Source organism: Rhodococcus spelaei, assembly GCF_006704125.1.
GTDB lineage: Bacteria > Actinomycetota > Actinomycetes > Mycobacteriales > Mycobacteriaceae > Rhodococcus_G > Rhodococcus_G spelaei.
The window spans coordinates 230,210-282,773 of record NZ_VIGH01000009.1 but is presented as its reverse complement, the minus strand read 5'-3'; the positions used below and the strand labels follow the sequence as shown (position 1 = coordinate 282,773).

The following is a 52,564-nucleotide window of genomic DNA, read 5'->3' as shown; positions in this document are numbered from 1 at the left end:
CGCTCCTCGACTTCGCCACCGACACCCTCGAAGACCTCTACAACAAGTACGGCAACTACCGCACCCACCACGACGAAGACGAGGACGCCCGCGAGGACTACCAGGCAGCGAGGCGCGACGACACCTACACGGCGGCACCAGCGCCGGAGCCCGAGCCGGAGCCGGAGCCGGCCAGCCCACCAGACCCCGACACCATTGCACGCCAACGCAACTCGGGCCTCACCGTCTGCCGCTCCCACATCCTGCCCGCCGGCACCCAACCCCGACGAACACGCCCCGACCCCCTACACACCCCACGACAGCGCGCCGCCCACCTCGACGCCCTCCGCCGCCAACTCACGACAGACCCCGACTCGGTCCGAGCCCTCTTCCCCGACGGCCACGGCGGATTCACCGACCCACCACCCGGCGCCCTCACCTACCGCCCGAACGCCGCCCTCGCCGCGGCCATCCGACTGCGCGACGGCCACTGCCGCCACCCCGGGTGCACCGTCCCCGCCGACCGCTGCCAGATCGACCACATCGTCCCCTTCGACCACACCCGCCCCTGGCTCGGCGGCTGGACCATCGCCACCAACCTCCAGTGCCTCTGCGTCCTGCACCACCAACTCAAAACCGCAGGACTATGGCACTACGACATGCTCACCGACGCAGTCATCCACGCCCACAACACCATCGGTCAACACGACATCACCCAGCCGATCGTCCGACGGAGATACGACTAGCGTTGCGCCATGACGTGCACACTGATGACCAGCTGGCGCGGACGTGAGCTCGTACCCACCACCGGCGAGTCCGAGGGCGGAGTCGACGCGACCCCGATTCTCGACTGGGACCACCTCGAGACCACGCCCGCGACCACCGACGACTTCCTGCGGTCGACCCACCGCTGGGTCCAACAGCACATCCGCGCCGTGTACGCCCTCGACGACACGCAACCGGCATCGGTGACCGTCGCGCGCGGGCGCGGCTCGTGCAGCCAACGGCTCGCGGTAGTCGAGGCGCTGGCAAGACGCAACGGAATCAGCACCCGCGTCGAGGGTCTGGTCCTGCGCGGCGAGTTCTGGTATCCGCGGTTCCGCTACCTGCGACCATTCGTCCCCGACCGTGTACTCCTCGCCTGGCCGAGCTTCCTCGTCGACGGCGAATGGATCGATGCATCAGCCGCATTCGTCGGGGAAAGCTGCACGGCGCCTGAGCCTTTCGCCAACAGTGGCGAGGAGACCCTGTTCGACGCCGCGGCTCGCAATCCCATCAGTTGGAGCGCAGGCACGACATCATCCAGCTGCCTCGACTTGTCCGGCTTCGTCGTTCAGTCGCTGGGCAGTTTCGATTCTCGCGACGACTTGTTCTCCCGGTACGGCCAGACCCTTACCCGACCGGTGCGGACCGTCCTCGAGCCGCTGTTCGGACACTGGTATCCCGGGTAGCCTCGGCCGCATGGAGTCGCTCGCCACGCACGCCCTGATTTTCCTGTCACTGACCGGCGGCGGGGCAGTCGTCATCTGGGTGGCGCGGGCCGGCGCACGTGGCCGGCTGCGCCGCAACGGGTTCGTCGGCTTCCGGACGCCGACGACGATGGCCAGCGACGAGGCGTGGGCGGCCGCGCACCGGGCGGGTGGCCGCCTCGCCGAGATCGGCGGTTGGTGCCTGGCGGCCGCCGGGATCGCCACCCTGTTCCCCGTGTCGGAATCCGCACGCACGGCCGTGTCGCTGTGCGGCGCGATCCTGCTCGGCGGGTTCGTGGCGGCGGGCGCGTGGGTAGGGGTTCGCGCGGCGAGGGACATCGCCCCTCCCGACATGGAACGATGAACCGATGAGCGCCCACACACCATTCGACGCCATCGTCCTGGCCGGCGGCTCGGCCAGCCGCATGGGCGGCGTCGACAAGCCGTCCATCGAGGTCGGCGGGCGCTCGATGCTCCACACCGCGCTCGACGCCGTCGCCGCCGCAGACCGAGTCGTGGTCGTCGGGCCGCATCGCGACGACCTGGACCCGACCATCCGCCAGACCCAGGAGTCACCGCACGGTGCGGGCCCGGTCTCGGCGCTCGCCGCCGGACTGCGGGAGGTCAGCGCCGACCTGGTCGTCACGTTGGCCGCCGACCTTCCGTTCCTCACGCCGTCGACCATCGAACGCCTGCTCGCCGCGCTCGCGGCCGAACCCGCCGCCGACGCCGCGTTCGCGACTGACGAGACCGGCCGGGTGCAGTTCCTGCTCGGACTGTGGCGAACCGGAGCGCTCACGGCCCGACTCGACGCACTCGAGCCGGACGGGCTCGTCAACCGCGCCATGAAGTCACTGGTTCCGAAAAACCATGTCACCGTCCAGATGTCGGGAATCTCCGACTGCGACACCGAGGCGGACGTCGCGGCCGCCCGGGCCCGCACCGCCGCCGCGCCGATGACGATCACGCAGGCCCGGCGGGCGATCCGCGATGACATCCCTCCCCTGGCCACGCGCGTCCTGCCGCCGACACTCGCTCTCGACTCGGTGCTCGCGGAGTCGCTGATCGCCGCCGCTCCTTTTCCCCGGTTCGACGTCTCCGCGATGGATGGCTATGCCGTGTCCGGTTCCGGGCCATGGCAACTCGACACCGCGATCAGGTACGCGGGGTCCGAGGAGGACCTCACGCTCACGCCCGGACACGCGGTGCGGATCGCGACCGGGGCGCACGTGCCGCCGGGCTCGACCTCGGTGGTGCGCGACGAGCACGTCGAACTCGCCGGAACCACCGTCAGTCGGCGACCCGACGTACCGGTCCGCGACGACACCCGGCGCAGCGGCGAAGACTGGCGGCCCGGCGCCCTGCTGGCGACTGCGGGCGCCCGTGTCACCCCCGCGGTCGCCTCCGTCGCGCTCAGCGGCGAGGTCGCGGCGTTGACGGTCCGCGGTCCGGTCCGCGCTCACGTCGTGGTCACCGGGGACGAGATCCGCCGGGACGGCCCGTTGCGCGAGGGACAGACCCGCGACTCGGTCGGTCCGCTGCTGCCGCAATTCCTGTCGTGGTGCGGGGTACGTACAGCCACCGAGTCGCACCTGCGCGACACCGCAGGCGGATTCGACGAACTGCTCGGGCAGCCTGCCGCGGCGACCGGGGCGGACGCCGAGCTGATCGTGATCGTCGGCGCCACCGGCGGCGGGGCGGCCGACCACATGCGCCTGGCGCTGCAGCGACGGGGCGCACGGACGATAGTCGGGCGGGTGCAGGTGCGTCCGGGCGGATCCCAGGTCGTTGCGTCGCTACCGGACGGCCGAATCGTCTTGGGACTGCCCGGAAATCCGTATGCCGCGGTCGCGACGCTGCTGCTGACGGCGCCCGCCGTCGTCGCGGCCCTCACCGGAGAACCGAGCCCTGTCCCGACGACCGGCGTCGTCGCGAACGCCGCTCAGGCGAGCTCGGATTTCCCGCGGATCGTCCCGGTCACCCGCATGCCCGACGGTCGCTGGCACGCGGCGGGCCACGTGCGTACCGCCCACCTGGCCGCGCTCGTCGGAGCTCAGGCCCTCGCGGTCATCGAACCGGCAACGCCCGACGACGGCATCGCGGAACTACTTCCGCTGCGGTAGCGCTCGACGAGCAGTCCCACCAGGTCCGGGTGCACTCCGAGCGGCTCGGCCACGCCGTCCGCACCCGACTCCTCGAGGCGCCGGTGAAACAGACCGTGCGCCAACAGGTACGACGCCACGAACACCCGACGACCGCCGGTCTCGCGTATCCTCCGGACCACGTCCGGCACGCGAGGCTCCGCCGTGGCCACGTACCCGATCTCCACTCGGTCGCCGGTCAGCTCGGCCAGCATCGCGGCCGCCCGGCGCACGTCCGCCAGCGCCCGACGATCCGAGGACCCGGCGGCGGCGAGCACCACCGCGTCGCCGTCGCGCCAGCCTGCCTCGCGCAGTCGCTCGAGCAGCACCCGCGCCAGCACCGGGTCGGGGCCCAGCGCCGGGGTGACGTGCACCTGCGGATGCGCCGAGTCCGCGACCTCGCGCGGGACGTCGGTGTGCACGTGATAGCCGGAGGCCAGGAAGGCCGGCACCACGACCGCCGAACCTGGAAGGTCCCGCAGGACCTCCGCCGGCGACGGGCCGAGCACGTCGACGAACGCGACCCGCGTGGTGCCCACCTGCGCGGACACCCGGTCGGCCAGCGCGGCGACCATGTCCACGCCCCGGGTGCTTCGGGTGCCGTGGGCGACCAGCACCAGTGTCGGCCTAGTCATCGTCTCTCCCCGTGACCGGCTCGTCCCCGCAATCCACCGGGTCGAGGGCCAACCGGTAGCCGCGCTTGACCACGGTCTGCACGATCTTCGGCGCGCCGAGGCAGGCCCGCAGGCGGGCGATCGCCGTCTCCACGGCGTGGGTGTCTCCGCCGCCGCCGGGCAGCACCGCCAGCAGTTCCTCGCGCGAGACCACTCGTCCCGGCCGGTGCGCCAACGTGCGCATCAATGCCATGGCGGCGGGGGCCAACTGGCGAACCTCGCCGTCGACGACCACACACCCGCCACGCACGCTCAGGTCGTGACCGGCCACCCGCAGCCGCACCGACCGCCGCGGGAGCTCCTCGGCGATGTGCCGGGCCAGCGACCCGAGCCGGGCCCGGGACGGGATGGTGGTGGGGACGCCGAGCGCCTCGAGCGGCGCCGCGGTCACCGGTCCGACGCAGACCGCGAGGACCCGAGTGCGCAACGAGTGCAGCAGCGGGTCGACCAGTCCGATCTCCTTGGCACGCATCAACATCGACGCGACCGCGGGCGCGCTGGTGAAGCTGACCGCGTCCAGCGCACCACCGACGGTCGCCTCGATCATCCGATCCATGCCGGTCTGGTCCTCCGGCGGCGTCCACCGGTACACCGGTACGGGAACCACCTCCGCACCCGCCAGCCGCAGTACCTCGCAGAAGTCGGGCAGCGGTTCCCATTCGGTGGTGGCGCCGTGCAACTGCACCGCGATCCGCTTGCCCTCCACGCCCTCTGCCAGCAGGTGGTCGATCACCTCGGCCGACGACTCCGACGGCGGCGACCACTCCTCGCGGAGGTCGGCCGCCCGGATGGCGCCCTTGGCCTTGGGACCGCGCGCGAGGATCCTGGACCCGGACAGTGCGGACGTCAGGCCCTCGGCGAGGCCCCAGCCGTCCGCGGCCTCCATCCAGCCCCGGAAGCCGATGCCGGTGGTGGCCACCGTGATCTCCGCGGGCGAGTCGATCAACTCCCTGGTGACCCGTTCCAACTCCGCATCGTCGACGAGCGGAATGATCCGGATCGCGGCCGCCGCGACGACCGTCGCCCCGCGCCGGGTCAGCAGGGTGCTGAACTCCTCCGACCGCCGGGCCGCGGTCACCCCGACCGTGAAACCGAGCAACGGTTCACCGATCCGGGGCACCGCCCCCGTCTCGCTCACGCGCTGGCAATCTGCGCGTCGGAGCCGTCGGCAGAATGCGCGGCAGAGCCGCTGTGCACCTGCACCACGCCGGCCCACACGCGCACGTCGTAGACCGGCAGCCGTACCGACTCGTCGTCGAGGCAGCGGCCGTCGGCGAGGGAGAAGACCTGCTTGAGCAGGGGCGAGACCACGATGGGTTCGCCTGCCCGGTCCCCGACCAGCCCTCGCGACATCACCGCGGCCCGGCCGAACGGGTCGATGTTCCCGACCGCGTAGAGCGAACCGTCCTCGAGCAGGAACAGCGCGGCCTGCTCGACACCGCGGATGAGCACCGCCACTCCCCGTCCGGGGATCAGGTGACTGAGCGGGCAGGCCGAGGTCCACTCGAGCTTTCCGTCGTTGACGCTCTCGCGTCCGTGTCCGGTCACGTTGTGGGCCCTCGTTTCGATAACGGTCATCACGACCCCTCCTTCGTGCTGGCTTACTTTCTACGTTTCCGGTGTTACCTGGGCGTTAAGGCACGATTCCCGGAGCGTAAGCAGGCCGCTACCGCACAGTCGGCATGCCCATCAGGACCGGAACCTTGCGGGCACCGGACTCGTCGAACACCACGGTCGGGTCGGCCTCCTCCGGGGCGTTGACGAACGAGACGAACCGCGAGAGCTTCTCGGGGTCCTCCAGCACGCCCGCCCACTCGTCCTGGTAACCCTCCACGTGCTTGGCCATCTCCGACTCGAGCTCGTCCGCGATGCCGAGGCTGTCCTCGCAGACCACCTCCTTGAGGTGGTCGAGTCCACCCTCCATCGCCTCCACCCACGGCGCGGTGCGCTGCAGCCGGTCCGCGGTGCGGATGTAGAACATCAGGTACCGGTCGATGTAGCGGACGAGCGTCTCGTCGTCCAGACCGCCGGCCAGCAACTGCGCGTGCTTGGGCGACTGTCCGCCGTTGCCACCGACGTACAGGTTCCAACCGTGCTCGGTCGCGATGACGCCGACGTCCTTGCCCCGGGCCTCCGCACACTCACGCGCGCACCCGGAGACGCCGAACTTGATCTTGTGCGGGGAACGCAGTCCGCGGTAACGGTTCTCGAGTCCCACGGCCATGCCGACGGAGTCCTGGACGCCGTAGCGGCACCAGGTGGACCCGACGCAGCTCTTCACCGTGCGCAGCGACTTGCCGTACGCCTGACCGGATTCCATGCCCGCGTCGACCAGTCGCTTCCAGATCGCGGGGAGCTGTTCGACGCGGGCGCCGAACAGATCGATCCGTTGGCCGCCGGTGACCTTGGTGTAGAGACCGAAATCGCGTGCCACCTCGCCGATCACGATCAGCTGCTCCGGGGTGCACTCGCCGCCCGGCATCCGCGGCACCACCGAGTAGGTGCCGTTCTTCTGGATGTTGGCCAGGAAGTGGTCGTTGGTGTCCTGCAGCGAGGCCTGCTGGCGGTGCAGGATGTGATCGGAGTCGGTCGAGGCGAGGATCGAGGCCACCACCGGCTTGCAGATGTCGCAGCCGGTGCCCTTGCCGTACTTGGTGATCAGCGCGGAGAACGTGCGGGTGCCGGTCGCCCGGATGATCTCGAACAGCTCGGCGCGGGACTGCTCGAAGTGCTCGCACAGGGCCTTGCTCATCACCACACCGGACGACGCGAGCAACTGCTTGATCGTGGGCAGGCAACCGCCGCACGTGGTTCCGGCGTTGGTGCAGGACTTGACCGACGCGATGTCGCACGCGCCGTCGGCGATGGCGCCGCAGATCGTGCCCTTGGTGACGCCGTTGCACGAGCACACCTCGGCGTCGTCGGGCAGCGACCCGACCCCCGGCTTCTCCCCCGCCGGCGAGATCAGGGTGGCGGGATCGCCCGGCAGCTCGCGGCCGACCAGGGGGCGCAGCGAGGCGTACGGCGTCGCGTCGCCGACCAGGATGCCGCCGAGCAGGATCTTGGCGTCGTCCGAGACGACCAGCTTGGCGTAGGTCCCCTTGGCCGCGTCGGAGAGCACCACCTCGAGCGCGCCGGGCGTCGTCGCGTGCGCGTCACCGAAACTGGCGACGTCCACGCCCATCAACTTGAGCTTGGTGGACAGGTCCGCGCCGGGGAACTCGGCGGCGCCACCGAGCAACCGGTCCGCGACGATCTCCGCTGTCGTGTAGCCGGGCGCGACCAGTCCGTAGCAGGTGCCCTCCACCGCGGCGCACTCGCCGACCGCGTAGATCGCCTCGTCCGAAGTGCGGCAACCGAGGTCGGTGACGATGCCGCCGCGCTGGCCGACCTCCAGGCCGGCGTCGCGAGCCAACTGGTCCTGCGGTCGCACGCCCGCCGAGAACACCAGCAGCGCCGCCTCGATGACCGAGCCGTCCGAGAGTTCGACGGTCACGCCGTCGGGGCCCTCGGTGATGCCGGCGGTTCCGACGCCCGCGTGCACGGTGACGCCGAGTTCGGTGACCAGCCGGGCGAGCAGCGCGCCACCGCCCTCGTCGACCTGAAGCGGCATCAGGCGCGGCGCGAACTCCACCACGTGCGGGGTCATCCCCATGAGCCGCAGGGCGTTCGCCGCCTCGAGGCCGAGCAGGCCGCCGCCGACCACGACGCCGACAGCGCCGGGACCGGCCGCCTCGGCGCGGGCCCGGATGCCGTCGAGGTCGTCGAGCGTCCGGTAGACGAAGCACTCGGGGCGGTCGTGTCCGGGGACCGGCGGCACGAAGGCGTACGAGCCCGTCGCCATCACCAGGGCGTCGTAGTCGAGGCTCTCGCCTGCCGACGTGGTGACGGTGCGTCCGGCGCGGTCGATGCTCTCGGCACGGATGCCGGTGCGCAGGTCGACCAGGGAGTCACCGGCGTAGTCATTACCCGCGAGGGCGAGTTCCTTTGCGTCCCAGGAACCGACGTACGAGGACAGTCCCACCCGGTCGTAGGCGGGCAGCGCCTCCTCGCACAGGACGGTGACCCGCCACGCGCCCGCCTCGTCGCGCGCCCGCAGCGCCTCGACGAACCGGTGTCCGACCATTCCGTGGCCCACGACCACTACCGACTTGTCGCTCATGCCGCGCCTCTTCCTCGATAGATCATTCGAATGCCGTTGTTCTGGACTGCAGTTCAGGCCAGCACGGATGTCTGGCTGTCGTCGGCGACGCCGCGCTCGGCCGGACGGCGCAGGAACACCGCCCAGGTCACCACCACGCACACCAGGTAGAAGGCGAGGAAGATCCAGAAGGCCATCGTCGCCGACTTCGCGGGGCTGTTGTAGGAGGCGCGGAGCACCAGGTTGATGCCGACGCCGCCGAGACCACCGATTGCGCCCGCGAACCCGATCAGGGCACCGGACATGCTGCGCGACCAGGCCGCCTTCTCGGACGCACCGAGCTCGTCCATGCCTTGCGCCTTGGCCTCGAAGATGGACGGGATGATCTTGTAGACCGAGCCGTTGCCGAGGCCCGAGAGCAGGAACAGGGCGGTGAACCCGAGCACCAGCGCGGTCGTCGAACCGTTGGTGCTCGCGGTGACCAGCACCGCCGCCGCCAAGGCCATCGCCACGAAGGTGTACAGGGTGATCTTGCCGCCGCCGATGCGGTCGGCGAGCTTGCCGCCGATCGGACGCGCGATCGAACCGAGCAGCGGGCCGATGAAGGCGATCTGCGCGGTGTGCAGCGCCGCCTGCACCGGGGTGTCGCCGCCGGCGAGGTAGTTGATCTGCATGACCTGACCGAACGCGAAGCTGTACCCGATGAAGGAGCCGAACGTACCGATGTACAGGAAGGCGATGACCCAGGAGTCGCGGTACTTCAGGGCCGCGCCCATGGCCCGTAGGTCGGCCTTCTGGTTGCCGAGGTTGTCCATGAACAACGACGCGCCGACTGCCGCGGCGCCGACGAGGACGAGGTAGACGGCGCAGACGATCCAGGCCTTGGTGTTGCCGGCGGTCGCGATGACGAGCAGGCCGACAAGCTGGATCACCGGGACGCCGATGTTGCCGCCGCCCGCGTTCAGGCCGAGCGCCCAGCCCTTGAGTCGTTGCGGGTAGAAGGCGTTGATGTTGGTCATCGACGACGCGAAGTTGCCGCCGCCGACACCCGCCAGCGCCGCCACCAGCAGGAACGTGGTGTAGGAGAAGCCGGGGTTGAGCATCAGGTAGAGCGTCGCCAGCAGCGGCACGAACAGCACCAGGGCGCTGAAGACGGTCCAGTTGCGCCCGCCGAATCGTGCGGTGGCCACGGTGTACGGGATCCGCAAGATGGCACCGACCAGGGTCGGGACCGCAACGAGGAAGAACTTGCCACCAGCGTCGATGCCGTAGACCCCGACCGGCATGAACAGCACCATCACCGACCAGATCGACCACACCGAGAAACCGACGTGCTCTGCGATGACCGACCAGATCAGGTTGCGCCGCGCGATCTGCTTGCCGCCGGCCTCCCAGGCCGCCACGTCCTCCGCGTCCCAGTGCTCGATGTAGTGCGGGCGCGGCGAGGCGGTTGCCTCGGCTGCGCCGGCTACTGCCGTGGCGTCGTCCGAACGTGTGGTCACCGGGCCTCCTCGTTGTGTGGGAAACCCAAAACTACGAGTCGGATGTTGCCTGGGCGCTGCGGTCAGTGACCCTGCAGTGAACTTGCGCTCACCATCGCCGACCCGGGTCGGTGAGGGCGTTTGCCCAGGTAAACGCCGTGTTACCCGGTGTGACGCGCGCCCCAGGAATCCTCGAGGTAGCGGGGTTTGCAGGCCTGGTAGGCGCCGACGGTCATCACCGCCACGGCAACCAGCAGGAGCGCGAACGGCCAGGTCCACCCGTCAGTCGCGTCGTGCAGCACGCCGAAGAGCAGCGGTCCGATGCAGGCCACCGCGTAGCCGAGGCCCTGGGTGAAGCCGGACAGCGCCGCCGAGCCCGCGCCGGTCCTGGTGCGCAGGTTGATCAGGGTCAGGGACATCGGGAACGTGCTCGGGCCGAGCCCGATCGCGATGATCCAGGCGACCGGCGCGGCCATCGGGGCGAACAGCAGCCCGCCGAACCCGACCAGGTAGCAGACCACGCAGCCGAGCACCACCGGGAACGGGTTCGCGATCCGGGTGCACAGTGAGGGCGCGCCGATCGCGGCGATGAACCCGACGGCGGAGAACAGCGCGACCATCGTGCCACCGAACCCGGTGCTGGCCCCGGCCTCGGTGAGGATCTTGGGAATCCAGGTGAACATCGAATAGGTGATCAGCGACGTCATGCCGAACATGCCCGCCATGCCCCAGGCGACCGGCGACCGCCAGGCCTGCCCGACGGGCTCGCCCGATGCGGCGGTCTCCTCCGCGGTGACATCGGACCGGTCCCGACCGCGGCGACTGGCGATCACCCCGATCCACGGAAGTGCGGCAGCGACGGGCAACAACGCCCAGACCCCGAGCGAGGTCCGCCAGCCGAAGGCGTCGGCGAGCGGCACCGCGACCAGCGCCGGCAGCATGGTTCCGATCTGGACGCACGTGATGTACACGGTGCTCACCACGGCCAACCGGTCCGAGAAGTAGCGCTTGACCAGCGGCGGGATCACCACGTTGCCGATACCCATGCCGCCGAGCGCCAGCGCCGAGAACAGCAGCAGCCCGAGCGTGCCGGACATGGCCGAGCGGGTTGCGATGCCGATCGCGGTCATCACCATCGCCGCCAGCGCCACCCGCTCCAGCCCGAAACGCAGCGCGAATCGCGGGGTGAGGATGCCGAACACCGCGAACATCGCCGTCGGCAGCATGCCGAAGACCCCGGTCACGGTCGAGTTGAAGCCGATCTCCGCGCCGATCTCGTCGAGCAGCGGGGTGATGGAGGTGACCGCCGTCCGGAGCGTGAGCGCGGACAGCACGATGGCGACGAGGACGATCAGCCGACCCGCCGCGAGCGAGCGCCGCGACATCCCCTGGTCCTGCGGTCGGGCCGTCTGTACCGTCACCATTCACCTCGCGCACTCTCGAATTTCGCCCGACTCCGGACCGAGAAATCATAGGATGACTGGATGATCCGATGCAACCGACTATGATGCGGTTCGTGCAACCCGTACGCCGAACCAGTCTCATCGCCCAGGTCACGGACCAACTCCGCGCCGAGATCGCGGCCGGGAGGTGGCCCGTCGGCGAGCGGATCCCCACCGAACCCGAGCTCGCCGAGCTGACCGGAACCGGACGCAACACCGTCCGCGAGGCCGTGCAGGCACTGGTGCACGCCGGAATGCTCGAGCGCAGGCAGGGGTCGGGCACGTATGTGATCGCCACCAGTGACCTGTGCGGCACGCTGGCGAAGTACTTCGCCTCGGCTCACGCCCGGGACGTCCTCGAACTGCGCCAGACCCTCGACGTCACCGCCGCCGCCCTCGCCGCCCGTCGACGCGACTCCGCCGACATCGAGAACCTGCGCCGACTCCTCGAAACGCGGAACCTGTTGTGGCGCAACGCAGACGACGCCACCGAGAACGACACTGCGGCCGCGGTGGCGGCCGACGTGGCCCTGCACCGGGCGATCGTCGCCGCCAGCCACAACGAGGTCTACCTCGAGTTCTACGATTCCCTGCTGCCCGCAATCACGGCAACCATCACGGAACAGCCGGTCGACCCCCCGCACTCCTACGAGGCCGAGCACGCCGAACTCGTGCAGGCCGTGGTCGACGGCGACGGCGAGCGCGCCGCGACGGTCGCGCGCCTGTTCCTCACCGAACTCATCGAGAAGCGCGCCGAGGGCTGACCCGTGCCGACCTCCGATCCCGTCCTCCAGCAATTCCGCCTCGGTACGCCCTGGCAGGCCGTCGATCCCTTCCTGTTCGTCGCCTACCACCACGACCAGTACCCGGAGGCGACCGCCGACCTCGGGCCGAATGCCTCACTCGACGGACGGCCCCTCGGCCAGGACTTCGGCAATCCCGCGGGCTGGAACATGTACCACGGACACACCGTCCCGGGCTTCCCCCAGCATCCGCACCGCGGCTTCGAAACCGTCACCCACGTGCGACAGGGCAGCGTCGACCACGCCGACTCCATGGGCGCCACCGCCCGGTACGGCGACGGCGACACCCAGTGGTTGACCACCGGCCGCGGCGTCTCGCACTCGGAGATGTTCCCGCTCCTGAACCAGGACCGCCCCAATCCGCTCGAGCTGTTCCAGATCTGGTTGAACCTGCCGGCCGCGTCGAAGACCGCCGACCCGCACTTCTCCATGTTCTGGAACGAGCAGACCCCGCGTGTGACCCGCACCGACGAGGCAGGCCGGGCCACCGAGGTGACCGTGATCGCCGGACGTCTCGACGGCGTCGACCCGCTCGCTCCCCCACCCGAGTCGTGGGCCTCGGAGGCGAACTCAGACCTGGCGATCTGGCACCTCGACCTGGCACCCGGCGCGCGGATCGACCTCCCCGCCGCGTCCGGACCCGACACACACCGGGTGCTGTACGTGTACGAGGGTTCGTCGGTGCGGATCGGCGAGACCCGCGTCGACACCGGGTCGGGCGCGCTCGTCGACGCCACCGCACCGGTGACGCTGACCGCGGGCGACGTCGGCATCAAGATCCTGCTTCTGCAGGGGCGGCCGATCGGCGAACCCGTGGCGCAGCACGGACCCTTCGTCCTCAACGACCAGGCCGGGCTCGAGCAGGCCTTCGACGACTACCGCCGCACCCGGTTCGGGGGCTGGCCGTGGCCTTCGGACGGTCCGGTGCACGCGGCCGACGCCAGCCGGTTCGCCAAGCACCCGGACGGGCGGGTGGACGCGCCGTAGGCGCTCAGAGCATCAGCCGGATCAGGTCCGCTGTCCGCACCAGCCCGGGCAGCGCCTCTGCCGTCGACCGCGGATGCAGGGCATGCACCGCAAGGCGGAACATCAACGCGCGCAACAACATCTGCGGCCACTCGGGCAGGTCTTCCCAGCGCCCGATGAGCTCCTCGTCCGCGCCACCCCAGGACAACGCATCGACGACGGCGACGCCGGCCGCCCACCCCGCGGGCCGCCAGTACGGGGTGATGTCGGCGATGCCGGGCGCTTCGGACCCCGAGAACAGGACCGTCCCGAACAGGTCCCCGTGCACCAACTGGTCGGGGCTGTGCACCGGCTTGCGCAGCGTGGCCAACTGACCGATCAACTCGACGCTGGTGCGACCGTCGGCCGAGGTGGCCTCGAACTGTCCCTTGACGCCTCGCAGCGGTACCTGCTCCCACGCGGCCCGATCCGCCGCCACGAACACGTCGACGTCAGCCCACGGCGCGACCGGCGGCTGCACCAGGAACCGCGGGCGCTCGAGCGGCGCGGTCGCCGCATGCAGCCGCATCGAGAGTGAGACCACCTCGTCGTGCCGGGGCTCGGGCGAACCCTCGATGAACGTGTCTGCGCGCCAACCGGACACCACGTAGCGACCGTCCGTCGCGCGCACCGGCCGTGCCAACCGAACCCCGTCCGGGTTCAGCGTCTCGCGCACCTTCGCCGACCAGGCCGCGCGGGCGTGATCGGCGACCGGCGAGAGCACCACGTCGTCGCAGCGCCAGCCGCCTTCCCAGTCGGCGCCGAGCGGGATCGGCTCGACCTCACGAAGGCCGAAGGTGGACCGCACATGCGAGGGTGGTTCGACGGAGCTCACGTCCCCAACGCTACCGCCGTGACGCGGCGCGTCGAGCCTGACGCGCCGCCGCTCAGTAGACCGGCAGCGTCGTGTCGACCTGCTGGGCCCAGGCAGCGATTCCGCCCTGCAGGTGCGTCGCATCCGCGAATCCCGCCTGCTTCAGCGCGGCCAGGACCTCGGCCGACCGGATCCCGGTCTTGCAGTGCAACACGATCGGCTTGTCCTGTGGCAACTCCGACAGGGCCTCACCGGACAGGATGCGATCCTTGGGAATCAGGACCGCCCCCGGCAGGTGCACGATGTCCCACTCCACGGGTTCCCGGACGTCGATCAGCTCGATCTCCTTGCCCGCGTCCAGCATTGCCGCGAGCTCGGGCGCGGTGATCGTCGACCCGGCCGCCGCCGCGACGGCGTCGTCGGAGACCACGCCGCAGAACGCGTCGTAGTCGATCAGCTCGGTGACCGGTTCGCGTGCGGGATCGCGGCGCAGCCGAATGGTCCGGTAGCTCATCTGCAGCGCGTCGTAGATCATCAACCGGCCCAGGAGCGACTCACCGATACCGGTGATCAGCTTGATCGCCTCGGTCGCCATGATCGAGCCGACGGACGCACACAGCACGCCGAGCACCCCACCCTCCGCGCAGGACGGGACCATCCCCGGCGGTGGGGCCTCCGGGTAGAGGTCGCGATAGTTCAGACCGCGTCCGTCGGGAGCAGCCTCCCAGAACACCGACGCCTGACCCTCGAAGCGGTAGATCGAACCCCACACGTACGGCTTGCCCGCCAGCACGGCGGCGTCGTTGACGAGGTAGCGGGTCGCGAAGTTGTCGGTGCCGTCGAGGATCAGGTCGTACTGCGCGAAGAGGTCGACGGCGTTGCCCCGTTCGAGCCGGAACTCGTGCAGTCGCACGTCGACGTTGTCGTTGATCTCGATGATCGAGTCGCGCGCACTGTGCGCCTTGGGCCTGCCGACGTCCGACCGACCGTGGATCACCTGCCGCTGCAGATTCGACACCTCCACGTCGTCGAACTCGACGATGCCGAGCGTGCCGACCCCCGCGGCGGCGAGGTAGAGCAGCGCGGGCGAGCCCAGTCCGCCGGCCCCGATGACGAGCACCCGGGCGTTCTTGAGCCGCTTCTGCCCGACCATCCCGACGTCCGGAATGATCAGGTGCCTGCTGTACCGCGCCACCTCCGCCCGGCTCAGCTCGGCGGCGGGTTCCACCAGCGGCGGCAGGGAGGTGCTGGACGAGGGATTGGACGACACAGATCCCATTGTCCCCCGGCGCGGGCCGTCTACCCCCGCGGGTACGGCCAGGGATTGAACCGGCAGGTCTTGCCGTCCATCGGGACCACGCCCTCGGGGTCGAGCCTGGCGATGTCGTTGTTCGAGATGCCGAAGGACTGCTGCATCATCACCGGTGCCAGTCCGCCGTCCACCTCGCACGGCTGGTGCTGCTGGTAGCCGATGGCGTGCCCGACCTCGTGGTTTATCTGGTACTGCCGATAGGACCCGATGTCGCCCTGGAAGGCGATCGCCCCGCGCACCCAGCGCGCCTCGTTGAGCACGACCCGGTCGATGCCGGGGTTGTAGCACGAACTGTCGACCGGGATGTCGTACCCGCAGGCCTGCCGGGTGGTCATCTGCGACGTCAGCGAGATACGGAAGCTCGGTTCGCCCTTGTCGATCCGTTCGAAGGCGAATCGGTGGTCGTTGGTCCAACTCTTCGGGTTGGCCAGCGTCTGGTCGACCATCCGCCCGAAGGACTCGTCGCCGCCGAAGCCCGCCGTGTCGACCCCGTCCTCGACCTCGACGGTGTAGGTGAACACCTGCTCCTTGCCCTCACCGGTCTTCGGGGTGGCGCCGCCGATCACTCGCCAGGTCCCGGCGCCGGTCGCGGTGAACGCACCACCGTCGGGGAGCGCGGCGGACGGGACCGACGCGGCGAAGGCACCGTCACCCTTCGGCGGCGCACCGACCACGCCGGTGCCGTCGGTGCCGGTGCTGCGGGTGCCGAAACCCGGGTCGGCCGTCGCGCCCTGATCCGAGGTGCCGCCGCCACCGCGTACGGCGTCCACGACGACCAGTACGGTGACGACCAGCAGGATCGGGATCGCGTAGGCGCGCCAGCCGTACATGGCGACGAACCTGCCCAGCTTGCTCTGCTTGCGCGCGGTGCGTTCCGGACGGGGAGTTCGGGGCCGGCCGGATTCCCCACCGATCGGGTCCCACTGTGCGCGCAACGGCTGGTGCGATCCGACCCGCCGCTCGCGCTCGTCCGAAAAGGTGTCGTCGGAGTGGGCGCGGTCGCCGGGAACCCTGGGGTTCTCGCCGCGCAGACGCGGTCCACCTCGATCCGTCACCAAGCCAGAATCTCACAGTCCCGAGCCACCTACGTTCGGCGCGCCGATCGCGAGTGGCGCCGACGGTGATGCCACTCACTGTCGAGCCGCTCAGCGAGACTGCTCACCGACACGGGTTGCCGTACCTGGAATACTGGTCCGCACAGCACTCGCCATTACGCGGAACAGCCCGGGAACAGTCCGGTATCGTTCGACTACTTTGTGCACCCAGTGCAGTGAGCACCCTCACCCACGTCGCACGAGGCCCGCGATGGTGGTTACGCAGATTGGGAGCACGATGACAGAACTCGCTGACCGGACCTCGTCCGATCGTTCCGCAACACCGGCAGGGCGACCGACCAAGCGCAGCACCCGCCTGCCCCGGGACGAACGTCGACTGCAACTGCTGCAGGCCGCCAGCGAGGTCTTCGTCAGCCGCGGCTACCACTCGGCAGGCATGGACGAGATCGCCGAGTGCGCGGGCGTCAGCAAGCCCGTCCTCTACCAGCACTTCCCCGGCAAGCTCGACCTCTACCTCGCGGTCCTGCAGAGCTACGTGGACAGCCTGATCTCCGGAGTGCGGCAGGCGCTGCGCTCGACCACCGACAACCGACAGCGTGTGCGCGCCGCGGTGCAGGCGTTCTTCGACTTCGTCGACAACGAGAGCCAGGGCTACCGGTTGGTCTTCGAATCCGACCTGATGGGCGATCCGCAGGTTCTCGCCCGCGTCGACCGGGCCACCGAGGCCTGCGTGGACGCCGTCTTCGACCTCGTCGCCCACGACTCCGGACTCGACCCGTACCGGGCCCGCATCCTCGCGGTCGGACTGGTCGGCACCAGCCAGTTCACCGCCCGATACTGGCTGCAGGCGAACCGGCCGATTCCCAAGGAGGAGGCTGTCGACACCACCGTCGTGCTCGCCTGGGGTGGTCTGTCGCACGTACCGCTGCAGTCCTGAACGACAACGACGATGGGGCGCGGATCGAGATCCGCGCCCCATCGTCGTGTCTGCGACCTGTCAGCTTGCGAAGCCGACCTTGCGACTGTCCGAGGGCCCGATCTCGACGTAGGCCACCTTGCCGGCCTGGATCAGGAACTTGCGGCCCTTGTCGTCGGTGAGGGCGAGGACTCCGGCCGAGTCGCCGCTGAACGCGGCGGCGACGAGCGCCTCGACCTCCTCCGGGGTCTGCGCGCTGTTCACGATCAGCTCGCGCGGGCTGTCAGAAACGCCGATCTTGACCTCCACGGCCAACCTCCGAAATCTCGTGCCGTCAACTACCTGGCCTCAGGCTAGTGCAGCCGAGTGAGCCTCTGCCGCACTCGACGGTGTGCTGATAGCGAACACCTCGCACTCACACGAGGCCGAGGACCGCCATCCGCTCCGCGTGCCGCTCCTGCATGCGGTCGAAGAGCGCCGCGATGCTGTTGAGGTCGCCGGTCGCGGTGATCACCAGTTCCGTCAGCGCCTCCCGCTGCGCCATCACGAACTGCGCCTGGGTGATCGCCTCGCCGAGCAGTCGGCGGCCCCACAGCATCAGTCGATCCTTGTCCCGCTTGCTCGCCGCCACGGCCGCACTGACCTCGTGGACCACGAACTCCGAGTGGCCGGTCTCGGCGAGCACCTCGCGCACCACCGCCGCGACCGACGGATCGAGGGCGTCGGCGATCTCCAGGTAGAAGTCGGCGGCGATGCCGTCGCCGACGTGCGCCTTGACCAGCGACTCGAGCCAGGTCGAGGGCCGAGTGGAGGCGTGGTAATCGTCGAGTGGCTTCACGAACGGGGCCATCGCGGCGTAGATCTCCTGGCCGCGGGCGGTGAGCGCCGCGTGGAGGGTCTCGAAGTGGTTCATCTCCGCGGCAGCCATGCTGGCCAGCGCGACCTTGCCCGGCAGTGTGGGGGCCATCTGCGCATCCTCGGCGAGGCGATAGAACGCCGAGATCTCGCCGTAGGCCAGAACGGCGAACAACTCGCCCACACCGGGGTGGTCGGCGGCGATTGCTGGGGTCAGGGAATCCGCGGAATTGGCTGCCATGCGGCTAGCCTAGACCGCGCGGTCGCCACGCCTCCGACGTGACATTTCCCATGGCCTTACCTGCGAACACGGCCGCGCAAGTTACCATTGACGCGGGGAGCCGCCCGTTGCCCGAGCATATGGGCACGCGATTGTGGCGCGGCACCCCGCAGATAATGTGCGCGCACCTGATTCGAGGTCCCTTCCCGCGCCGCGTCGAGATCATCGCGATCTCCACGCCGGGCAGCAGGAAGCGCGACTCACGGACGAGGGCACCGACATCGGCCGACTCCCGGCCTGGCCCCAGCTCGTGCGCGCGTGCCAACGAGGAAGGCCAGAGCACTGAGCAAGATCACGATCGACCATGAAGACGATGCGAGCGAAACGACATTGTCCGCCCAGCTCGACGAGACCCACACCGCCCCCACGTTCGCCGAACTCGGTGTCCGCGACGAGATCGTCCGGGCCCTCGCTGAGATCGGTATCGACCGCACCTTCGCCATCCAGGAACTGACCCTGCCGCTGGCCCTCGCCGGCGACGACCTGATCGGCCAGGCCCGCACCGGCATGGGCAAGACGTTCGGTTTCGGTGTCCCGCTGCTGCACCGCATCGCCACTGCCGACTCCGGCACGACCGTGCTCGACGGCACCCCGCGCGCGCTGATCATCGTGCCGACCCGCGAACTCTGCATCCAGGTCACCGAGGACCTGGTCAACGCGGGCAAGTACCTCGAGGCCGGCGACCGCAAGCTCGAGGTGCTCTCCATCTACGGCGGCCGCCCCTACGAGACCCAGATCGCGGCCCTCCAGAAGGGCGTCGACGTCGTCGTCGGCACCCCGGGCCGCCTCCTCGACCTCGCCAAGCAGGGCCACCTGATCCTCGGCAAGGTCGGCGTCCTGGTCCTCGACGAGGCCGACGAGATGCTCGACCTCGGCTTCCTGCCCGACATCGAGCGCATCCTCGGGATGGTTCCCGACAAGCGGCAGACGATGCTGTTCTCGGCCACCATGCCCGGTCCGATCATCACCCTCGCCCGCACGTTCCTCACCCAGCCGACGCACATCCGGGCCGAGCAGGCGGACGACTCCGCCGTGCACGACCGGACCACCCAGCACATCTACCGCGCGCACGCGCTCGACAAGGCGGAGATGGTCGCCCGGGTGCTGCAGGCCGAGGGCCGCGGCGCGACGATGATCTTCACCCGCACCAAGCGGACCGCGCAGAAGGTCGCGGACGAGCTGAACGAACGCGGCTTCACGGTCGGCGCCGTGCACGGCGACCTCGGTCAGATCGCCCGCGAGAAGGCGCTCAAGGCGTTCCGCACCGGCAAGGTCGACGTCCTGGTCGCGACCGACGTCGCCGCCCGCGGCATCGACATCGACGACGTCACGCACGTCATCAACTACCAGTGCCCCGAGGACGAGAAGACCTACGTGCACCGCATCGGTCGCACCGGTCGCGCCGGCCGCACCGGCATCGCGATCACCCTCGTCGACTGGGACGACATCCCGCGCTGGCAGCTCATCGACAAGGCCCTCGGCCTCGGTATCCCCGATCCGGTGGAGACCTACTCGAGCTCGGACCACCTCTACGCCGAGCTGAGCATTCCGACCGACGCCAAGGGCACCATCCGCCGACCGAAGGCCGAACGGCCCCAGGAGGATTCGTCCACCGAGCGGGCAACCGAGACCGGCGACGCCGAGAAGGCGGATCGTCCGCGCCGCACGCGCACCCGCAAGCGCACCCGCGGCGGTCACGCCGGTGAGGCCCCCGCGGCCTCGACGGCGGGCGCCGACGCATCGGCGGCGGAGACCACCGCACCGTCCGCGGACGCCGCACCCGCACGCCGTCGCCGTCGCCGTCGCAAGCCCGCCGCCGCGGGCGCCTCGGCCGCCGTCGCCACCCCCGCGGAGTAACCGGCCGCATGGTCGCACCCGAGCGGCGCACGCGCGTCGACGTCGTCGCCGCCTGCGCCATCGCGGTGGTCGTGCTCGTCGCCGCCGGCGTGATCTGGCTGCGCAGTGACGCCAGGGGCACCGTCTCGGTCACCGCGGAGCACCCGGCCGCGCCCGCCGAGACGGCGCTGTCCGTCCCGGAGACCCTCACCGAAGCGTGGCGCGCCTCGAGTCGGGAGACCGCGTTCCCGCTGGTCGCGGGGGGTGCCGTCGTCACCGCGGACGACGGCACCGTGCTCGGGCGCGACCCTGCCACCGGTACCGAACTGTGGCGCTACCAGCGCGACATGCCGCTGTGCGGCGCGGTCGACGCCTGGCACACCGTCGTGGCGGTCTATCGTGACCGGCTCGGCTGCGGCCAGGTCACGCAACTCGACGGCTCGACCGGTGCGCGGCAGGCCCAGCGCAACAGCGACGCCGACGAGTCGGTGACGCTGTCCGAGGACGGTACCTACCTGACCTCCCGCGGATCGTCCCGACTCGAGGTGTGGCGCTCGGACCTGGTGCGCACCCTCGAGTTCGGCCGCGTCGACGCGCCGGTGAACCCGGGCGCCCAACCCCGCTCCGGCTGCACGCTGCTCTCGTCCGCGTCCAGCAGCAGCCGGCTCGCGGTGCTCGAGCGCTGCCCCGGCGAGTCCGCGGATCGGATCAGCATCCTCAATCCGGCCCCCAAGGACAATTCGAAGCCCGAGGAGTACGGCTCGACCCTGCTCGACGACGCCGGAAAGGACGTCACCGGCGCGGCGGTGCTCGCCGTGTCCGGCGACCGCACCGCGGTGTACGCACCGCCGGGCGTGGGCGGTGGCGCCCGGATCGCCGTCTACGACGGCTCCGGTTCGCTGGTCAACCAGTTCCCGGTCAGCGGCGACGTCTCCCCCACCGCCCGGGTGGTGCGGTCCGGTCCGATCTTCGCATGGTGGACCGGATCTCGCGTGATCAGCCTCCGCGCAACCGATTTCACGCCGGGCTGGACTGTCGACGGCGCCCTCGGTCCCGGCACCGCGATGGCCGGCCAGTTCCTGGTGCCGGTGGACGGTGCGGTCGCGGTGGTCGACCCGACCACCGGAGCCGAGGTGCGGCGCGTCCCGGTGGACCGGGCCGGACCTACGCCCGCCACCCTCGGCGGCGCGCCGATCACCAGCGCCGCACTCGGTGGGGTGCTGCTCGAACAGCGCGGCGACGACCTGGTCGCGCTGCGCTAGTTGCGTTCAGCTCGTACTGAACGTCTTCAGTTCGGCATCCGAATCCCAGTGCGCCACCAGGTTTTCCGCGAGTTCGCGGTAGGCCTGCCCACCCTTGCTGCGCCGGCCGGCGAGCACCGTCGACCCCGAGGCACTGGCCTCCGCGAAGCGCACCGTGCGCGGGATCGCGGGCGCGAGCACCGGCAGGTCGTAGCGGTCTGCGACGTCGGCGAGCACGTCCCGGCTGTGCGTGGTGCGTGCGTCGTAGAGCGTCGGCAGCGCGCCGAGCAGGCGCAGGTCCGGGTTGGTGATGTCCCGGACCTCGGAGACGGTCCGCAGCAGCTGCCCGACGCCGCGGTGCGCGAGCGTCTCGCACTGCAGCGGCACCAGCACTGCGTCCGCGGCGGTGAGTCCGTTGAGGGTGAGCACTCCGAGCGAGGGCGGGCAGTCGATCAGCACGACGTCGAAGTCGTTGTCGAGAGTGGCCAGCGCGCGTTTGAGGCTGAACTCGCGGCCGGGCCTCATCAACAGCACCGCCTCGGCGCCCGCGAGATCGATGGTCGCCGGGACCAGCGAGATGCCCTCGTCCGTCTCGAGGATCACCTCGCGCATCGGAACCTGGCCGGTCAGCACCTCGTGCACCGAGGATTCCAACCGGTCCGGATTGTGGCCCAGTGAGAACGTCAGGCAGCCCTGCGGATCCAGGTCCACCACCAGCACCTTGCGCCCCAGTCCGGAGAGCGCGGCCGCGAGCGAGGCCACCGTCGTGGTCTTGGCGACCCCACCCTTTTGATTCGCCACAGCGAGAACAGTTGTCACGGCAGTGATCTTTGCGTACTTCGGCCGCCATGGCGAGTACTGGCCGCCCCCGGGTGCTGCCATGATGGAACGGTGACCACCGCTGATGCCCGAATCGTGCTGCTTCGGCACGGCGAGACCGAATGGGCGCGTACCGGCAGGCACACCAGCCACACCGACGTACCACTGACCGCGAACGGCGAGCAGCAGGCCCGGGCGGCCGGTGCGCAGGTCGCCTCTCTGGCCCTGCGCGATCCCGTGGTGCTGACCAGCCCTCGCCTGCGTGGGACCCGCACGGCCGAACTGGCGGGACTGACCGCCGTGCGGTGGGACGCGCTGGCGGAGTGGGACTACGGCGACTACGAGGGGCTGACGACCCCCGAGATCCGCGAGCGCGTCCCCGGGTGGACTGTGTTCACCCACCCGTGTCCCGGCGGGGAGAGCGCGGAGTCCGTGCAGGCCCGGGCCGACATGGTGCTCGCGATCGCCGAATCGCGTCTGGACGAGCGGGACGTCGTCCTGGTCGGGCACGGGCACTTCTCGCGTGCGCTGCTCGCCCGCTGGGCCGGCCTGCCCGTGCACGAGGGCAGGCGGTTCGCCGTCTCCCCCGGCAGCGTGTCCGTGCTCGGCTTCGAGCACGGCACCCACCAGATCGTCACGCTGAACGTCCAGTAGTGAAGTCGCCCAACGAAAGAAGGAACCCATGATCCGACGGGTCACCCCCGACGACGTCGCCGCCGTCACCGGCCTCGTGTACGAACTCGCCGAGTACGAGAAGGCCCGCCACGAGTGCACGGTCACCGTGACGCAGATGGCGACCGCGCTGTTCGGCGATCACCCGTCGGTGTTCGGCCACGTCGCCGAGCAGGACGGCGAGGTAGTCGGGACAGCGCTGTGGTTTCTCAATTTCTCGACCTGGGACGGGGTCCACGGGATCTACCTCGAGGACCTGTACGTCAAGCCGGAGTTCCGCGGCGGTGGCCACGGCAAGGCGCTGCTGACCGCGCTGGCACGCGAGTGCACCTCCAAGGGGTACTCCCGACTGAGCTGGTCGGTACTGGACTGGAACGCCCCGTCGATCGCGTTCTACGAGTCGCTCGACGCGAACGCGCAGGACGAGTGGACCACCTACCGACTGTCCGGCGACGCACTGGCCCGGCTCGGCGCCTAGTCCTCGACCTCGCCGTACTCCTGGGCCATCCATCGCGACGTCGGGGCACTGAAGAGCAGCACCAGTGCCGGCACCACGACGACGCCGAACGCGATCCCGAGTGCGGGTTGGTGCGAATCGGTCAACAACGACCACACGAACGGGAGCAGCAGCAACTGCGCGACCACTGCGATCGCCCGTCCCCACCTCTTGCCCACGAACAGCGCGACGCCGGCAGCGAGCACCGCGCCACCGAGAATCACCAGCCAGCCCGCCGTGCCGTAGCCACTGGCCGCACTCTGGTCGTGGCCGAGGAGGCCGCGGATCACCAGGACCACCGCGACGACGAGGGCGACGGCGCCCTCGAGGGCGACCAACGCACCCGCCGCTCGGACTGTGGTGGGCGGGGTGGACGGTGCGGAGGGCTCGGACACTGCGCCAGCCTATAGAACGCCGCGACCCGGCTAGGCTGATGCCCCGTGCGCGCGCTGCTGATCGTCAACCCCAATGCCACCTCCACGACCCCGGCGGCCCGCGACCTGCTCGCGCACGCACTGTCGAGCCAGGTGCAGGTCCGGGTGGTGCAGACCACGCACCGCGGCCACGCCGCCGAAGTGGCCCGCCGGGCCGCACTGGAGGGCGTCGGGCTGATCATCGTGCACGGCGGCGACGGCACGGTGAACGAGATCGTCAACGGCCTGCTCGGCGCCCCCGAACCCGGGTCGATGCGCGGGGTCACCATCGGGCCGATCCCGCCCGTCGCGGTCGTGCCCGGCGGCTCGGCGAACGTGTTCGCCCGCTCGCTCGGCATCAACCCGGACCCGGTGGTCGCGACCAACCAACTGATCGAACTGCTGACCCTGCGCGAGCGCCGCCGCGTCGGACTCGGGCACTGCGACGGCCGCTGGTTCACTTTCAACGCGGGGCTGGGACTGGACGCGCAGGTGTGCGAGGCCATCGACGCGAGCCGCAGCAACGGCCATGCGGCGACGCCCGCCCGGTACGTCCGCACCGCGATCCGAACCTTCTTCCGCAACAAGTCCCTCGAGCCTGCGCTCACCATCGAGGTTCCCGGTCACGATCCGGTCGAGGGCGTGCACTATGCCTTCGTGTCCAACTCGAGTCCGTGGACGTATCTGGACGAGCGGCCGGTCCGGGTCAATCCGGAGACCACGTTCGACAGCGGACTCGGGGTGTTCGCGATGAGGACGATGGCAGTCACGCCGAGTCTGCGGGTAGTCCGCCAACTGCTCACCCCTGGCTCACAACCCAAGTCGCGCAAGCTTTTTCGCATGGACGACGTGCCACGGGTACGAATCCGGTCCCGGGTGCCGATCGGCCTGCAGATGGACGGCGACTACATCGGCATGCGCAGCGAGGTGGAGTTCGTGTCGGTGCCCGACGCACTGACCGTGATCGCCCCGAGCAGAGCATGACCGCTCCGCACCCCACGGAGAAAGTTCGGAAAAAGTCTACGCTCATACTGCAAAACCACCCGAGTCGGGGTACAAAGTAATGCAGACCACATCGGGGTGACCGTCAAAGTGAGTTACCCCACGGACGGGCCAATTTCTATTGACTTCCTGCGCGTTCGTGAAAGCATTCACAAGCAACAGCGCGGAAACAATCAACTGAACGCGCATGAATGACGCGATACGAAACGGTGCGACTCGCACCCGGTAAAGGAGCAGAAGGATGGACTGGCGCCACAAGGCAATCTGTCGGGACGAAGACCCGGAGTTGTTCTTCCCCGTGGGCAACAGCGGTCCGGCCATTGCGCAGATCGCGGACGCCAAGCTGGTCTGCAACCGCTGCCCCGTCACCGCCGACTGCCTGTCCTGGGCACTCGAGTCCGGACAGGACGCAGGCGTGTGGGGCGGCATGAGCGAGGACGAGCGTCGCGCGCTCAAGCGCCGCAACGCGCGCACTCGCGCCCGCAGCGCGGTCTAGTCACCGCCCAGCATACGAATGGGCCCGGCACCTTTTGGTGCCGGGCCTTTGTCGTCTCAGGGGCGTCGGCGACCCAACGGCACCCGCAGCGCCGCGTCGGTGCCACCGTCCGGGCCCGGATGCAGGCCCAGCGAGCCACCCAACTCCGCGGAGACCAGCGTCCGCACGATCTGCAGACCCAGTCGATCCGAGCGCTCGAGGCTGAATCCGGGGGGCAGTCCGTTCCCGTCGTCGTGGATCACCACGTCGAGCCACCGGGCCGAGCGCCGTGCCTGCAGTGTCACCGTGCCGGGGGCACCCGGCTCGAAACCGTGCTCGATGGCGTTCTGCACCAGCTCCGTCAGCACCATCACCAACGGAGTCGCCCGTTCGGCGGGAAACACCCCGAGGCTGCCCTCGCGCCGGATCTGGACGCTGCTGTTGACCACCGCGACGTCGGCCATGATCGGCACCAACCGGTCGACCACCTCGTCGAGGTTGACCTCCTCGTCCACGGACATCGACAGGATGTCGTGCACCAATGCGATCGAGGTGACTCGCCGCACCGACTCGCTCAGCGCCTGCCGCGCCTCGTCGTTGCCCGTTCGCCGCGCCTGCAGGCGCAGCAGCGCGGCCACCGTCTGCAGGTTGTTCTTCACCCGGTGGTGGATCTCCCGGATCGTCGCGTCCTTGCTCAGCAGCGCTCGGTCCCGCCGCTTGACCTCGGTGACGTCGCGGATCAGCACCACCGCACCGGAGGGCTGGCCCCCCGGCCGCAACACCAGCGTGCGCAAGAGCACGATCGCCCCGCGTGCCTCGACCTCCACCCGCTTGCCCGCCTTGCCCGCGAGCGCTGTCCGGATGTCGTTCGCGACGTCCTGCGCGTCGAACGGATCGGTGACCAGCGTCCGGGTCACCGAGGAGAGATCGCGCCCCTTGAGCGTGGTGGTGGTCAGCCCCATCCGGTGATACGCCGACAGCGCATTCGGGCTGGCGTAGACGACGGTGCCGTCCGAGTCGAGCCGGATGAAGCCGTCGCCCGCCCGGGGGCTGGAGAGGATCTCGCTGTGCTCCTCCGGCGTCGGGAAGGTCCCTTCGCTGATCATCTGGCACAACTCGCCCGCGCAGTCGAGGTAGGCAACTTCGAGGGGACTCGACTGCCGCTTCTGAGTCGGGTTGGTGTCCCGGCTGAGCACCGCGATCACCTCGCCGGCGCACCGGACCGGGATCGCCTCACGTCGGACCGGTGTGCCGTCACCGGGTGGTCCGTCCGGCACCCGCACGATCCGCCATTCGGCCATGGCCTGCCGCACGTGCGGATGCTCGACGTCCGAGGCCACCCAGCCGACGGCGTCCTCGGCGAAGGCGGTCGGCGCGGTGGTCGGTCTGCACTGGGCGACGCACACCAGGTCGCCGGGGCCGCCGATGTCGAGCCGGCCGACGTCCGCGCTCACCCACAGCAGCACGTCCGCGAAGGACAGGTCCGCGAGCAACTGCCACTCCCCGACCACCCGCTGCAGATGGTCGACGGCGTCACCGGGCAGGTCGGTGTACTCGGCCAGCAGATCGCTCAGGGTGGACATGAGTTCAGTGCCTGCGGGTCAGGAGATGACGGCGATCAGGTCACCCTGCTGGATGACGTCACCGACCGTGACGCCGACCGAGGTCACCGTGCCGGGCACCTCGGCCAGGACCGGAATCTCCATCTTCATCGACTCCAGGATGACCAGGGTGTCACCCTCCTTGACCTCGTCACCTTCGGCGACAATCACCTGGAAGACGGTGGAAACCATCTCGGCACGCACGTCTTCTGCCATCGAGCACCTCGCTTGTGTTGACCTGCCAATGGAAGTACAGCCAACCACACATGGAAGAATGTCCCCGAGCGAGATCTGAGGGAAGGAGACAACCATGGGTAAGCGTGGTCGCAAGAAGCGCAGCCGCAAGGGCAACAAGGCCAACCACGGCAAGCGTCCCAACAGCTGACGCGCCGTAAATAGCAACACACGAGGGCCGGGACACCACAGGGTGTCCCGGCCCTCGTCGTACGTGGGTCTTCTACTCCGACTCGATCCTCGTGATGATCGTGGTGCTGCGCAGCTGGATCTTGAGCCGCTCGCGCAGTCCGTCCGGCGCGTGCTCGCCGCCGCACTTTCGACTGACCAGCGACTTGACCTTCTCCTCGATGCCGTAGGCCTCGAAGCAGGAACCGCAGTCCTCGATGTGCCGCTTGAGCCGCGCCCGGGTCGCGTCGTCGCACTCGTTGTCGAGCATCAACCAGACGTCCGCGATCACCGCGGAGCAGTCCAACTGCTCGAACTCGTTCTGCTCGCTCACCGGGAGGCCTCCTGCTGCGCAGCGGTGGGCGCCGCGGCGGCGCTCCGGTTGAATCCCCGTTCCCGGGCCACGTCGGCCAGCAGGCCCCGTAGCTGCTTGCGGCCGCGGTGCAGCCGCGACATCACGGTGCCGATCGGGGTACCCATGATCTCGGCGATCTCCTTGTACGGGAAGCCCTCGACGTCCGCGTAGTACACCGCCATCCGGAACTCCTCGGGCAGCTCCTGCAACGCGGCCTTGATGTCGTCGTCGGGCAGCGCGTCGAGGGCCTCGACCTCGGCCGACCGCAGACCCTGCGAGGTGTGCTCGGCCGTCGCAGCGAGCTGCCAGTCGGTGATCTCGTCGGTCGGGTACTGCGCGGGCTGACGCTGCTTCTTGCGGTACGAGTTGATGTACGTGTTGGTCAGGATCCGGTACAGCCAGGCCTTGAGGTTCGTGCCCTCCTTGAAGGACCGGAACGCCGAGTAGGCCTTGATGTAGGTCTCCTGGACCAAGTCCTCCGCATCCGCGGGATTGCGGGTCATCCGCAGAGCTGCGCCGTACAGCTGGTCGAGCATCGGCAGCGCATCGCGCTCGAAGCGCGCGGTCAGCTCGGCCGCCGACTCCGCTGGCTGCTGGTCTTCTGGCTCACGCCGGTCGTTAGGCACGCTGATCCCTTCAGTCGCCGTAGGGATCAAGGCTACCGCCACCCGTTCGACGGGGATGCGGTCAGCGGGGCGCTCGAGGCACTGCACCGACACCTACGACTCCTTTCGGGGATGGACCAACGTGCTCGGTGCAACGCCACTTCGCCGCCCGGTGTTCCCTCGAATCTAGAGTCTGTGCCATGGCAGGCTCCGCAACCCCGGCAACGCAGGCACTCGTCAAGGGCAGGATCGCGCACCGCGTGCACAGCTACGAGCACGACCCCTCGAGCGCCTCCTACGGCACCGAGGCGGTGGACGCGCTGGCCGCCGGCCTCGGGCTCGATCCCGCGCAGATCCTCAAGACGCTGGTCATCAAGACCGCCGACGGCAAGCTGGCGGTCGCGGTGCTGCCGGTCCCGGAGAAGCTCTCCCTCAAGGCGGCCGCGGCGGCCCTCGGTGCGGGCAAGGCGGTGATGGCCGATCAGGCCGAGGCCCAGCGATCAACCGGCTACGTCCTCGGCGGTATCTCTCCGCTCGGTCAGCGCAAGAAGCTGCCGACAGTGATCGACTCCTCGGCCGCGAACTGGGACCGGGTGCTGTGCAGTGCGGGCCGCCGCGGCCTGGAGATCGACCTGGCCCCGGCCGACCTGGTCCGGTTGACCGCGGCGGTGCTCGCGCCGATCACCGCCGGCTGAGCACGGAGATCCGTGCGCAGGGAATTACTTTCCGACTGCCGACTGTTGCACGTCACAACAACTTGTCTCGACGAACGAAAGCCGGTGCACCGTGACGGTCCCCCTCTCCATCCTCGATTTGGCCCAGATCGGCGAAGGCGAGACCGCCCGCGACAGTTTCCGCGCGAGCGTGACCATGGCACAGGCCGCGGAACGGCAGGGCTACCGACGGATCTGGTACGCAGAGCACCACAACATGCCGTCGATCGCATCATCCGCGACGAGTGTGCTGATCGCCCACGTCGCCGCGAACACCGAGTCCATCCGACTCGGCTCCGGCGGCGTGATGCTGCCTAACCACTCCCCGCTCACCATCGCCGAACAGTTCGGCACCCTCGCGGAGTTGCATCCCGGCCGGATCGACCTCGGGCTCGGTCGCGCGCCCGGCAGCGACCAGCAGACGATGCGCGCACTGCGCCGCGACCCCAGTTCGGCGGAGTCCTTCCCGCAGGACGTTCTCGAACTACAGGGCTACCTCACCGGCCCGTCCCGCATCCCCGGTATCGAGGCGACCCCGGGCAAGGGCACCGACGTCCCGCTGTACATCCTCGGTTCCTCGCTGTTCGGGGCGAAACTCGCCGCGATGCTGGGACTGCCGTACGCGTTCGCCTCGCACTTCGCACCGAACGCCCTGCACGACGCGATCGCGATCTACCGCCGCGAGTTCCGGCCGTCCGCACAGCTGTCCGAGCCGTACGTGATCGCGGCCGCCAACGTGATCGCCGCCGACACCGAGGACGAGGCGCAGCGGCTGTTCACCGAGACCAAACGCAAGAGAGTCGCGCTGTTCGTCGGCCGCGGCCGGACGTTCACGTCGGAGGAAACCGACATGGTGCTCGAGTCCCCCGCCGGCCGGCAGGTGCTGCAGATGATGAAGTACTCCGCCGTCGGCACCCCGGACCAGGTGCGCGACTATCTCGACGCGTTCGCCGAACGTACCGGTGTGGACGAGCTGATCGTGGCCTCGTCGGCGACCGAACGCGCGGCGTGGCTGAGGTCGCTCGAACTCGTCGCCGACGCCTACGACCTCGCGAACGTCACAGCAGGCTGATCTGCTCCCCGACGGCCGATCCCACCGGGCCTGCCGGGGCGATCAGGTCCGGGCCGTCGTTGCGGACGCTGTTCACCCGGTCCGACACCCGCCGGATCTCGATCCCGGCGGCCACCTCGGCGGCGACCTCCGCCAGCAGGTCGGCCGGGGCGTCCGCGTCCGGGTCGAGCCAGCGGTCCCAGTGCCTGGGCGTCAGGATCAGCGGCATCCGGTCGTGGATCGACTGCAGCTCGCCGACCGAGTCCGTGGTGAGGATCGTGACGCTGAGCAGTGGAGTGCCCTCCGACTCCCTGTCCCGCCACACCGACCACAACCCCGCCATGTACAGCCGGGAGCCGTCGGCCGGGGTCATGAAGTACGGGACCTTCGCCGCCTTCCCTGCCCCGGCCGGCTCGGTCACCCACTCGTACCAGCCGTCCATCGGTACCAGCGCGCGCTTGGTCCTCAGCGCGGTCCGGAACGCGGGCTTGGTCGCGGCGGTGTCGGCGCGGGCGTTGAACAGGGGCGCCCCCTTCGCGGGCAGGCCGGGTGTGCCCGCCTTGGTCCACGGCGGTACCAGTCCCCAGCGCATCTGCCGGATCCGGCGTGCGGGCGCGTCGTCGGGGTGTTCGCGCGAATGCCTGCTCACCACGGCCAGCACCGGGTCGGTGGGCGCGACGTTGTAGTTCTCGGTCGGCTCGCGCGAACCGGAGCCCGTCTCGTCGATCGCGTCCAGTTCCACCGCCAACAGGGCCGGGTCCACCGTGGTCGCATATCTGCCGCACATGGGACCATTGTGCGCGTGAGTCTGTGGAGAGCGCCCCTCGCCGAATCGCCCGTGCACGCGACCGTGACCCTGCCGGGCTCGAAGTCGATCACCAACCGGGCCCTGATCCTCGCCGCCATCGCCGCGGGACCCTCCACGGTGACCGGGGCGCTGCGCAGCCGCGACACCGACCTCATGATCGATGCACTGCGAGCACTCGGCGTCGGGATCGACGAGGTCGACGGCTCGCCGACCACACTGCGGGTGACCCCGGGACCGCTCGGCGCGGCGACCGTGGACTGCGGACTCGCGGGCACCGTGATGCGCTTCCTGCCGCCGGTCGCCGCGCTCGCCGACGGACTGGTGTCGTTCGACGGCGACGAACAGGCCCGCACGCGGCCCCTCGGGACCATCTTGGAGGCGCTGCGCGGGCTCGGTGTGTCGATCGACGGCGACGGACTCCCGTTCGCCGTGACCGGCCACGGAGCGGTCGCGGGCGGGGAGGTGACCATCGACGCCTCCGGTTCGTCCCAGTTCGTCTCCGGCCTGCTGCTCTCGGCCGCCAGGTTCGAGCGCGGCGTCACCGTGCACCACGACGGCACGTCGGTGCCGTCGATGCCGCACATCGACATGACGGTGGAGATGCTGCGCGCGGCGGGCGTGCGCGTGCAGACGCCCGCCGACGGGGAGGCGAACACCTGGCGGGTGTGGGCCGGACCGGTGACCGCGGTGGACTGGGTGGTCGAGCCCGACCTGTCGAACGCAACGCCCTTCCTCTCCGCCGCCGCCGTCACCGCGGGCACGGTGAGTGTGCCGCTGTGGCCGTCGAGCACGACGCAGCCGGGCGATGCCATCCGGGGAATCCTGACCGAGATGGGATGTACTGTCTCCCTTCATGATTCACTCCTCACGGTCACGGGGCCGACGACATTGCGGGGCATCGACGTGGACCTGCACGACGTCGGCGAGCTGACCCCGACCGTCGCCGCCCTCGCCGCCCTCGCCGACTCCCCGTCGACCCTGCGCGGAATCGCGCATCTGCGAGGCCACGAAACAGACCGGCTGGCAGCACTTTCCGCGGAGATCAACGGACTGGGCGGCGCCGTCACCGAGACCGAGGACGGCCTGCGGATCGAACCGCGACGGTTGCATGCCGGCACCTGGCGTTCCTACGCGGACCACCGGATGGCCACCGCGGGCGCGATCCTCGGTCTGGTCGTGCCGGGCGTCGACATCGACGACGTCGGGACCACCGCCAAGACGCTGCCCGGTTTCGAAAAGCTGTGGGAGACAATGCTCGGCCCGATCGGGGCGCCCTCCTGACCGCCCGCCGGTACGACGAGTCCGACGTCCGGGTGCGCCCGGGCAAGGGCTCGCGTCCGCGCACCAAGACCCGACCGGAGCACAAGACCGCCGAGTCCGCGATGGTGGTCTCGGTGGACCGCGGCCGATGGGGGTGCGTGCTGGGCGGCGACCCGGACCGCCCGGTGGTGGCCATGCGGGCCCGCGAACTGGGCCGCACCCCGATCGTCGTCGGCGACCGGGTCGGCGTGGTGGGCGACGTCTCCGGCCGCACCGACACCCTGGCCCGGATCGTGCGGGTCGAGGACCGCAGCACGGTGCTGCGCCGCACCGCCGACGACACCGACCCGTACGAGCGGATCGTGGTCGCCAACGCCTCGCAGCTGCTGATCGTCGTCGCCCTCGCCGACCCGCCGCCGCGCACCGGCTTCGTCGAGCGGGCGCTGGTCGCCGCCTACGTCGGCGGGCTGAAGCCGATCCTCTGCCTGACCAAGGGCGACCTCGCCGACCACCAGGAGTTCGCCGCCGCGTTCGCCGACCTGGACGTGCCGGTGGTGCTCGCCGGCCAGGACGACCCCCTCGACGCCGTGCAGTCCATCCTGGCCGGCACCGTCACCGCGCTGATCGGCCACTCCGGTGTCGGGAAGTCGACGCTGGTCAATCGCCTTGTGCCCGACGCGTTTCGGGCCACCGGCGTGGTGTCGGGGGTGGGCAAGGGCAGGCACACGTCCACCCAGTCGGTCGCGCTGCCGCTGCCGGCACTGCCCGGCCAGTCCGCGGACCTGCCGCGCGGCTGGGTGGTCGACACGCCCGGCATCAGGTCGTTCGGTCTCGCACACATCTCGCCGGACGACGTGATGGGTGCGTTCACCGATCTCGCGGCGGCCATCGAGGACTGCCCGCGCGGCTGCACCCATCTCGGCCCACCCGCGGACCCGGAATGTGCCCTCGACCGGCTCGAAGGCGAGGCGGCGCGACGGGTCGCGGCCATCCGGTTGCTACTTGTCGCACTGGGTTCGAACGAATCCTGGTAGGTACCTGGCAGTCAGGTCACGATTCGGACTATTGCCGAATTCGCGCGACACCGGTTCGCAACCCGTGTTTACACTGTACGAGCTCGATCTGATTCGAATCAGCTCACAGGTCAAGACATCTCGAGATTCACACGACATCTCACCGTCAAGACACAAGGAGTTCAGATGAGTGTAGAAACAATCATCGGCGCTGGATCGTCCGTCCTCGGCGACATCATGAGCATCTTCAAGACGATCATCGGCACCGGCTCGTCCATCATCGGGTCCACCGACAAGTGACGCGACGGTGAGTGCCCCACCCGTCGGGGGTGGGGCACTCACCTGAGCGGCTGAATCTGGTCAGCGGGCGAACAGTCCGCGCAGGCCACGACGCTTCTTCGCCTCACGGATCGCGGTCCGCAGGCCACGACTGCGGCCGGTCACGGGATCCACCGTGAGCACCGCGGCGCTGCCCCCCCACTTACGCTCCGACGCAGTCTCGGGTGCGTCGTCGGCGGTGTCGCGCAGGTACTTGTTCGGCAGCGACAACTTCGCGATGGTGCGCCAGGACTTGCCGTACTGCACCAGCAGCGGACCGGTGGTGTACGGCAGGTCGTACTTGTCACACAGGGCCCGCACCTTCACCGCGATCTCGGCGTAGCGGTTCGACGGCAGGTCGGGAAAGATGTGGTGCTCGATCTGGTAGCTCAGGTTGCCGGTCATGAAGTCCATGACGCGGCCACCGCTGATGTTCGCGCTTCCCAGCATCTGCCGCAGATACCACTGCTCGTGCGTCTCGGTGTCGATGTCCGCCTTCGTGAACTTCTCCGCGCCGTCCGGGAAGTGCCCGCAGAAGATGACCGCGTTGGTCCACACGTTGCGAATGATGTTCGCGGTGAAGTTCGCGGTCAGCGTGCTCTTCCAGGCCTTGCCGGTCAGCGCCGGGAACACCACGTAGTCCTTGAGGGCCTGCTTGCCGATCTTCTCCAGCACCTCGGCGCGCTTGACCTTGAACTCCGCCATGTCGACGCGGCCCTTGGCGACCTTGCCGAGCTCGAGGTGCTGCGCGGCGATGCCCCACTCGAAGAACAGCGCGAGCAGCACGTTCAACGGCACGTTCGCCATGTTGAACGGCTTCCAACGCTGGTCGCGCGTCACGCGCAGCAGGCCGTATCCCACGTCGTCGTCCATGCCGAGGACGTTGGTGTACTTGTGGTGGATGTAGTTGTGGGTCTGCTTCCAGTGCGCGGACGGGCCGTTGACGTCCCACTCCCAGGTGCTCGAGTGCACCTCGGGGTCGTTCATCCAATCCCACTGGCCGTGCATGACGTTGTGGCCGAGTTCCATGTTCTCGACGATCTTCGCGGTGCCGAGCAGGCCGGCGCCGAGCAGCCACAGGGGGCGCTTGCGGCTACCGAAGAGTGCGGCCCGGCCTGCGACCTCGAGTGAGCGCTGCAGCCGAATGGTGTTGCGCAGGTACTTCGCGTCGCGTTCGCCGCGCGAGTCCTCGACATCCCGGCGGATCGCGTCGAGCTCTCGGCCGAGGGCCTCGATGTCCGCCTCGGTGAGGTGGGCGTACTCCTTGATGTCGGCGATTGCCATGACTCTCCCGGACCTAGACGTTCCCTTACGGGACCTACCGTACCGTAGGTTACGCACCCGTAGGTTACGTTCGAAGCAATGTGAGGCAGCTCACACCATGAGGCGGCGGCCGCGCTTCCGCATCTGGCGCAGCGCCGATCGGAGGCCGATCCGGCGCCCGGTGGACGGATCCACCCGAAGCGGGTTCACCGGAGAGTCACCGATGAGGAACTTACGCTCCGACGAGGTTTCCGGGGCGTCATCGGAGGTCGCCTTCAGAAATCGGTCCGGCAGCGACAGCTTGTGGATCGTCCGCAGCGCCAACAGGTACTGCTTGCCCAGCGATCCCGTCGTGTAGGGCAGGTCGTACTTGTCGCACAGCGCACGGACCCGGACCGAGACCTCCCGCAGCCGGTTGCTCGGCAGGTCCGGGAACAGGTGGTGCTCGATCTGGTAGCTGAGGTTGCCACTCATGAACCCCATCACCCGGCCCGACTTGAAGTTGGCCGAGCCCAGCATCTGCCGCAGGTACCACTCGGGCTTGGTCTCGTGCCGGTACTGCTCGACGGTGAACTTCTCCGCGCCGTCCGGGAAGTGCCCACAGAAGATCACCGTGTAGGCCCACAGGTTGCGGGCCAGGTTCGCGGTCGCGTTCGCGGTCAGGGTGCTGCGCCACGCGGGCCCGGTCAGCACCGGGAACAGGACGTAGTCCTTGATCACCTGCCGCGCGATCTTGCGCTTGAAGTCCCGGTTGACCTCCGCCAGTTGGTCGGCGCCGCGCTCGCGTGCGGCGTCCTGGGTGATCTTCCAGTCGTGCAGGGCGATGCCCCACTCGAACCCGGCGGCCAGCACGAGGTTGGCCGCGGGCTGGAGCAGGTTGACCGGCCGCCACGGCACGTCCCGCGTCATCCTGATGATGCCGAACTGAACGTCCTCGTCCATCCCGACGATGTTCGTGTAGGTGTGGTGCGAGTAGTTGTGGGCCCGCTTCCACTGCGCGGACGGGCCTGTCATGTCCCACTCCCACGTGGTGGAGTGGATCTCCGGATCGTTCATCCAGTCCCACTGGCCGTGCACGACGTTGTGGCCGAGTTCCATGTTCTCGATGCACTTGGACAGGGCGAGCATGGTCGTGCCGGCAAGCCAGGCGGGACGGTACTTGCTGCCGAACAGCGTGACCCTGCCGCCGAACTCGAGTGCGCGCTGGAACCGGATGACCCCGCGGATGTACCGCGCGTCACGCGCACCGCGGGATTCCTCGACATCGCGCCGAATCTCGTCGAGTTCGCGGCCGAGCATGTCGATGTCCGACTCGGTGAGATGAGAAAACTCTTTGATGTCCGTAATGGCCATCAGGGGCGGCCCTCCGTCAGGGGCTAGATCAGATCACCGGGGAGGACACCGCGGCGCGTGGAAACAACGATAGACGAATTTCGCCGGGTGGCGGTGGGCCGTCGATCAGAGGTCGAAGGTGCAGTCACCGGCAGCCGAGGAGATGCAGGTCTGCACGCGCTCGCCCTCGGCGTGCTCTCGACCAGAGCGCAGATCGCGGATGTGTCCGGACACCAGCGGCACGACGCACGTCTGGCAGATGCCCATCCGGCAGCCGAAGGGCATCTGAACACCCAGCTTCTCGCCCGCCTCGAGCACGGTGGTCGCGCCGTCGATCTCGACCGACCGACCCGACTTCGCGAAGGTCACCGTGCCGCCCTGCCCGGAGGTGTCCGCGCGCGCGATGGAGAACCGCTCGGTGTGCAGCCGATCGGCAATACCCGCGTCGGCCCACACCCGCTCGACCTCGTCGAGCATCTCCGCGGGACCGCACGCCCACGTCTGCCGCTCGCGCCAGTCCGGGTAAAGCTCGTCGAGGTCGGCCAGCTTGAACCGGCCGCCGGTACGGGTGTGCTGTACGTGCGAGACGAAGTTCGGATGCTTGTCGTGCAGTGCGACGAGCTCGTCGCCGAACATCACGTCGTGCGCGGTCGGCGCGGAGTGCACGTGCACCACGTCCGGCAACTCGTCGCGACGCACCATCGCCCGCAGCATCGCCATCACCGGGGTGATGCCGCTGCCGGCGGTGATGAACAGGATCTTCGCCGGCGGCGGTTCCGGCAGCGAGAAGTTGCCCTGCGGCGCGGCGAGACGAACGACCGTCCCCGAGGGGACGCCGTTGATCAGGTGACTGGACAGCTGGCCTTCCGGCATCGCCTTGACCGCGATCGTGATCAGCTTGTTCTCCCGGCTCGGCGGGGAGGTCAGCGAGTACGAGCGCCAGTGGAAGCGGCCGTCGACGAGCAGGCCGATGCCGATGTACTGGCCCGGCTGGTAGTCGAAGTCGAAGCCCCAGCCCGGCTTGATCACCAGCGTCGCGGAGTCGGAGGTCTCCTTGCGGACCTCGACGACCTTGCCGCGCAGCTCGCGCGCCGACCACAGCGGATTCGCCAGATGCAGGAAGTCGTCGGGCAACAGCGGGGTGGTCACCCGGGTCACCGCCCCGCGCAGCATGTTCAAACTCGGACGCCGTGGTGCCGACACATTCGCCGCCGGCGCCTCGAGCCACTTCCTCAAGCCCATCAGATTTCCGTCCACTCGCCTAGGTTACGGGACCGTAGGTTACCCGCAGGGACGCCGAGCTGTCACGCGGACGGCGAGAGAACTTCAGAGCAGTTCCAGCAGGAAGGGAAGTTCTTGCGTTGCGTACCAGGCGAGCTCGTGGTCCTCGGCGTCGCCGAGGACGAACTCGGCATCGGCGTCGCCCAGATCGGCAGCGTCGATCACCTTGGCCGCGCGCTCGATCGACTCCTCCGCCTCCGCGAGATCCACGTGCACCGAGGCGACCGCGGACAGCTCGAGCGGAGCCGACAGCCGCACCACCGCGTCGTCGAGGTCGGGGCGCAGCTTGACGTCCTCGACGTCGGCCGCGATCACCGCACGCCGGAACAGCGGCTTGTCACCCTCGCCCTCTTCGGCCTCCGCCGCCAGCAGTCGCAACGACGCGCGCGCCGCCTCCGTCATCGCGACCTCGGCCAACTCGTCGTCGTCACCCGAGGCGTACGCCTCACGCAACGCAGGTGTGACCGCAAAAGCGGTGCGGCTGACAGGATCCAGCTGCTCGTCCTCCACCAACCGCTGCAGCATCGCGATCGTCGCGGGCACGTAGACCCTCATGCACACCCCTTACCTACTGGCATCCAACAGTTCCTCGAGCGCCTCGTACAGCAACGCCGCGACCACGTCGACATCGGACATCGCGTCCCGGTCTCCGTTCAAACCGTAGTAGACGTGGCCGTCGTAGGACGTCAGCCCCACGCTGAGCGCCTGATTACGCAGCAGCGGCGAGACCGGATACATCTCCAGCAGCTTCGCGTTGTCCAGGTAGAGCGGGGTCCGCGGTCCCGGTGCGTTCGTGATGACGAGGTTGAACATCCGCTGCGAGAGTCCGCTCGCCACCCGCAGACCCATCGCGTGCAGTGTCGCGGGTGCCGTGCCCGACATCCGGACGAGTGTCTGAGCGTTCACCGTGCGACTCTGCTTCGCGTGCGCCTCCGAGGCGTGCGCGATATGCGAGAGCCGCACCACCGGGTTGGGCTCTCCCACCGGCAGGTCGATCAGCCACGAGAAGACCCGGCGCTCGGCACTCTCCCGCAGCGTGTCCCGCTCCGCCGGATCCACCTCCGGGTCGACCGCCTCGGCCGCGCCCTCCCCCGTGACGTAGACGGCGATCGGGACCAGGGCCCGCACCGACGAGAACGCGGTGACCGGCTCGCCGCGCGAGAGCAGCCAGTTGCGCAGCGCACCGGTGAGCACCGCGAGGATGGCGTCGTTGACGGTGCACCCGAACTTGCCCCGGATCGTCCGGTAGTCGTCGAGGTCGGTCGTGACCGTCGCGAACCGGCGGTTACGCGAAATGGTCGCGTTGAGCGGGGTCGAGGGCGCGGTGGTGGCGGCGGTCCGGACCACGGCTGCCACGTTCCCGATCGCCTTGGTCGCCTCGCCCACCAGGTCGCCGAGCACCATCCGGATGGTCGCGGCGCCCTCGCTCGGCCGGGCGATCATCTCCGCCACCGCGTCCAGCACCAGTTCGGCCTCGCGGGGTTCGCGGCTCGGCATCCACAACTCCTCCGCCACCTCACGCGGCTCGAGGGTCGGATCGAGGATCACCTGGTTGATCTCGAGTGCGTTCGCTCCGTCCACGAGCGAAGAATGCGATTTGGTGAAGATCGCGATCCGATTGTCCGCGAGCCCCTCGACGAGGTACATCTCCCACAGCGGCCGGGTCCGGTCCAGCGGTCGTGACGTCAGCCGCGCCACCAGGTCGTGCAGCTGCTCGTCCGAGCCCGGCTTGGGTAGCGCCGAACGTCGCACGTGGTAGGTGATGTCGAAGTCACGGTCGTCCACCCAGACCGGCCTTGCCAGGCCGAACGCCACTTCGCGCACCCGTTGCCGGTAGCGCGGCACCAACGGCAGCCGGCGCTCGACGTGGCTGAGCAGGTCCTCGTAGTCGAGGCCACCCTCCGGCGCCTCGAGGATCGCCAGCGATCCGAGGTGCATCGGAGTGGTGCTCGCCTCGAGAAAGTAGAACGATGCGTCCTGCGTGGTCAGCCTCGTCGCCATGTCAGTTCATGCCCCCCGTGCCCGATTGCTCCAGATCGAAAAGAATGCACAGCTCCCCCGCCGTGGTCTGCGGATCGACATGACGCACGCCGACCATCCCTGCATCGACCGCGCCCCGGACGTTCGCCGCCAGATCGTCGACGAACACGCAGTCCTCCGGCGACAGCCCGAGGCGATGCGCGGTCAGCCGGAAGATCCGCGGATCCGGCTTGGCCAGTCCGACGTCGCCGGAAAGCACCACCTCGTCCACCAACCGCCCGCCGCCGAACCCGCGCAACGCGATCCCGGCCGACCCACCCGGGTCGTTGCTCAGGATCGCGGTCCGCACGCCGCGACCGCGCAGGTCCGCGATGATCCCGGACAGCAACTGTCCACCGGATCCCGGACCGGCCAGTACGCCGCCGAAGTCCATCACCAAGCCGCGCATGCGCTCACCCTAGGGCGCGGCCCCGGCAGACGCGAGACGAGCCTGCCGAAATTGGTGCGAGAACGGAGAATTCGTGCAATCCTCATCCGCAACGTCCGGCCTCTCCCCGGAAACCGCGACCGCAGTCGATCGAGCACGGGAGAGAACGTATGACCGGACCACTTCCCTACCGCGGCGGGCTGTTCGTGACGGGCGCACCGCCCGCCGAACCGCAGCCGGACACTCCCCCCGCGCCGCGGCATGCCGGACCGCCGACGCTGCGCGCGTCCCGCCGCTCCGGACACGACGGGCGGTCCCCTCGCCCGGCCACGCCGGTGACCCCCGTCGACCCCGAGGCGCAGCGATTCACCGAGACGGCACTGCGACTGACCCTCGAGGTCCTCGACCGGCGGCGCCAGCCCCTGCAACTGCGGCGGCTGCTGGCACCGGCACCGGCCGACCTCGTCGCCGCGCTCGCCCGCGCCGGGTCACCGGCGGGGCGACTCGGCGTAGCGCAACTGCAACGGGTGCACCTGCGCTCGACCGGACCCGATGTGGCCGAGGTGTTCGGCACCTACGCGCGCGGTGACCGGACGTTCGCGATAGCGGGCCGGGTCGAACGCAGACCAGCCGCCCCGGGACGAAACCGGGACGGCTGGCTGATCACGTCGCTGCAGGTGGGCTGAGCGCGACTCAGCGCTTGCGCTTGGCCCTGCGCTCGCGCCGGCTGCCTGCGCCGTCGCCCGCGGCCGCCTCGCTGCGGCGCACCGCGGCATTGCCGTCCTCGTTCGGTCCGGAGAACGTCAGCCGCGTCTCGTCCTTCTGGTCGAGCCCCTTCGCGCGCAACGCATTCGGCGCGGCCGTACGGGCCGCCTCCGCGGCTGCCTGCTCGGTGGGCAGCGCCGCCGGGGCGGTGCGGGCCGCCGCCGCGGCCGCGGTCCAGCCCGACTGCTCGGGCGCGGGCTCCGGCGCGGCCTCGACCTGCAGGTTGAACAGGAAGCCGACCGACTCCTCCTTGAGGCCCTCGAGCATCGCCGCGAACATGTCGAAGCCCTCGCGCTGGTACTCGACCAGCGGGTCGCGCTGCGCCATCGCGCGCAGGCCGATGCCCTCCTTGAGGTAGTCCATCTCGTAGAGGTGCTCGCGCCACTTGCGGTCCAGCACGGACAGCAGCACGCGCCGCTCGAGTTCGCGCATGCCGTTCTCGCCGGCGATCGCGTCGATCTGCTCCTCACGGGCTGCGTAGGCGGAACGGACGTCCGCGAGCAGCGCCTCGCGCAGGTCGTCGCGGGAGATGTCGCCGCGCTCGCCGTCCTCGGTCTCGCCGGTCAGCTCCTGGTGCGTGATTCCGACCGGGTACAGCGTCTTCAACGCCGTCCACAGCTGGTCGAGGTCCCAGTCCTCCACGTAGCCCTCGGCGGTCGCACCGTCGACGTAGGCGGTGACCACGTCGGTGATCATCTTCTCGACCTGGCCCTCCATGTCCTCGCCCGCGAGGATCTGGCGGCGCTCGGCGTAGATGACCGTGCGCTGCTGGTTCATCACCTCGTCGTACTTGAGGACGTTCTTGCGGATTTCGAAGTTCTGCTGCTCGACCTGCGTCTGCGCGCTCTTGATGGCCTTGGAGACCATCTTCGCCTCGATCGGCACGTCGTCCGGCAGGTTGAGCCGGGTCATGATCGACTCCAGCGCCGCGCCGTTGAAGCGGCGCATCAACTCGTCGCCGAGGGAGAGGTAGAAGCGGGACTCACCGGGGTCGCCCTGGCGACCGGAGCGACCACGCAGCTGGTTGTCGATGCGCCGGGACTCGTGCCGCTCGGTACCGAGGACGTACAGGCCGCCCGCCTCCCGGACGTTGTCCGCGTCGGCCTTGGACTGCGCCTTGACCTCGTCGAGGGCGGGCTCCCAGGCGGCCTCGTACTCGTCCGGGGTCTCGACCGGGTCCAGGCCCTGCTTGCGCAGGTGCAGGTCGGCGAGGATGTCCGGGTTGCCGCCGAGCACGACGTCGGTGCCACGACCGGCCATGTTGGTCGCCACGGTGACGGCGCCGGTGCGGCCCGCCTCGGCCACGATGGTGGCCTCCTGCTCGTGGTACTTGGCGTTGAGCACGTTGTGTGCGACGCCGCGCTTCGTGAACTGCTTGGACAGGTATTCGGACCGCTCGACGCTGGTGGTACCGATGAGCACCGGCTGGCCCTTGGCGTGCCGTTCGACGACGTCGTCCACGACGGCGTCGAACTTGGCCTCCTCGGTCTTGTAGATCAGGTCGCCCTGGTCGACGCGGACCATCGGCCGGTTCGTCGGGATCGGGATGACGCCCAGGTTGTAGGTCTGGTGCAGCTCGGCGGCCTCGGTCTCGGCGGTACCGGTCATGCCCGAAAGCTTCTCGTAGAGGCGGAAGTAGTTCTGCAGGGTGATCGTGGCGAGGGTCTGGTTCTCGGCCTTGATCTCGACCTTCTCCTTGGCCTCGATCGCCTGGTGCATGCCCTCGTTGTAGCGCCGGCCGACCAGGATGCGGCCGGTGAACTCGTCGACGATGATGACCTCGCCGTCGCGGACGATGTAGTCCTTGTCGCGCTGGTAGAGCTCCTTGGCCTTGACTGCGTTGTTCAGGTAGCTGACCAGCGGCGAGTTGGCGGCCTCGTAGAGGTTGTCGATGCCGAGCTGATCCTCGACCAGCTCGACGCCGGCCTCGTGCACGCCGACCGTGCGCTTCTTGATGTCGACCTCGTAGTGCACATCGCGCTTGAGCAGCGGCGCGATCCGGGCGAACTCGCCGTACCACTTGGACGAGGCGTCGGCGGGGCCGGAGATGATCAGCGGGGTCCGGGCCTCGTCGATGAGGATCGAGTCGACCTCGTCGACGATCGCGAAGGCGTGCCCGCGCTGCACCAGGTCGTCCAGCGAATGCGTCATGTTGTCGCGCAGGTAGTCGAAGCCGAACTCGTTGTTCGTGCCGTAGGTGATGTCGGCGGCGTAGGCGACGCGACGCTCGGCGGGCGTCTGCCCCGACAGGATCACGCTGGTGTCGAGTCCGAGGAAGCGGTGCACACGGCCCATCCACTCGGAGTCGCGCTTGGCCAGGTAGTCGTTGACCGTCACCACGTGCACGCCGTCGCCGGCGATGGCGTTGAGGTAGGCGGGCAGGACACAGGTCAGGGTCTTGCCCTCACCGGTCTTCATCTCCGCCACGTTGCCGAAGTGCAGGGCCGCGCCGCCCATGATCTGCACGATGTAGTGCTTCTGACCGAGAACTCGCCAGGACGCCTCGCGGGCCACCGCGAACGCCTCGGGCAGCAGTTCGTCGAGCGACTCGCCGCCCGCGTAGCGCTCCTTGAACTCGGTCGTCTTCGCGTGGAGCTGCTGGTCGGTCAGTGCCTCGTACTCGGGCGAGAGGGTATCGACGTGCTCGGCGATGTTTTTGAGCCGCTTGACCATGCGACCTTCACCAACACGGAGCAGCTTGGACAGTGACAGCGACGGCACGGGCTTGAACGTCCTCAATCTCGGCGGGCAGGTGACTTCACGGTAGATCCGGCTGCATTCACAGTAGATCCGGCCGAGGGAGGTTATCCCCCGGCCGGATCCCATGGTAGGCGTTGCGTCGATCTACCGAGTAGATCGACCGGCCCAAACTTGTATCAGACGACCTGGCGGCTCATGCCAGGCGGATGAGGCCGTAGTCGAAGGCGTGCCTCCGGTACACGACGGACGGACGGTCCGTCTCCTTGTCCTGGAACAGGAAGAAGTCGTGTCCCACCAGTTCCATCTCGTACAGGGCGTCGTCGACGCTCATCGGTGCGGCCGAGTGGACCTTGGTCCGCACGATCCGGCCGGGGCCCTCGTCGTACTCGGGCTCGAGCGAGATGTCGGGCGAGATGCCGAGCGAGTCGTCCTCGGCCAACGCGGCGGTCGCCTCGGCCACGGATACCGGCGTCTTGTCGCCGTAGTGCACTCGCCGCCGATCCTTGGTGCGACGCAGTCTGCTCTCGAGCTTCGAGGTGACACTCTCGAACGCGGCGTAGAAACTGTCGGCGGCGGCCTCTGCCCGCACCACGGGGCCCTTGCCCCTCGCGGTGATCTCCACGCACTGGCAGTTCTTCGCCTGGCGCCGGTTGCGCTCGTGCGTGAGTTCGACATCGAAGTGGTAGATCGTGGGATCGAATCGCTCGAGCCGAGCGAGTTTCTCGGCTACATACACCCGAAAATGGTCGGGCACCTCGACATTGCGGCCCTTCACCACGATCTCGGAACGTGGGGCGTCAGATTGTCCGGTGGTTTCTGCAGCGTCTTCGATGAAAACAGAGGCTGTTGAAGGGGTCGTCACGCGTACCTCCCGGTTACGGCCGAGCCACTAGAAATGACTTGCGGCGGATGAGCTACGCCGGGAAGGGGACCGCCCGGCGTCAGGGTTCGGAACTATCACCTCCCACCCAGTTCGTCGGCTTGTTGGCGACGCTAGTACGAGTTCGACGCGAGTGCCAGCGTTCGTGCCGATTGCTTCATGCGGCGGCGATCACAAGCACCGCGTCGACCCGGACGCCCCGGCCCGCGAGCGCCCGAACCGATTCCGCCGCGGTGGCTCCGGTGGTGAGTACGTCGTCGATCAACACGACACAATCGGACCGGCCGGTACCCTCCGTCGGTCCGACCAGGATCCCTCCCGCCAGGTTCTCGACCCGGGCGCGCGCCGACAAGCCCACCGAATCTCGCACTCCTCGAGCATATTTCAGCAACGGATCCACGCGGACCGACTCGGGCGCCAGGACCCGTGCGGCGACGCCCACGGCCCGCGCCACCGGGTCGCCCCCGCGCGAGCGGGCCGCCCTGGCCCGCGTCGGCGCGGCTACCAGCGTCAGCAGCGCCAGCTCCGCGGGGTCGATCTCGCCCAGATCGCGCAATCTGGTCAACGCGAGCGCCAGCGCCTCCCCCAGGGGCCGCGCGAGGTCGCGTCTGCCGCGTTCCTTGGCAGCGATCACCGCGGCTCGGCGGGCTCCCGAGTACCCACCGATCGCCCACGCCCGCGTCCCGGAGTCCACCCGGGGCGAGATCGGCACCGGATCGCCCGACAACTCGGCTCGGCAGCGCGGGCACCAGAGGGTCCCCGGTGCCGCACAGCCGCCGCATTCGCGCGGCAACACCAGGTCCGTCAGCGCCTGCACTACCCCCATCCCGGCAGTGTGCACCGGGGCACCGACACGGCTCAGCCGGGCAGGACCGGAATCGCCTTCACACCGGTCAGGCCGGGCACCTCGCGCCAGTACCGGTCGCCTGCCGGATCGTTGTTGTTGAGTTGGAACACCGCGCGGGAATCGGCGACGAACGCGGTCGTGGCGGAGGCGTCGACCGACGTCACCGGCGGCGTGAGGTTGCGACTGGGCAACGCGTCCATCCGCGAGCCGTCCACCGCGACCGTCACCACCGGAATGTCCGAGGCCGCGCGCGCCACGATGATCGCATCGCCGCTACTCCAGTCGAGCGAGACCGCAGGACTGCCGAGCCCGACCGCGACGGGCCGCGCGCTGCCCAGCGCATAGGTGCCGTCCGGACGGTGCCGGACGGTCGCCACGTACACCTTCCCGTCCACGATCAACGCGGCCCGCACGCCGTCGCGGGACAACCGGAGCTCGGAGACGGTCGCGCCGAGCGAGCCGATCTCCGTGGTGTCGACCGGCGCCGTGACCAGCTGACCCGTGTTGAGGTCGCGCGCCGCGCGGATCACCCTCGAACCGTCCACGACGGTCCATACCGAATTGTCGCCGAGCGACCACGTCGGCCGGGTCATCGTGGCCCCCTCGACGACCGGGCTGGCGAATCCCTCGATCGGACCGACCATCAGCGCGCTCGCCGGGTCCGGTGCCGTCCTGCCGGTGTCTGCCACCGCGGCCGCCAGCTTGCCGTCCCGCGACAGCGCGATCGACCGGATCCCCGGCCCGGTCCCGAAGTAGCCGGGCATCGGACTCACTCCGGTGTCGGTGACGGCGACGAGTGCGCCGTTGCTGAGCGCGTGCAGTCCGACCATGGAGGTCGCGCTCGCCATCGGGTTGGTCGAGGACACATCGGCCGTCGTCCACCCGTTGGGCAGCCGGTCGTCGAGCGGTTTGCCGTCACCGAGCAGCACGTACGGTCCGGATATCTCCGCGTTCGCCAGTGTCCACACGACCTGCGCAGCCAACTGGTCCTTGGCCGGCTGATCGAGCGCCGACGCACCCTGGAAGTCGACGCGCAGCCCGCCGAACCCGATCCCGACGCCTGCACTGCGGCCGTCCGCCTTGGTGATCGGACCCTTCACCGAGACCTTGCCGGCCTGGTTGAGGACAGCGCCCGCCAGCGACTGCTTGGGCCCGGCGATCAGCATGTCGATCAGCTGCGCGGTCATGTCCTGTTGTGCGGCGGAGATCCAGCGCAGGTCGGGCACGACCGTGCTGCCCGACGGGTCGAGGAAGTACAAGGCCTTGCGCTGGTAGGTCTTGAGGAACTGCGGGCGGTCCATGATGACCCCGGCCGGCAACTCGTCGATCCGCCACTGGCCGTCGACCCTGGTCAGTCGCACCTTGGCTTCGAAGTTGCCCTCGACAGCCTGGTAGACACCGCCGGGCTCGAGTTGGCCGACCCGGTTGGCTCGGATCGTGTAAGTGGCCTGGTCGCCGCTGCGGGACTCGGGCAGCACGTCGACCTTGTCGACGATCGTGGTGCTCGCCGTGTCGTCCCAGCTGTTCGAGGCGCGCTGGGTGAGGAACTGGCGAGCCGCGGCGTGCCTGCCGCCCGGGTCGGTACTCGCGCCGAAGAAGTCGCGCAGCAGCAGGTCGGGTTCGCGTCCCGGCGTCGGCGCCGGGACGCTGGTCACCGCCGGTTCCTTGGCGATGGTGCCGATCGCCTGCGGAGTCGACGACTCCGGCAGGCTCGCGCACCCACCCAGCAGCACTGCCGCGCCCGTCACGAGCGCGGCAACCATGTGTCGCCGCCTCACGGTCGACGCTCCCGCAGTATCGGCACGCTGCCGGTCTCGTCCGGGTCGAGCGCCTCGCTCTGCTCGCCGTGCCCGCTGTGTGGGCGTTCCGCGCCCGGCAACGGCCTGCCCTGCACGTGCTTGACGCTCGGCGGACGCAGCGGCAGCGGACTGCTCGTCACCTTGTGGCCGCGCACCAGCGGCAACGTCAACCGGAAGCAGGCACCCTCGCCGGGCTCACCCCAGGCGTCGAGCCTGCCGTCGTGCAGTCGGGCGTCCTCCACGCTGATCGCGAGACCGAGTCCGGTGCCGCCGGAGCGCCGCACCCGCGACGGATCCGACCGCCAGAACCTGTTGAACACCAGCTTCTCCTCGCCCGGACGCAAGCCGATGCCCTGGTCGCGGACGATGAACGCAGCGGCATCCTCGTCGGAGCGCAACCGAAGCAGGACCGGTTTGCCCTCGCCGTGGTCGATCGCGTTGGCCAGCAGGTTTCGCAGGATCCGCTCCACCCGGCGCGGGTCGACGGTCGCCATCACCGGTTCTTCGGGCAGGTCCAGGATCAGCTCGGTGCCGGACTCGCGGGCCAGGTGCCGGATCGTCGAGACCGCCGCCCTGGCACTCATCCGCAGGTCCAGCTTCTCGGCCGCGAGCTCGGCGACGCCGGCGTCGTGGCGGCTGATCTCGAGCAGGTCCGCGAGCAGCGTCTCGAACCTGTCCAGCTCCGCCACCAGCAGTTCCGACGACCGCCGCATGGCGGGATCCAGCTCCGCGCTGCCGTCGTGAATGAGGTCGGCGGCCATCCGGACGGTGGTCAGGGGCGTGCGCAGCTCGTGGCTCACGTCGGAGGTGAACCGTTTCTGCAGGTTGCCGAACTCCTCGAGCTGGGCGATCTGTTTGGACAGCGACTCGGCCATGTCGTTGAAGGACATCGCCAGCCTGGCCATGTCGTCCTCGCCGCGCACCGGCATGCGTTCGCGGAGTTTGCCCTCGGCGAAGCGCTCCGCGATCCGGGAGGCCGAGCGGATCGGCAGGACCACCTGCCGCGCGACGACCACCGAGATCGCGGCGAGCAGCACCAACAGCACCGCTCCGCCGATCAGCAGGGTGCTGCGCATCAGCGACAGGCTGCGGTCCTCGCTCGCGAGCGGGAACACCAGGTACAGCTCGAGGTCGGGCACCTCCGCGGAGGTCGGGCTGCCGACAATCAACGCGGGACCGGTGTAGCCGTCCGGGTCCGAGACGGTGGAGAACTGGTAGCTCACCTGGCCACGCTGGACGAAGTCACGCAGGTTCTGCGGAATCTGGTCGATCGGACCTGCCTGCGCCTGTCCCCGCGGTGGGTCGCCCTTCACGACGAGGACGGAGTCGAAGGTTCCGGCCGCGCCCGAGGCGGGGCCGGCGTCGACACCGCGATTGGTCAGCGACGCCCGGGCACCGTCGAGGCGGGTGCTCAGCGAGGTGCTGTCGTCGGACCCGGCGAGCTCGCTCTGCACGGTGCCGCGGGCGCGGTCCATCTCCTCGGTGGCGGCGCTGATCTTCGCCTCGAGCAGACGGTCGGTGATCTGGCTGGTCAGCACCACACCGAGGATGGTGATGACCACGAGCGAGAGCGTCAGCGTCGAGACGACCACTCGGAGCTGAAGCGAACGGCGCCACAGGTGCGCGAGTGCACGGCTCAGGTTCCGGAAGCGACGCAGGAGCGGCGTGAACGTCCCGTTGATCCTGCGCCGCATACGGGTGGAACGGATCACGGCGGTCCGGCCTTGTAGCCGACCCCCCTGACCGTGAGTACCACTTGGGGATTCTCCGGGTCAGTTTCCACCTTGGCGCGCAGTCGCTGGACGTGCACGTTGACCGGTCGGGTGTCGGCGGCGTGCCGGTAGCCCCACACCTGTTCGAGCAGCACCTCTCGGGTGAACACCTGTCGGGGCTTGCGGGCGAGGGCGACCAACAGGTCGAACTCGAGCGGGGTCAGCGAGATCAGCTGCCCGTCCCGGGTGACCTTGTGCGCGGGCACGTCGATGACGATGTCGGCAATGGACAGCAGTTCGGCGGGCTCGTCCTCGGTGCGGCGCAGGCGAGCGCGCACGCGGGCGACGAGTTCCTTCGGCTTGAACGGCTTCATCACGTAGTCGTCGGCGCCGGACTCGAGTCCGAGCACCACGTCGACGGTGTCCGTCTTGGCGGTGAGCATCACGATCGGCACGCCGGAATCCGCGCGCAGCACCCGGCAGACGTCGATGCCGTTCATCCCGGGCAGCATCAGATCGAGCAGCACCAGATCCGGGCGGATCTCACGGACCGCGGTGAGTGCCTGGGTGCCGTCGCCCACGACGAAGGGCTCGAATCCCTCGCCGCGGAGCACGATGGTGAGCATCTCGGCGAGCGCCGTGTCGTCATCGACAACCAGAATGCGTGGCTTCATGTCCCTATCGTGTCATCCTCGGACCCCGGAACCCGTCGTTCCAGGGCGCTCCGGTGGCGTGTCGCGGTCGTCGCGATCACTTCCACTGTGCCAGATCAGCGGCCAGGGCTGCCGGATCCACGTCCGGCGCCAGTACCCGCCACGGCGACATCCAGCTGGTTCGAGCCAGTTCGCGGTACACCTCGCCGGTGCGCGTCTGCAGGTCCGAGTCGCGCTCGAAGGCGTCGAGTTCGCGGCTCGCGTCCTGGATCTCACGGGACTGCGCCCGCGCCCGGGCGAGTTCCACCGGGACGTCGAGCAGCATCTGCAGCCCGGGTCGCGGCACCCCCAGCCGGTCGAACTCGAGCGCGCGGACCCAGTGCACGAAGTCCCCGCCGGCGCCCTGCCGCATTCGCGCCGCGCCGTAGGCCGCATTGGAGGCGACGTACCGGTCCAGGAGCACGATGTCGTTGACGGACAGCAACTCCCGCAGATCCTCGGCCGCGAATCCACGATCCAACGCGAACATCGACGCCATCCCGTACACCGAATCGGCGAGGTCCCCGTGGGATCCCTTCAAGGCCTCGGCGGCGAGGTCCGCGTGAATCGAGTTGCCGTAGCGGGGAAACGCGCGCACGGCGATGCGGACGCCCGCCGACTCGAGCTCGGTGACGAGCTTGTCGACGAGCGTCCGCTTACCGGCGCCGTCCAGACCTTCCAGCGCAATGAGTGTGCCCACGGCGGGAAAGTCTAGGCGGCACCGATCAGGTTGTGCGGCCGCCTAGTAGCGGTAGTGCTCCGGCTTGTACGGACCCTCGACGTCCACGCCGATGTACTCGGCCTGGTCCTTGGTCAGCTTGGTCAGCGAGCCGCCGAGCGCCTCGACGTGAATCTTGGCGACCTTCTCGTCCAGGTGCTTGGGCAGCCGGTAGACCTCGTTGTCGTACTCGTCCGGCTTGGTCCACAGCTCGATCTGCGCGATGACCTGGTTCGAGAAGCTGTTGCTCATCACGAACGAGGGGTGCCCGGTGGCGTTGCCGAGGTTCAGCAGACGGCCCTCGGACAGCACGATGATCGAGTGACCGTCGGCGAAGGTGAACTCGTCGACCTGCGGCTTGATGTTGACCCGGGTGACGTCCGCGGCCCGCTCGAGGCCGGCCATGTCGATCTCGTTGTCGAAGTGGCCGATGTTGCCCAGGATCGCCTGGTGCTTCATCTGCTTCATGTGCTCGAAGGTGATGATGTCCTTGTTGCCGGTGGAGGTGACGACGATGTCGGCCCAGCCGATCGCCTCCTCGACCGTCTTGACCTCGAAGCCGTCCATCAGGGCCTGCAGGGCGTTGATGGGGTCGATCTCGGTGACCGCGACGCGTGCGCCCTGGCCGCGCAGGGCCTCGGCGCAGCCCTTGCCGACGTCGCCGTAGCCGCACACCAGCGCGGCCTTGCCACCGATCAGCACGTCGGTGCCACGGTTGATGCCGTCGAGCAGCGAGTGCCGGGTGCCGTACTTGTTGTCGAACTTGCTCTTGGTGACCGAGTCGTTGACGTTGATCGCCGGGAACACCAGCTCACCCGCCGCAGCCACCTGGTAGAGACGCAGCACGCCGGTGGTGGTCTCCTCGGTGACGCCCTTGACGGACTCCGCGACGGCCGTCCACTTGGACTTGTCGGCCTCGAGGGACTGACGCAGCAGCGCGAGGAAGACCTTGTACTCGTCGGAGTCCTGCTCCTCGTCGGTCGGCGGCACGACGCCGGCCTTCTCGAACTGCGCGCCCTTGAGCACCAGCATGGTGGCGTCGCCGCCGTCGTCGAGGATCATGTTCGCGGGCTCACCCGGCCACGTGAGCATCTGCTCGGCCGCCCACCAGTACTCCTCGAGCGTCTCACCCTTCCAGGCGAACACGGGAATGCCCTTGGGCTCCTCCGGGGTGCCGTGCGGGCCCACGACGATCGCGGCGGCCGCGTGGTCCTGGGTGGAGAAGATGTTGCACGACGCCCAGCGGACCTCGGCACCGAGCGCGCTCAGCGTCTCGATCAGCACCGCGGTCTGGATCGTCATGTGCAGCGAGCCGGAGATGCGCGCGCCCTTGAGCGGCAGCACCTCGGCGTATTCGCGGCGCAGCGCCATCAGGCCCGGCATCTCGTGCTCCGCGAGGCGGATCTCCTTGCGACCGAACTCGGCGAGCGAAAGGTCCGCCACCTTGAAGTCGATACCGTTGCGGCTGTCCGCCACGAGGTTGTTCGCCACGATCTTGTTCTCAGACACGCTGGTCGTCATCTGCCTCTCCTGGTTGGCAATATCGAAGGTAAGGCTATCGGTTCGGTGGCGGCCGGGGCGATGGCCTCGATGAACGGCACGAAGAGCCTGGCCAGGTCCTCGGCCACACCCTCGTCCGAGTCCGGCGGCATCGAGATGTAGCTGATCGCCAGTCGGACGATTCCCCGGCCGAGCAGGCCCGCCTCGGACGGTGTGGCCTGTATCCAGCTGCGCTCGAGCGTCGCCGCGAGCCGAGACGAGGCCCGCTCCAGCAGCGGGGCACTGTCGGTCGTGATCAGTCGCAACAGGTCGGGCTTGGCCTCCCCGGTGAGCAGCGAGTGCACGAGCGGATCGGCTGCGCTCTGGCGGAAGAATGTGGTGAACGCCGCCACCAGAGCCGTGTGCGGCGCGCCGACATTGGCGTAGACGGCGTCCTCGACCGCACCGACGAAGCGGTCCGCCAACTGCAGGGCATAGGCCTGGGCCAGCCCCTGCCGCGACTTGAACTCGTTGTAGACGGTCTGTCGGCTCACCCCCGCGCCCGCCGCGACGTCGGTCATGGTGACCTCGGACCAGTCCTTGTCCGCGAGCAGGTCGCGCATCGCCCCGAGGACCGACTCCCGCAGCAGCGTTCGGGTTGCCTGCTGGTACGGGACTCGGTTGGTCATGAGGGGACACTGACACCGGCGCCGCGACGCGTCAAACCGCGGCGCATGCCGCCGTCACGGCCGCGCGACCTCCTCCATGTAGAAGTCCGCCTTCGCCGCCCCGCAGTCGGGGCAGCTCCAGTCGTCCGGGATCTCGTCCCAGCGGGTCCCGGGGGCGATGCCGTCCTCGGGCCAGCCGAGCTCCTCGTCGTACTCGAACCCGCACTGCACGCACCGGTAGAGCTTCATCACAGGGCCTCCTCGAAATCGATCTTCTCCCGCACACCGCAGTCCGGGCAGCACCACTGATCCGGGATCTCGTCCCAGAGGGTCCCCGCCGGAAATCCTTCCCGTGGAGCACCTTTCGCTTCCTCGTACGTGTACTCACACACCGGACACCGATACGCGGCCATCACGCCACCCCGAGCCGGGCGTAGATGCGCTCCCGCTTGGACGGCTGCACGTTCACCTGGGTGATGTCACCGTCGTAGTGGTCGAGCACGCGGTGGTCCATCACCTTGCGCCAGACCGGCGGAATGTAGGCCAGGGTGATCATGCTGGCGTAGCCACTGGG

55 protein-coding genes (1 of these 55 only partly in view) are annotated in these 52,564 nt (G+C 69.2%); 19 read left to right on the top strand and 36 right to left on the bottom strand.

From position 1 onward, the window contains the following. The 4 genes from FK531_RS22500 to FK531_RS19780 form a co-directional block, all read left to right on the top strand. The coding region (locus FK531_RS22500) for an HNH endonuclease (RefSeq protein WP_181763040.1) at window positions 1-725 on the top strand (725 nt) is incomplete at its 5' end. A 9-nt stretch (window positions 726-734) separates the two neighbouring features. Next, window positions 735-1,430, top strand: a complete 696-nt coding sequence (locus FK531_RS19790; RefSeq protein ID WP_142102414.1) for a transglutaminase domain-containing protein — start codon at window positions 735-737, stop codon at window positions 1,428-1,430. A 10-nt stretch (window positions 1,431-1,440) separates the two neighbouring features. Beyond that, entirely contained in the window at window positions 1,441-1,812 is a 372-nt protein-coding gene (locus FK531_RS19785; protein WP_142102413.1) for an SdpI family protein, read from the top strand. A gap of 4 nt (window positions 1,813-1,816) precedes the next feature. Next, window positions 1,817-3,571, top strand: coding sequence for an NTP transferase domain-containing protein (locus FK531_RS19780; RefSeq protein WP_142102411.1), 1,755 nt, complete (start codon window positions 1,817-1,819; stop codon window positions 3,569-3,571). Here FK531_RS19780 and FK531_RS19775 read toward each other — a convergent pair. From FK531_RS19775 to FK531_RS19750, 6 genes are all read right to left on the bottom strand, one after another. Next, window positions 3,502-4,224, bottom strand: coding sequence for a sirohydrochlorin chelatase (locus FK531_RS19775; RefSeq protein WP_142102409.1), 723 nt, complete (start codon window positions 4,222-4,224; stop codon window positions 3,502-3,504). The genes FK531_RS19780 and FK531_RS19775 overlap by 70 nt on opposite strands. Continuing rightward, a complete protein-coding gene (locus FK531_RS19770; RefSeq protein WP_246098273.1) occupies window positions 4,217-5,401 on the bottom strand; it encodes a uroporphyrinogen-III synthase in 1,185 nt (394 codons plus the stop codon). The genes FK531_RS19775 and FK531_RS19770 overlap by 8 nt, the downstream gene beginning before the upstream one ends. Continuing rightward, window positions 5,398-5,841, bottom strand: coding sequence for a nitrite reductase small subunit NirD (nirD, locus tag FK531_RS19765; protein WP_142102408.1), 444 nt, complete (start codon window positions 5,839-5,841; stop codon window positions 5,398-5,400). The genes FK531_RS19770 and nirD overlap by 4 nt, the downstream gene beginning before the upstream one ends. Before the next feature lie 88 nt (window positions 5,842-5,929). Further along, window positions 5,930-8,425: a nitrite reductase large subunit NirB gene (nirB, locus tag FK531_RS19760; protein WP_142102406.1), complete on the bottom strand. Its 2,496-nt coding sequence runs from the start codon at window positions 8,423-8,425 to the stop codon at window positions 5,930-5,932. A gap of 53 nt (window positions 8,426-8,478) precedes the next feature. After that, window positions 8,479-9,831 carry an MFS transporter gene (locus tag FK531_RS19755; protein WP_246098282.1) on the bottom strand — a complete coding sequence of 451 codons (1,353 nt, stop codon included), beginning with the start codon at window positions 9,829-9,831 and terminating at the stop codon, window positions 8,479-8,481. A 215-nt stretch (window positions 9,832-10,046) separates the two neighbouring features. After that, entirely contained in the window at window positions 10,047-11,309 is a 1,263-nt protein-coding gene (locus tag FK531_RS19750) for a CynX/NimT family MFS transporter (protein WP_435531076.1), read from the bottom strand. Between the two features lie 92 nt (window positions 11,310-11,401). On the opposite strand from FK531_RS19750, the gene FK531_RS19745 reads away from it, so the two are divergent. Beyond that, the gene (locus FK531_RS19745; RefSeq protein ID WP_142102402.1) at window positions 11,402-12,091 is read left to right on the top strand and encodes a FadR/GntR family transcriptional regulator; all 690 of its coding nucleotides are present in this window, start codon (window positions 11,402-11,404) and stop codon (window positions 12,089-12,091) included. Between the two features lie 3 nt (window positions 12,092-12,094). Next, window positions 12,095-13,117 (top strand): pirin family protein, encoded by a 1,023-nt coding sequence (locus FK531_RS19740; RefSeq protein WP_142102400.1) that lies wholly within the window; start codon window positions 12,095-12,097, stop codon window positions 13,115-13,117. 4 nt (window positions 13,118-13,121) lie between these two features. Here FK531_RS19740 and FK531_RS19735 read toward each other — a convergent pair whose 3' ends face one another. From FK531_RS19735 to FK531_RS19725, 3 genes are read right to left on the bottom strand one after another with little or no spacing between them, the layout of a single operon-like run. Further along, window positions 13,122-13,970 carry a TIGR02569 family protein gene (locus FK531_RS19735; RefSeq protein ID WP_142102398.1) on the bottom strand — a complete coding sequence of 283 codons (849 nt, stop codon included), beginning with the start codon at window positions 13,968-13,970 and terminating at the stop codon, window positions 13,122-13,124. 52 nt (window positions 13,971-14,022) lie between these two features. After that, entirely contained in the window at window positions 14,023-15,219 is a 1,197-nt protein-coding gene (gene moeZ, locus FK531_RS19730) for an adenylyltransferase/sulfurtransferase MoeZ (protein WP_435531075.1), read from the bottom strand. Between the two features lie 29 nt (window positions 15,220-15,248). After that, entirely contained in the window at window positions 15,249-16,316 is a 1,068-nt protein-coding gene (locus FK531_RS19725) for a DUF3152 domain-containing protein (RefSeq protein ID WP_142102394.1), read from the bottom strand. 277 nt (window positions 16,317-16,593) lie between these two features. Here FK531_RS19725 and fasR point away from each other — a divergent pair, with 277 nt between their 5' ends. Next, window positions 16,594-17,253 (top strand): HTH-type transcriptional activator FasR, encoded by a 660-nt coding sequence (gene fasR, locus FK531_RS19720; protein ID WP_142102392.1) that lies wholly within the window; start codon window positions 16,594-16,596, stop codon window positions 17,251-17,253. A 60-nt stretch (window positions 17,254-17,313) separates the two neighbouring features. On the opposite strand, the gene FK531_RS19715 is transcribed toward fasR, so the two are convergent. Both FK531_RS19715 and FK531_RS19710 read right to left on the bottom strand, forming a co-directional pair. Continuing rightward, the gene (locus FK531_RS19715; protein WP_142102390.1) at window positions 17,314-17,541 is read right to left on the bottom strand and encodes a DUF3107 domain-containing protein; all 228 of its coding nucleotides are present in this window, start codon (window positions 17,539-17,541) and stop codon (window positions 17,314-17,316) included. A gap of 106 nt (window positions 17,542-17,647) precedes the next feature. Beyond that, complete coding sequence (locus tag FK531_RS19710; protein ID WP_142102388.1) at window positions 17,648-18,328, bottom strand: ferritin-like fold-containing protein; 681 nt, start codon at window positions 18,326-18,328, stop codon at window positions 17,648-17,650. A gap of 297 nt (window positions 18,329-18,625) precedes the next feature. Here FK531_RS19710 and FK531_RS19705 point away from each other — a divergent pair, with 297 nt between their 5' ends. Beyond that, a complete protein-coding gene (locus tag FK531_RS19705; protein ID WP_142102386.1) occupies window positions 18,626-20,224 on the top strand; it encodes a DEAD/DEAH box helicase in 1,599 nt (532 codons plus the stop codon). A gap of 8 nt (window positions 20,225-20,232) precedes the next feature. Beyond that, window positions 20,233-21,465 (top strand): Rv3212 family protein, encoded by a 1,233-nt coding sequence (locus FK531_RS19700; protein WP_142102384.1) that lies wholly within the window; start codon window positions 20,233-20,235, stop codon window positions 21,463-21,465. Between the two features lie 6 nt (window positions 21,466-21,471). On the opposite strand, the gene FK531_RS19695 is transcribed toward FK531_RS19700, so the two are convergent. After that, a complete protein-coding gene (locus tag FK531_RS19695; RefSeq protein WP_142102516.1) occupies window positions 21,472-22,263 on the bottom strand; it encodes a ParA family protein in 792 nt (263 codons plus the stop codon). 72 nt (window positions 22,264-22,335) lie between these two features. On the opposite strand from FK531_RS19695, the gene FK531_RS19690 reads away from it, so the two are divergent. Together FK531_RS19690 and FK531_RS19685 are read left to right on the top strand one after the other, a co-directional pair. Next, window positions 22,336-22,917, top strand: coding sequence for an acid phosphatase (locus tag FK531_RS19690; RefSeq protein ID WP_142102382.1), 582 nt, complete (start codon window positions 22,336-22,338; stop codon window positions 22,915-22,917). Between the two features lie 28 nt (window positions 22,918-22,945). After that, window positions 22,946-23,413 (top strand): GNAT family N-acetyltransferase, encoded by a 468-nt coding sequence (locus FK531_RS19685; protein WP_142102380.1) that lies wholly within the window; start codon window positions 22,946-22,948, stop codon window positions 23,411-23,413. Here FK531_RS19685 and FK531_RS19680 read toward each other — a convergent pair. Continuing rightward, a complete protein-coding gene (locus FK531_RS19680) occupies window positions 23,410-23,826 on the bottom strand; it encodes a hypothetical protein (RefSeq protein ID WP_142102378.1) in 417 nt (138 codons plus the stop codon). The genes FK531_RS19685 and FK531_RS19680 overlap by 4 nt on opposite strands. A gap of 45 nt (window positions 23,827-23,871) precedes the next feature. On the opposite strand from FK531_RS19680, the gene FK531_RS19675 reads away from it, so the two are divergent. Together FK531_RS19675 and FK531_RS19670 are read left to right on the top strand one after the other, a co-directional pair. Then, the gene (locus FK531_RS19675) at window positions 23,872-24,828 is read left to right on the top strand and encodes a diacylglycerol/lipid kinase family protein (protein WP_142102376.1); all 957 of its coding nucleotides are present in this window, start codon (window positions 23,872-23,874) and stop codon (window positions 24,826-24,828) included. Between the two features lie 259 nt (window positions 24,829-25,087). After that, window positions 25,088-25,342 carry a WhiB family transcriptional regulator gene (locus FK531_RS19670; protein WP_007537924.1) on the top strand — a complete coding sequence of 85 codons (255 nt, stop codon included), beginning with the start codon at window positions 25,088-25,090 and terminating at the stop codon, window positions 25,340-25,342. 56 nt (window positions 25,343-25,398) lie between these two features. Here the strand turns inward: FK531_RS19670 and FK531_RS19665 are convergent, their stop codons facing one another. After that, window positions 25,399-26,904: a sensor histidine kinase gene (locus FK531_RS19665; protein WP_142102375.1), complete on the bottom strand. Its 1,506-nt coding sequence runs from the start codon at window positions 26,902-26,904 to the stop codon at window positions 25,399-25,401. An 18-nt stretch (window positions 26,905-26,922) separates the two neighbouring features. Then, on the bottom strand, window positions 26,923-27,138 hold the full coding sequence (locus FK531_RS19660; protein ID WP_142102373.1) for a biotin/lipoyl-binding carrier protein: 216 nt from the start codon (window positions 27,136-27,138) through the stop codon (window positions 26,923-26,925). Between the two features lie 94 nt (window positions 27,139-27,232). Between FK531_RS19660 and FK531_RS23080 the strand changes: the two genes are divergently transcribed. Then, entirely contained in the window at window positions 27,233-27,307 is a 75-nt protein-coding gene (locus tag FK531_RS23080) for a 50S ribosomal protein bL37 (protein ID WP_115967926.1), read from the top strand. A 72-nt stretch (window positions 27,308-27,379) separates the two neighbouring features. Here the strand turns inward: FK531_RS23080 and rsrA are convergent, their stop codons facing one another. Both rsrA and FK531_RS19650 read right to left on the bottom strand, forming a co-directional pair. Continuing rightward, entirely contained in the window at window positions 27,380-27,658 is a 279-nt protein-coding gene (gene rsrA, locus FK531_RS19655; RefSeq protein WP_142102371.1) for a mycothiol system anti-sigma-R factor, read from the bottom strand. Next, a complete protein-coding gene (locus FK531_RS19650) occupies window positions 27,655-28,362 on the bottom strand; it encodes a sigma-70 family RNA polymerase sigma factor (RefSeq protein WP_142102514.1) in 708 nt (235 codons plus the stop codon). Before FK531_RS19650 ends, rsrA begins: the two co-directional genes overlap by 4 nt. Before the next feature lie 122 nt (window positions 28,363-28,484). Between FK531_RS19650 and ybaK the strand changes: the two genes are divergently transcribed. Both ybaK and FK531_RS19640 read left to right on the top strand, forming a co-directional pair. Continuing rightward, a complete protein-coding gene (gene ybaK, locus FK531_RS19645; RefSeq protein ID WP_142102369.1) occupies window positions 28,485-28,979 on the top strand; it encodes a Cys-tRNA(Pro) deacylase in 495 nt (164 codons plus the stop codon). A 91-nt stretch (window positions 28,980-29,070) separates the two neighbouring features. Beyond that, complete coding sequence (locus tag FK531_RS19640; protein WP_142102366.1) at window positions 29,071-30,069, top strand: LLM class flavin-dependent oxidoreductase; 999 nt, start codon at window positions 29,071-29,073, stop codon at window positions 30,067-30,069. Here FK531_RS19640 and FK531_RS19635 read toward each other — a convergent pair. Next, window positions 30,056-30,835, bottom strand: a complete 780-nt coding sequence (locus FK531_RS19635; RefSeq protein WP_181763039.1) for an SOS response-associated peptidase — start codon at window positions 30,833-30,835, stop codon at window positions 30,056-30,058. The two genes, FK531_RS19640 and FK531_RS19635, sit on opposite strands and share 14 nt — an antisense overlap. 6 nt (window positions 30,836-30,841) lie before the next feature. Between FK531_RS19635 and aroA the strand changes: the two genes are divergently transcribed. Both aroA and rsgA read left to right on the top strand, forming a co-directional pair. After that, window positions 30,842-32,137 (top strand): 3-phosphoshikimate 1-carboxyvinyltransferase, encoded by a 1,296-nt coding sequence (gene aroA, locus FK531_RS19630; RefSeq protein WP_435531079.1) that lies wholly within the window; start codon window positions 30,842-30,844, stop codon window positions 32,135-32,137. Next, window positions 32,098-33,150 carry a ribosome small subunit-dependent GTPase A gene (rsgA, locus tag FK531_RS19625; RefSeq protein WP_142102360.1) on the top strand — a complete coding sequence of 351 codons (1,053 nt, stop codon included), beginning with the start codon at window positions 32,098-32,100 and terminating at the stop codon, window positions 33,148-33,150. The genes aroA and rsgA overlap by 40 nt, the downstream gene beginning before the upstream one ends. Before the next feature lie 339 nt (window positions 33,151-33,489). Here rsgA and FK531_RS19620 read toward each other — a convergent pair whose 3' ends face one another. The 6 genes from FK531_RS19620 to FK531_RS19595 all read right to left on the bottom strand — a co-directional run bounded on the left by FK531_RS19620 (window position 33,490) and on the right by FK531_RS19595 (window position 39,751). Continuing rightward, the gene (locus FK531_RS19620) at window positions 33,490-34,731 is read right to left on the bottom strand and encodes a fatty acid desaturase family protein (RefSeq protein WP_142102358.1); all 1,242 of its coding nucleotides are present in this window, start codon (window positions 34,729-34,731) and stop codon (window positions 33,490-33,492) included. A gap of 90 nt (window positions 34,732-34,821) precedes the next feature. Continuing rightward, window positions 34,822-36,063, bottom strand: a complete 1,242-nt coding sequence (locus FK531_RS19615) for a fatty acid desaturase family protein (RefSeq protein WP_142102356.1) — start codon at window positions 36,061-36,063, stop codon at window positions 34,822-34,824. 105 nt (window positions 36,064-36,168) lie between these two features. Further along, a complete protein-coding gene (locus tag FK531_RS19610) occupies window positions 36,169-37,284 on the bottom strand; it encodes a ferredoxin reductase (protein WP_142102512.1) in 1,116 nt (371 codons plus the stop codon). A gap of 84 nt (window positions 37,285-37,368) precedes the next feature. Continuing rightward, the gene (locus FK531_RS19605; RefSeq protein WP_142102354.1) at window positions 37,369-37,878 is read right to left on the bottom strand and encodes a DUF6912 family protein; all 510 of its coding nucleotides are present in this window, start codon (window positions 37,876-37,878) and stop codon (window positions 37,369-37,371) included. A 9-nt stretch (window positions 37,879-37,887) separates the two neighbouring features. Further along, the gene (locus FK531_RS19600) at window positions 37,888-39,324 is read right to left on the bottom strand and encodes a WS/DGAT/MGAT family O-acyltransferase (RefSeq protein WP_142102352.1); all 1,437 of its coding nucleotides are present in this window, start codon (window positions 39,322-39,324) and stop codon (window positions 37,888-37,890) included. A 1-nt stretch (window position 39,325) separates the two neighbouring features. Then, entirely contained in the window at window positions 39,326-39,751 is a 426-nt protein-coding gene (locus FK531_RS19595) for an HAD-IA family hydrolase (RefSeq protein WP_142102350.1), read from the bottom strand. A gap of 149 nt (window positions 39,752-39,900) precedes the next feature. Between FK531_RS19595 and FK531_RS19590 the strand changes: the two genes are divergently transcribed. Further along, window positions 39,901-40,416 (top strand): Rv3235 family protein, encoded by a 516-nt coding sequence (locus FK531_RS19590; RefSeq protein WP_142102349.1) that lies wholly within the window; start codon window positions 39,901-39,903, stop codon window positions 40,414-40,416. Between the two features lie 7 nt (window positions 40,417-40,423). Here FK531_RS19590 and secA read toward each other — a convergent pair whose 3' ends face one another. From secA to FK531_RS19530, 12 genes are all read right to left on the bottom strand, one after another. Continuing rightward, window positions 40,424-43,216 carry a preprotein translocase subunit SecA gene (gene secA / locus FK531_RS19585; RefSeq protein WP_142102347.1) on the bottom strand — a complete coding sequence of 931 codons (2,793 nt, stop codon included), beginning with the start codon at window positions 43,214-43,216 and terminating at the stop codon, window positions 40,424-40,426. Window positions 43,217-43,388: 172 nt separating this feature from the next. Beyond that, on the bottom strand, window positions 43,389-44,057 hold the full coding sequence (hpf, locus tag FK531_RS19580; protein WP_142102345.1) for a ribosome hibernation-promoting factor, HPF/YfiA family: 669 nt from the start codon (window positions 44,055-44,057) through the stop codon (window positions 43,389-43,391). A gap of 175 nt (window positions 44,058-44,232) precedes the next feature. Further along, window positions 44,233-44,901: a ComF family protein gene (locus FK531_RS19575; RefSeq protein ID WP_142102343.1), complete on the bottom strand. Its 669-nt coding sequence runs from the start codon at window positions 44,899-44,901 to the stop codon at window positions 44,233-44,235. A gap of 32 nt (window positions 44,902-44,933) precedes the next feature. Beyond that, the gene (gene lpqB / locus FK531_RS19570; RefSeq protein WP_142102341.1) at window positions 44,934-46,685 is read right to left on the bottom strand and encodes an MtrAB system accessory lipoprotein LpqB; all 1,752 of its coding nucleotides are present in this window, start codon (window positions 46,683-46,685) and stop codon (window positions 44,934-44,936) included. 11 nt (window positions 46,686-46,696) lie between these two features. Beyond that, complete coding sequence (mtrB, locus tag FK531_RS19565) at window positions 46,697-48,415, bottom strand: MtrAB system histidine kinase MtrB (RefSeq protein WP_181763044.1); 1,719 nt, start codon at window positions 48,413-48,415, stop codon at window positions 46,697-46,699. Between the two features lie 14 nt (window positions 48,416-48,429). Then, window positions 48,430-49,107: an MtrAB system response regulator MtrA gene (gene mtrA / locus FK531_RS19560; RefSeq protein WP_142102337.1), complete on the bottom strand. Its 678-nt coding sequence runs from the start codon at window positions 49,105-49,107 to the stop codon at window positions 48,430-48,432. A 76-nt stretch (window positions 49,108-49,183) separates the two neighbouring features. Further along, window positions 49,184-49,825 (bottom strand): dTMP kinase, encoded by a 642-nt coding sequence (locus FK531_RS19555; RefSeq protein ID WP_142102334.1) that lies wholly within the window; start codon window positions 49,823-49,825, stop codon window positions 49,184-49,186. Window positions 49,826-49,867: 42 nt separating this feature from the next. Then, a complete protein-coding gene (ahcY, locus tag FK531_RS19550; RefSeq protein WP_142102333.1) occupies window positions 49,868-51,364 on the bottom strand; it encodes an adenosylhomocysteinase in 1,497 nt (498 codons plus the stop codon). Continuing rightward, on the bottom strand, window positions 51,361-52,011 hold the full coding sequence (locus FK531_RS19545) for a TetR/AcrR family transcriptional regulator (protein ID WP_142102332.1): 651 nt from the start codon (window positions 52,009-52,011) through the stop codon (window positions 51,361-51,363). Before FK531_RS19545 ends, ahcY begins: the two co-directional genes overlap by 4 nt. A 54-nt stretch (window positions 52,012-52,065) precedes the next feature. Next, window positions 52,066-52,239 carry a rubredoxin gene (locus FK531_RS19540; protein ID WP_142102330.1) on the bottom strand — a complete coding sequence of 58 codons (174 nt, stop codon included), beginning with the start codon at window positions 52,237-52,239 and terminating at the stop codon, window positions 52,066-52,068. Next, window positions 52,239-52,403 carry a rubredoxin gene (locus FK531_RS19535; protein ID WP_142102328.1) on the bottom strand — a complete coding sequence of 55 codons (165 nt, stop codon included), beginning with the start codon at window positions 52,401-52,403 and terminating at the stop codon, window positions 52,239-52,241. The genes FK531_RS19540 and FK531_RS19535 overlap by 1 nt, the downstream gene beginning before the upstream one ends. After that, window positions 52,403-52,564, bottom strand: the final stretch of a protein-coding gene (locus FK531_RS19530; RefSeq protein ID WP_142102510.1) for an alkane 1-monooxygenase. It continues 1,050 nt past the right edge of the window; 162 of the gene's 1,212 nt are visible here — the last part of the coding sequence; its start codon lies off the right edge, out of view; its stop codon occupies window positions 52,403-52,405. The genes FK531_RS19535 and FK531_RS19530 overlap by 1 nt, the downstream gene beginning before the upstream one ends.

Bases quoted from the DNA above. Each gene is read 5' to 3' on its own strand.
- FK531_RS19790 (WP_142102414.1), top strand. From the start codon at position 735: ATGACGTGCACACTGATGACCAGCTGGCGCGGACGTGAGCTCGTACCC.
- FK531_RS19785 (WP_142102413.1), top strand. From the start codon at position 1,441: ATGGAGTCGCTCGCCACGCACGCCCTGATTTTCCTGTCACTGACCGGC.
- FK531_RS19780 (WP_142102411.1), top strand. From the start codon at position 1,817: ATGAGCGCCCACACACCATTCGACGCCATCGTCCTGGCCGGCGGCTCG.
- FK531_RS19775 (WP_142102409.1), bottom strand. From the start codon at position 4,224: ATGACTAGGCCGACACTGGTGCTGGTCGCCCACGGCACCCGAAGCACC.
- nirD (WP_142102408.1), bottom strand. From the start codon at position 5,841: ATGACCGTTATCGAAACGAGGGCCCACAACGTGACCGGACACGGACGC.
- nirB (WP_142102406.1), bottom strand. From the start codon at position 8,425: ATGAGCGACAAGTCGGTAGTGGTCGTGGGCCACGGAATGGTCGGACAC.
- FK531_RS19750 (WP_435531076.1), bottom strand. From the start codon at position 11,309: ATGGTGACGGTACAGACGGCCCGACCGCAGGACCAGGGGATGTCGCGG.
- fasR (WP_142102392.1), top strand. From the start codon at position 16,594: ATGACAGAACTCGCTGACCGGACCTCGTCCGATCGTTCCGCAACACCG.
- FK531_RS19710 (WP_142102388.1), bottom strand. From the start codon at position 18,328: ATGGCAGCCAATTCCGCGGATTCCCTGACCCCAGCAATCGCCGCCGAC.
- FK531_RS19700 (WP_142102384.1), top strand. From the start codon at position 20,233: ATGGTCGCACCCGAGCGGCGCACGCGCGTCGACGTCGTCGCCGCCTGC.
- FK531_RS19685 (WP_142102380.1), top strand. From the start codon at position 22,946: ATGATCCGACGGGTCACCCCCGACGACGTCGCCGCCGTCACCGGCCTC.
- FK531_RS19670 (WP_007537924.1), top strand. From the start codon at position 25,088: ATGGACTGGCGCCACAAGGCAATCTGTCGGGACGAAGACCCGGAGTTG.
- FK531_RS19665 (WP_142102375.1), bottom strand. From the start codon at position 26,904: ATGTCCACCCTGAGCGATCTGCTGGCCGAGTACACCGACCTGCCCGGT.
- FK531_RS19660 (WP_142102373.1), bottom strand. From the start codon at position 27,138: ATGGCAGAAGACGTGCGTGCCGAGATGGTTTCCACCGTCTTCCAGGTG.
- ybaK (WP_142102369.1), top strand. From the start codon at position 28,485: ATGGCAGGCTCCGCAACCCCGGCAACGCAGGCACTCGTCAAGGGCAGG.
- FK531_RS19635 (WP_181763039.1), bottom strand. From the start codon at position 30,835: ATGTGCGGCAGATATGCGACCACGGTGGACCCGGCCCTGTTGGCGGTG.
- FK531_RS19620 (WP_142102358.1), bottom strand. From the start codon at position 34,731: ATGGCAATCGCCGACATCAAGGAGTACGCCCACCTCACCGAGGCGGAC.
- FK531_RS19615 (WP_142102356.1), bottom strand. From the start codon at position 36,063: ATGGCCATTACGGACATCAAAGAGTTTTCTCATCTCACCGAGTCGGAC.
- FK531_RS19610 (WP_142102512.1), bottom strand. From the start codon at position 37,284: ATGGGCTTGAGGAAGTGGCTCGAGGCGCCGGCGGCGAATGTGTCGGCA.
- FK531_RS19605 (WP_142102354.1), bottom strand. From the start codon at position 37,878: ATGAGGGTCTACGTGCCCGCGACGATCGCGATGCTGCAGCGGTTGGTG.
- FK531_RS19600 (WP_142102352.1), bottom strand. From the start codon at position 39,324: ATGGCGACGAGGCTGACCACGCAGGACGCATCGTTCTACTTTCTCGAG.
- FK531_RS19595 (WP_142102350.1), bottom strand. From the start codon at position 39,751: ATGCGCGGCTTGGTGATGGACTTCGGCGGCGTACTGGCCGGTCCGGGA.
- FK531_RS19590 (WP_142102349.1), top strand. From the start codon at position 39,901: ATGACCGGACCACTTCCCTACCGCGGCGGGCTGTTCGTGACGGGCGCA.
- FK531_RS19575 (WP_142102343.1), bottom strand. From the start codon at position 44,901: ATGGGGGTAGTGCAGGCGCTGACGGACCTGGTGTTGCCGCGCGAATGC.
- lpqB (WP_142102341.1), bottom strand. From the start codon at position 46,685: ATGGTTGCCGCGCTCGTGACGGGCGCGGCAGTGCTGCTGGGTGGGTGC.
- mtrB (WP_181763044.1), bottom strand. From the start codon at position 48,415: ATGCGGCGCAGGATCAACGGGACGTTCACGCCGCTCCTGCGTCGCTTC.
- mtrA (WP_142102337.1), bottom strand. From the start codon at position 49,107: ATGAAGCCACGCATTCTGGTTGTCGATGACGACACGGCGCTCGCCGAG.
- ahcY (WP_142102333.1), bottom strand. From the start codon at position 51,364: ATGACGACCAGCGTGTCTGAGAACAAGATCGTGGCGAACAACCTCGTG.
- FK531_RS19545 (WP_142102332.1), bottom strand. From the start codon at position 52,011: ATGACCAACCGAGTCCCGTACCAGCAGGCAACCCGAACGCTGCTGCGG.
- FK531_RS19540 (WP_142102330.1), bottom strand. From the start codon at position 52,239: ATGAAGCTCTACCGGTGCGTGCAGTGCGGGTTCGAGTACGACGAGGAG.
- FK531_RS19535 (WP_142102328.1), bottom strand. From the start codon at position 52,403: ATGGCCGCGTATCGGTGTCCGGTGTGTGAGTACACGTACGAGGAAGCG.